Source organism: Noviherbaspirillum album, from assembly GCF_035916955.1.
Taxonomy (GTDB): Bacteria; Pseudomonadota; Gammaproteobacteria; order Burkholderiales; family Burkholderiaceae_D; genus Noviherbaspirillum; species Noviherbaspirillum album.
Genome location: NZ_JAWIIV010000033.1, coordinates 1 through 54,850, shown reverse-complemented (window position 1 = coordinate 54,850; position 54,850 = coordinate 1). Strand labels below are relative to the sequence as shown.

Annotated in this window: 63 protein-coding genes and 1 pseudogene (1 of these 64 cut by a window edge); 32 read left to right on the top strand and 32 right to left on the bottom strand. The window is 62.4% G+C overall.

The window, feature by feature from the left end; all coding sequences use genetic code 11:
* On the top strand, nt 1-443 hold the end of the coding sequence (locus tag RY831_RS26175) for a benzoate/H(+) symporter BenE family transporter (protein ID WP_326509321.1). The gene continues 724 nt to the left of window position 1, outside the view; only the last 443 of its 1,167 coding nucleotides appear in the window; its start codon lies beyond the left edge, outside the window; it ends in the stop codon at nt 441-443.
* Between the two features lie 12 nt (nt 444-455).
* Here RY831_RS26175 and RY831_RS26170 read toward each other — a convergent pair whose 3' ends face one another.
* From RY831_RS26170 to RY831_RS26150, 5 genes are read right to left on the bottom strand one after another with little or no spacing between them, the layout of a single operon-like run.
* Nucleotides 456-1,352: a PhzF family phenazine biosynthesis protein gene (locus tag RY831_RS26170; RefSeq protein WP_326509320.1), complete on the bottom strand. Its 897-nt coding sequence runs from the start codon at nt 1,350-1,352 to the stop codon at nt 456-458.
* Nucleotides 1,352-1,663: a cupin domain-containing protein gene (locus RY831_RS26165; protein ID WP_326509319.1), complete on the bottom strand. Its 312-nt coding sequence runs from the start codon at nt 1,661-1,663 to the stop codon at nt 1,352-1,354. Before RY831_RS26165 ends, RY831_RS26170 begins: the two co-directional genes overlap by 1 nt.
* Nucleotides 1,660-2,172: a DUF3291 domain-containing protein gene (locus RY831_RS26160; protein ID WP_326509318.1), complete on the bottom strand. Its 513-nt coding sequence runs from the start codon at nt 2,170-2,172 to the stop codon at nt 1,660-1,662. Before RY831_RS26160 ends, RY831_RS26165 begins: the two co-directional genes overlap by 4 nt.
* A 48-nt stretch (nt 2,173-2,220) precedes the next feature.
* A complete protein-coding gene (locus tag RY831_RS26155; RefSeq protein ID WP_326509317.1) occupies nt 2,221-3,207 on the bottom strand; it encodes an NADPH:quinone reductase in 987 nt (328 codons plus the stop codon).
* Between the two features lie 35 nt (nt 3,208-3,242).
* A complete protein-coding gene (locus RY831_RS26150) occupies nt 3,243-3,590 on the bottom strand; it encodes a DUF2917 domain-containing protein (RefSeq protein WP_326509316.1) in 348 nt (115 codons plus the stop codon).
* 147 nt (nt 3,591-3,737) lie between these two features.
* On the opposite strand from RY831_RS26150, the gene gcvA reads away from it, so the two are divergent.
* Nucleotides 3,738-4,628: a transcriptional regulator GcvA gene (gcvA, locus tag RY831_RS26145; RefSeq protein ID WP_326509315.1), complete on the top strand. Its 891-nt coding sequence runs from the start codon at nt 3,738-3,740 to the stop codon at nt 4,626-4,628.
* A 24-nt stretch (nt 4,629-4,652) separates the two neighbouring features.
* Here gcvA and RY831_RS26140 read toward each other — a convergent pair whose 3' ends face one another.
* The 10 genes from RY831_RS26140 to RY831_RS26095 form a co-directional block, all read right to left on the bottom strand.
* Nucleotides 4,653-4,940, bottom strand: coding sequence for a DUF493 family protein (locus RY831_RS26140; protein ID WP_326509314.1), 288 nt, complete (start codon nt 4,938-4,940; stop codon nt 4,653-4,655).
* Between the two features lie 89 nt (nt 4,941-5,029).
* Entirely contained in the window at nt 5,030-5,320 is a 291-nt protein-coding gene (locus RY831_RS26135; RefSeq protein ID WP_326509313.1) for a DUF1330 domain-containing protein, read from the bottom strand.
* 210 nt (nt 5,321-5,530) lie between these two features.
* Nucleotides 5,531-6,676 (bottom strand): D-alanyl-D-alanine carboxypeptidase family protein, encoded by a 1,146-nt coding sequence (locus tag RY831_RS26130; protein ID WP_326509312.1) that lies wholly within the window; start codon nt 6,674-6,676, stop codon nt 5,531-5,533.
* 138 nt (nt 6,677-6,814) lie between these two features.
* A complete protein-coding gene (locus RY831_RS26125; RefSeq protein WP_326509311.1) occupies nt 6,815-7,438 on the bottom strand; it encodes an alpha/beta hydrolase in 624 nt (207 codons plus the stop codon).
* A gap of 115 nt (nt 7,439-7,553) precedes the next feature.
* Entirely contained in the window at nt 7,554-7,871 is a 318-nt protein-coding gene (locus RY831_RS26120) for a (2Fe-2S) ferredoxin domain-containing protein (RefSeq protein WP_326509326.1), read from the bottom strand.
* 37 nt (nt 7,872-7,908) lie between these two features.
* Nucleotides 7,909-9,063, bottom strand: coding sequence for a VanZ family protein (locus tag RY831_RS26115; RefSeq protein WP_326509310.1), 1,155 nt, complete (start codon nt 9,061-9,063; stop codon nt 7,909-7,911).
* A gap of 123 nt (nt 9,064-9,186) precedes the next feature.
* The gene (locus RY831_RS26110) at nt 9,187-9,840 is read right to left on the bottom strand and encodes an ABC-type transport auxiliary lipoprotein family protein (RefSeq protein WP_326509309.1); all 654 of its coding nucleotides are present in this window, start codon (nt 9,838-9,840) and stop codon (nt 9,187-9,189) included.
* A gap of 13 nt (nt 9,841-9,853) precedes the next feature.
* The gene (locus RY831_RS26105; RefSeq protein ID WP_326509308.1) at nt 9,854-10,804 is read right to left on the bottom strand and encodes an MlaD family protein; all 951 of its coding nucleotides are present in this window, start codon (nt 10,802-10,804) and stop codon (nt 9,854-9,856) included.
* A 9-nt stretch (nt 10,805-10,813) separates the two neighbouring features.
* Nucleotides 10,814-11,590: an ABC transporter ATP-binding protein gene (locus RY831_RS26100; protein WP_326509307.1), complete on the bottom strand. Its 777-nt coding sequence runs from the start codon at nt 11,588-11,590 to the stop codon at nt 10,814-10,816.
* The gene (locus tag RY831_RS26095; protein ID WP_326509306.1) at nt 11,590-12,717 is read right to left on the bottom strand and encodes an MlaE family ABC transporter permease; all 1,128 of its coding nucleotides are present in this window, start codon (nt 12,715-12,717) and stop codon (nt 11,590-11,592) included. Before RY831_RS26095 ends, RY831_RS26100 begins: the two co-directional genes overlap by 1 nt.
* A 777-nt stretch (nt 12,718-13,494) precedes the next feature.
* Here RY831_RS26095 and RY831_RS26090 point away from each other — a divergent pair.
* The 7 genes from RY831_RS26090 (at nt 13,495) to RY831_RS26060 (ending at nt 18,430) form a co-directional block, all read left to right on the top strand.
* A complete protein-coding gene (locus tag RY831_RS26090; protein ID WP_326509305.1) occupies nt 13,495-14,370 on the top strand; it encodes a transporter in 876 nt (291 codons plus the stop codon).
* Between the two features lie 60 nt (nt 14,371-14,430).
* Entirely contained in the window at nt 14,431-14,778 is a 348-nt protein-coding gene (locus tag RY831_RS26085) for a hypothetical protein (RefSeq protein WP_326509304.1), read from the top strand.
* A gap of 71 nt (nt 14,779-14,849) precedes the next feature.
* Nucleotides 14,850-15,128, top strand: a complete 279-nt coding sequence (locus RY831_RS26080) for a hypothetical protein (protein ID WP_326509303.1) — start codon at nt 14,850-14,852, stop codon at nt 15,126-15,128.
* A complete protein-coding gene (locus RY831_RS26075) occupies nt 15,118-15,780 on the top strand; it encodes a C39 family peptidase (RefSeq protein ID WP_326509302.1) in 663 nt (220 codons plus the stop codon). The genes RY831_RS26080 and RY831_RS26075 overlap by 11 nt, the downstream gene beginning before the upstream one ends.
* 201 nt (nt 15,781-15,981) lie before the next feature.
* Complete coding sequence (locus RY831_RS26070; RefSeq protein ID WP_326509301.1) at nt 15,982-16,779, top strand: biotin--[acetyl-CoA-carboxylase] ligase; 798 nt, start codon at nt 15,982-15,984, stop codon at nt 16,777-16,779.
* Between the two features lie 2 nt (nt 16,780-16,781).
* On the top strand, nt 16,782-17,555 hold the full coding sequence (locus RY831_RS26065; RefSeq protein WP_326509300.1) for a type III pantothenate kinase: 774 nt from the start codon (nt 16,782-16,784) through the stop codon (nt 17,553-17,555).
* Nucleotides 17,549-18,430, top strand: coding sequence for an SPOR domain-containing protein (locus RY831_RS26060; RefSeq protein ID WP_326509299.1), 882 nt, complete (start codon nt 17,549-17,551; stop codon nt 18,428-18,430). The genes RY831_RS26065 and RY831_RS26060 overlap by 7 nt, the downstream gene beginning before the upstream one ends.
* A gap of 38 nt (nt 18,431-18,468) precedes the next feature.
* Here RY831_RS26060 and RY831_RS26055 read toward each other — a convergent pair whose 3' ends face one another.
* From RY831_RS26055 to RY831_RS26045, 3 genes are read right to left on the bottom strand one after another with little or no spacing between them, the layout of a single operon-like run.
* Nucleotides 18,469-18,696 (bottom strand): cysteine-rich CWC family protein, encoded by a 228-nt coding sequence (locus RY831_RS26055; protein ID WP_326509298.1) that lies wholly within the window; start codon nt 18,694-18,696, stop codon nt 18,469-18,471.
* Complete coding sequence (locus RY831_RS26050; RefSeq protein WP_326509297.1) at nt 18,693-18,902, bottom strand: zf-HC2 domain-containing protein; 210 nt, start codon at nt 18,900-18,902, stop codon at nt 18,693-18,695. Before RY831_RS26050 ends, RY831_RS26055 begins: the two co-directional genes overlap by 4 nt.
* A gap of 14 nt (nt 18,903-18,916) precedes the next feature.
* Entirely contained in the window at nt 18,917-19,516 is a 600-nt protein-coding gene (locus RY831_RS26045; protein WP_326509296.1) for a sigma-70 family RNA polymerase sigma factor, read from the bottom strand.
* Between the two features lie 119 nt (nt 19,517-19,635).
* Between RY831_RS26045 and argB the strand changes: the two genes are divergently transcribed.
* The 3 genes from argB to slmA all read left to right on the top strand — a co-directional run bounded on the left by argB (nt 19,636) and on the right by slmA (nt 22,175).
* Nucleotides 19,636-20,547 carry an acetylglutamate kinase gene (gene argB, locus RY831_RS26040; protein ID WP_326509295.1) on the top strand — a complete coding sequence of 304 codons (912 nt, stop codon included), beginning with the start codon at nt 19,636-19,638 and terminating at the stop codon, nt 20,545-20,547.
* Between the two features lie 309 nt (nt 20,548-20,856).
* A complete protein-coding gene (locus RY831_RS26035; RefSeq protein WP_326509294.1) occupies nt 20,857-21,585 on the top strand; it encodes a pyrimidine 5'-nucleotidase in 729 nt (242 codons plus the stop codon).
* A 14-nt stretch (nt 21,586-21,599) separates the two neighbouring features.
* A complete protein-coding gene (gene slmA, locus RY831_RS26030; RefSeq protein ID WP_326509293.1) occupies nt 21,600-22,175 on the top strand; it encodes a nucleoid occlusion factor SlmA in 576 nt (191 codons plus the stop codon).
* 326 nt (nt 22,176-22,501) lie between these two features.
* Here the strand turns inward: slmA and RY831_RS26025 are convergent, their stop codons facing one another.
* Nucleotides 22,502-23,491, bottom strand: coding sequence for a glycosyltransferase family 2 protein (locus RY831_RS26025; RefSeq protein WP_326509292.1), 990 nt, complete (start codon nt 23,489-23,491; stop codon nt 22,502-22,504).
* A 360-nt stretch (nt 23,492-23,851) separates the two neighbouring features.
* Between RY831_RS26025 and RY831_RS26020 the strand changes: the two genes are divergently transcribed.
* A complete protein-coding gene (locus RY831_RS26020; RefSeq protein WP_326509291.1) occupies nt 23,852-24,745 on the top strand; it encodes a DMT family transporter in 894 nt (297 codons plus the stop codon).
* 76 nt (nt 24,746-24,821) lie between these two features.
* Nucleotides 24,822-26,681: a chorismate-binding protein gene (locus RY831_RS26015; protein ID WP_326509290.1), complete on the top strand. Its 1,860-nt coding sequence runs from the start codon at nt 24,822-24,824 to the stop codon at nt 26,679-26,681.
* On the opposite strand, the gene RY831_RS26010 is transcribed toward RY831_RS26015, so the two are convergent.
* The 3 genes from RY831_RS26010 to RY831_RS26000 form a co-directional block, all read right to left on the bottom strand.
* Nucleotides 26,655-27,551, bottom strand: coding sequence for a DMT family transporter (locus tag RY831_RS26010; protein WP_326509289.1), 897 nt, complete (start codon nt 27,549-27,551; stop codon nt 26,655-26,657). The genes RY831_RS26015 and RY831_RS26010 overlap by 27 nt on opposite strands.
* Before the next feature lie 133 nt (nt 27,552-27,684).
* Nucleotides 27,685-28,899 carry a YbfB/YjiJ family MFS transporter gene (locus RY831_RS26005; RefSeq protein ID WP_326509288.1) on the bottom strand — a complete coding sequence of 405 codons (1,215 nt, stop codon included), beginning with the start codon at nt 28,897-28,899 and terminating at the stop codon, nt 27,685-27,687.
* Entirely contained in the window at nt 28,899-29,789 is an 891-nt protein-coding gene (locus tag RY831_RS26000) for a DMT family transporter (protein ID WP_326509287.1), read from the bottom strand. Before RY831_RS26000 ends, RY831_RS26005 begins: the two co-directional genes overlap by 1 nt.
* Nucleotides 29,790-29,997: 208 nt before the next feature.
* On the opposite strand from RY831_RS26000, the gene RY831_RS25995 reads away from it, so the two are divergent.
* Nucleotides 29,998-30,405, top strand: a complete 408-nt coding sequence (locus RY831_RS25995; RefSeq protein ID WP_326509286.1) for a hypothetical protein — start codon at nt 29,998-30,000, stop codon at nt 30,403-30,405.
* A 30-nt stretch (nt 30,406-30,435) separates the two neighbouring features.
* Here RY831_RS25995 and RY831_RS25990 read toward each other — a convergent pair whose 3' ends face one another.
* The 4 genes from RY831_RS25990 to gpmA form a co-directional block, all read right to left on the bottom strand.
* Nucleotides 30,436-31,194 (bottom strand): HesA/MoeB/ThiF family protein, encoded by a 759-nt coding sequence (locus RY831_RS25990; RefSeq protein WP_326509285.1) that lies wholly within the window; start codon nt 31,192-31,194, stop codon nt 30,436-30,438.
* A gap of 636 nt (nt 31,195-31,830) precedes the next feature.
* Complete coding sequence (locus RY831_RS25985; RefSeq protein ID WP_326509284.1) at nt 31,831-33,297, bottom strand: S41 family peptidase; 1,467 nt, start codon at nt 33,295-33,297, stop codon at nt 31,831-31,833.
* A gap of 3 nt (nt 33,298-33,300) precedes the next feature.
* On the bottom strand, nt 33,301-34,677 hold the full coding sequence (locus RY831_RS25980) for a murein hydrolase activator EnvC family protein (RefSeq protein WP_326509325.1): 1,377 nt from the start codon (nt 34,675-34,677) through the stop codon (nt 33,301-33,303).
* Between the two features lie 205 nt (nt 34,678-34,882).
* A complete protein-coding gene (gpmA, locus tag RY831_RS25975) occupies nt 34,883-35,629 on the bottom strand; it encodes a 2,3-diphosphoglycerate-dependent phosphoglycerate mutase (RefSeq protein ID WP_326509283.1) in 747 nt (248 codons plus the stop codon).
* A 109-nt stretch (nt 35,630-35,738) separates the two neighbouring features.
* Here gpmA and RY831_RS25970 point away from each other — a divergent pair, with 109 nt between their 5' ends.
* The 5 genes from RY831_RS25970 to RY831_RS25950 all read left to right on the top strand — a co-directional run bounded on the left by RY831_RS25970 (nt 35,739) and on the right by RY831_RS25950 (nt 38,695).
* Entirely contained in the window at nt 35,739-36,140 is a 402-nt protein-coding gene (locus RY831_RS25970; protein ID WP_326509282.1) for a rhodanese-like domain-containing protein, read from the top strand.
* Nucleotides 36,141-36,153: 13 nt separating this feature from the next.
* On the top strand, nt 36,154-36,435 hold the full coding sequence (gene grxC, locus RY831_RS25965) for a glutaredoxin 3 (protein ID WP_326509281.1): 282 nt from the start codon (nt 36,154-36,156) through the stop codon (nt 36,433-36,435).
* A gap of 117 nt (nt 36,436-36,552) precedes the next feature.
* The gene (gene secB, locus RY831_RS25960) at nt 36,553-37,056 is read left to right on the top strand and encodes a protein-export chaperone SecB (RefSeq protein ID WP_326509280.1); all 504 of its coding nucleotides are present in this window, start codon (nt 36,553-36,555) and stop codon (nt 37,054-37,056) included.
* A gap of 108 nt (nt 37,057-37,164) precedes the next feature.
* The gene (locus RY831_RS25955; RefSeq protein ID WP_326509324.1) at nt 37,165-37,611 is read left to right on the top strand and encodes an SH3 domain-containing protein; all 447 of its coding nucleotides are present in this window, start codon (nt 37,165-37,167) and stop codon (nt 37,609-37,611) included.
* A 64-nt stretch (nt 37,612-37,675) separates the two neighbouring features.
* A complete protein-coding gene (locus RY831_RS25950; RefSeq protein WP_326509279.1) occupies nt 37,676-38,695 on the top strand; it encodes an NAD(P)H-dependent glycerol-3-phosphate dehydrogenase in 1,020 nt (339 codons plus the stop codon).
* 257 nt (nt 38,696-38,952) lie between these two features.
* Here the strand turns inward: RY831_RS25950 and RY831_RS25945 are convergent, their stop codons facing one another.
* The 3 genes from RY831_RS25945 to RY831_RS25935 form a co-directional block, all read right to left on the bottom strand.
* Nucleotides 38,953-39,300 (bottom strand): cupin domain-containing protein, encoded by a 348-nt coding sequence (locus RY831_RS25945; protein ID WP_326509278.1) that lies wholly within the window; start codon nt 39,298-39,300, stop codon nt 38,953-38,955.
* 33 nt (nt 39,301-39,333) lie between these two features.
* Entirely contained in the window at nt 39,334-39,720 is a 387-nt protein-coding gene (locus tag RY831_RS25940) for a ribbon-helix-helix domain-containing protein (RefSeq protein ID WP_326509277.1), read from the bottom strand.
* A gap of 64 nt (nt 39,721-39,784) precedes the next feature.
* On the bottom strand, nt 39,785-40,366 hold the full coding sequence (locus RY831_RS25935) for a DJ-1/PfpI family protein (protein ID WP_326509276.1): 582 nt from the start codon (nt 40,364-40,366) through the stop codon (nt 39,785-39,787).
* Nucleotides 40,367-40,869: 503 nt separating this feature from the next.
* Here RY831_RS25935 and gspG point away from each other — a divergent pair.
* From gspG to RY831_RS25875, 12 genes are all read left to right on the top strand, one after another.
* Nucleotides 40,870-41,334: a type II secretion system major pseudopilin GspG gene (gspG, locus tag RY831_RS25930; protein ID WP_326509275.1), complete on the top strand. Its 465-nt coding sequence runs from the start codon at nt 40,870-40,872 to the stop codon at nt 41,332-41,334.
* Nucleotides 41,335-41,342: 8 nt separating this feature from the next.
* Nucleotides 41,343-41,831, top strand: coding sequence for a GspH/FimT family pseudopilin (locus RY831_RS25925; protein ID WP_326509274.1), 489 nt, complete (start codon nt 41,343-41,345; stop codon nt 41,829-41,831).
* Nucleotide 41,832: 1 nt separating this feature from the next.
* Complete coding sequence (gspI, locus tag RY831_RS25920; RefSeq protein ID WP_326509273.1) at nt 41,833-42,228, top strand: type II secretion system minor pseudopilin GspI; 396 nt, start codon at nt 41,833-41,835, stop codon at nt 42,226-42,228.
* The gene (locus tag RY831_RS25915) at nt 42,225-42,887 is read left to right on the top strand and encodes a PulJ/GspJ family protein (protein ID WP_326509272.1); all 663 of its coding nucleotides are present in this window, start codon (nt 42,225-42,227) and stop codon (nt 42,885-42,887) included. The genes gspI and RY831_RS25915 overlap by 4 nt, the downstream gene beginning before the upstream one ends.
* Nucleotides 42,884-43,933: a type II secretion system minor pseudopilin GspK gene (gene gspK, locus RY831_RS25910; RefSeq protein ID WP_326509271.1), complete on the top strand. Its 1,050-nt coding sequence runs from the start codon at nt 42,884-42,886 to the stop codon at nt 43,931-43,933. Before RY831_RS25915 ends, gspK begins: the two co-directional genes overlap by 4 nt.
* Nucleotides 43,934-43,950: 17 nt before the next feature.
* On the top strand, nt 43,951-45,198 hold the full coding sequence (gene gspL, locus RY831_RS25905) for a type II secretion system protein GspL (protein ID WP_326509270.1): 1,248 nt from the start codon (nt 43,951-43,953) through the stop codon (nt 45,196-45,198).
* Nucleotides 45,195-45,755 carry a type II secretion system protein M gene (locus RY831_RS25900; RefSeq protein WP_326509269.1) on the top strand — a complete coding sequence of 187 codons (561 nt, stop codon included), beginning with the start codon at nt 45,195-45,197 and terminating at the stop codon, nt 45,753-45,755. The genes gspL and RY831_RS25900 overlap by 4 nt, the downstream gene beginning before the upstream one ends.
* Before the next feature lie 60 nt (nt 45,756-45,815).
* Nucleotides 45,816-46,589 carry a type II secretion system protein N gene (locus tag RY831_RS25895; RefSeq protein WP_326509268.1) on the top strand — a complete coding sequence of 258 codons (774 nt, stop codon included), beginning with the start codon at nt 45,816-45,818 and terminating at the stop codon, nt 46,587-46,589.
* A gap of 56 nt (nt 46,590-46,645) precedes the next feature.
* On the top strand, nt 46,646-48,904 hold the full coding sequence (gene gspD / locus RY831_RS25890) for a type II secretion system secretin GspD (protein ID WP_326509267.1): 2,259 nt from the start codon (nt 46,646-46,648) through the stop codon (nt 48,902-48,904).
* 21 nt (nt 48,905-48,925) lie between these two features.
* On the top strand, nt 48,926-50,365 hold the full coding sequence (gene gspE, locus RY831_RS25885; RefSeq protein WP_326509266.1) for a type II secretion system ATPase GspE: 1,440 nt from the start codon (nt 48,926-48,928) through the stop codon (nt 50,363-50,365).
* 4 nt (nt 50,366-50,369) lie between these two features.
* A complete protein-coding gene (gspF, locus tag RY831_RS25880) occupies nt 50,370-51,590 on the top strand; it encodes a type II secretion system inner membrane protein GspF (RefSeq protein ID WP_326509265.1) in 1,221 nt (406 codons plus the stop codon).
* A 62-nt stretch (nt 51,591-51,652) separates the two neighbouring features.
* Nucleotides 51,653-52,522: a type II secretion system protein N gene (locus tag RY831_RS25875; RefSeq protein ID WP_326509264.1), complete on the top strand. Its 870-nt coding sequence runs from the start codon at nt 51,653-51,655 to the stop codon at nt 52,520-52,522.
* 179 nt (nt 52,523-52,701) lie between these two features.
* Here the strand turns inward: RY831_RS25875 and RY831_RS25870 are convergent, their stop codons facing one another.
* The 3 genes and pseudogenes from RY831_RS25870 to tssI form a co-directional block, all read right to left on the bottom strand.
* Nucleotides 52,702-53,079 (bottom strand): hypothetical protein, encoded by a 378-nt coding sequence (locus RY831_RS25870; RefSeq protein ID WP_326509263.1) that lies wholly within the window; start codon nt 53,077-53,079, stop codon nt 52,702-52,704.
* A complete protein-coding gene (locus tag RY831_RS25865; protein WP_437126329.1) occupies nt 53,072-54,211 on the bottom strand; it encodes a bacteriophage T4 gp5 trimerization domain-containing protein in 1,140 nt (379 codons plus the stop codon). The genes RY831_RS25870 and RY831_RS25865 overlap by 8 nt, the downstream gene beginning before the upstream one ends.
* Before the next feature lie 211 nt (nt 54,212-54,422).
* Nucleotides 54,423-54,824 (bottom strand): annotated as a pseudogene (tssI, locus tag RY831_RS25860) (type VI secretion system tip protein TssI/VgrG); the annotation flags it as partial.
* Nucleotides 54,825-54,850 lie beyond the last annotated feature (26 nt).

Here is a 54,850-nt window from a genome sequence, read left to right as displayed (position 1 = left end):
TGCCGATCTCGCCGGTGGTGGGCTGGACCGGCGTCGCCAATCTGCTGCTGGCGCCCTTCGGCGGCTTCGCGCTGAATCTTGCGGCGATCACCGCCGCCATTTGCATGGGGCGCGAGGCGCACGAGGATCCGAAGCGGCGCTATGTCGCGGCGGTGGCGGCCGGGGTGTTCTACCTGCTGGTCGGCATTTTCGGCGCCACGGTGGGCGCGGTGTTCGCAGCCTTCCCCAAGGAACTGGTGCTGGCGATCGCCGGCCTCGCCCTGTTCGGCACCATCGGCAATGGCCTGGCATCGGCGCTGGCCAACGAGCAGGAAAGGGAGCCGGCACTCGTCACCTTTCTCGTGACGGCCTCCGGCGTGTCACTCGCAGGTGTCGGTTCGGCATTCTGGGGACTGGTCGGCGGCGTCATCGCGCTGCTGGTGCTGCGCGCCCGCAAGCCCTGATCAAATCTGCAATCAGATCTTCACCACGCGGCTTTCCATCACCGCCGCCTGCCCGCCGGCCATCAGGCCGGTGATGCGGCCATCCGCCTTGTTCAGCTTCACGGTGATCACGCTCGGCGACGGCTGCGGCATCAGGTAGCCTTGCTCGATCAGCAGGGTGTCGGCATCGACATGCAGCCGGTCGTGCAGAAAGCAGGCAAGCGGGCCGGCCGCCATGCCGGTCGCGGCTTCCTCTGCGATACCGTAGCGCGGCGCGAACATGCGCGTGCCGGCATGGCGGCCTGGCACTCTAGTCTCGGGCGAGAACAGGTAGTAGCCGATCAGGTCAAGCTGTTCGCTCACCGCTTCCAGCGCGCCCATCTGCGGCTGGGCGCGCAGCAGGGCCGCTTCGTTTTTCAAGGGCACGACCAGGAAGGCATTGCCGGTGTGGACCACGGCCGGCGCCTGGCCTTCGATCAGGTCATCGCGGTTAAGCGCCAGCGAAGCGAGCACGCTGTCGATATCGATGCCAGGCGTGGCTCCGCCGAGTTCGGTGTAGCGCGGCGCGAGCTGCTCCATGAAGGCCATGCCGTCCTGCAGCCGTATTGTGCGGGTGCCGTCGATGGTTTCCTTCGAACTGTCGGCGCGGCTGATCCGGCGCAGCTGCTGCAGGTAGCCGAAGGTGGCAATCGTCGCATGGCCGCAATGGGCGATCTGGCGCGACGGCGTGAAAAATTCCAGCTTGAAGTCGGCCTCCCGCGACGGCGACACGAAGGCCGTTTCCGACAGGCCGACGCTGGCAGCGATGGCTTGCTTCTGCTCGCGGCTGAAACGTTCCGCATCGAGCACCACCCCGGCCGGATTGCCGCCACGCTCGCCGTCGATGAAAGCGTTGACGATCCGTACTTCCACTTGCATCTGCGCCGCCATCACACGCTTCCTTCCTTCTCGATCACCAGAATGCGCGCCGCGCCGCGCGGATGGGCCACATGCTCGCATCCTATGCCGGCGAAGAAGACATCGCCGGTCTGCAGCACGGCGGATTTCTCGAGCCCCTGCTCGCGATAATGCATCTCGACCACGCCATCGAGCACGGCGAATACCTCCTCGCCGTCGTTGACATGCCATTTGTACGGCTGGTCGGTCCAGTGCAAACGGGTGGTGACGCCGCCCATGTTGGCGATGTCGAGCGCACCCCAGGCGCGTTCGGCGGTGAACTCCTTGCTGCGGATGACTTTCATGCTGGGCTCCCTGAAATGGTGATGGCTTGTTCTGCTTGTTCCATTAGCTCTATCGCCTGCACCGCGCTGGGCGGGTGGATCACGTTGGCGAATGAGAACGCGAATTCGGTTTCGCCGTACAGGCGAAGGTAGGCAAGTCGCTCCTTCGCCTCGGCGATGGTCGGCGCATGGCCGGGCGCGATCCACCACAGCGCCATATGGGACTCGCGCATGCGCTCGAACCACTGCCTGCGTAACTTCATCGCCTCGGCATGCGCGCTGCGGTAGACGAAATGCTTCAGATGTTCGACCGATTCCCAGACCGACAGGTTGACGATGATGAGTTCATCGTCATAGGCGCTGATCGAAGTCGCGTCGCCTGCGTCGGTCTTGAGCCGCCAGATGAAGCCGGGGCTGTTCTCGGCCAACGCATTGACGGCATCGAGCCGTGCCGCGAAGCCGGCCATGGAGGGATGGTCAATCGGCGCGCGAGCGCGGGCAATATTGACCTGTGCGAGTTGGCATTTCATGTGGCTCCCCATGAATGATGGAATCGGATTGAAACGGGACTCCGTGTTTCAGTCGATGGTGAGCACCACGTTGCCGGTCGCCTTGCCGCTCTCGACCAGTTCATGGGCGTCGGCGATGCGCTCCAGCGGCAGGCGCGCGGCGATGTTGTGCATGAGGGCTCCCTGCCGCAGCAGGTCGGTGAGACCGTCGACCGCGCGCTTGCGATCGGACGTGGTGAGGTTGTAGGCGATGAAGAAGCGCAGCCGCACGTTCTTGACGATCATTGGGAAGAACGGCACGGCGAACTCGGGCATGCCGCTGCCGTAGCCGATGATGTCGCCCTCGGCGGCGATCAGTTCGGTATCGAGCGCCATGTTGGCGCCGATGTCGACTTCGATGATGCGGTCGATGTTTTCGCCCTCGGTCAGCTGCTGCACCTGCGCGGCAACGTCGCCGGCCTTGTAATTGACGGCGGCATCGGCGCCGGCCGCCAGGGCCAGCGCAGCCTTGTCATCATTGCTGACGGTGGCGATGACCTGCTTCGCACCGGCAAGCCTCGCCATCTGGACCGCATAGTTGCCGACCGCGCCGGCGCCGCCGGCCACCAGCACCCGCTTGCCGGCCACGCCGCCATCCATGGCCACCGCATGAAACGCGGTCAGCGCCGGGATGCCCATGCAGGCGCCGATATCGCCGGCAATGCCGTCCGGCAGGCGCACCGCCTGTTCCGACGGCAGGCAGATGTATTGCGCGGCGGTGCCGTCGGCGCGGCCCCAGGCCGCATTCCAGCTCCAGACAGGCTCGCCGATGCGCGAAGCGTCCACGCCCGTGCCGACCGCCTCAATCACGCCGGCCCCGTCGCTGTGGGGAATGATGCGTTCGAAGGGCAGTACCTTGGTGCGCAGGCCGGCCCGGGTCTTCACGTCGGACGGGTTGACGCCGGAGAACTGCAGCCTGACCCGGACTTGCCCGGGACCGGGCTCCGGCGTGGAAATGTCTTCTATCGCCAGGACTTCCCTGGCCGGACCGGTCCGTCGGTACACCGCAGCACGCATGCGCTTCTCCTTGAAGTGATCAGATAATCAGGTAATCAGCAGGGGCTGTTGCAGCCGCGATTGCGCTTGAGGCTGACGGTGTCGTGGCCGAACAGGCGCTGCGACAGGCCCACCAGCCATGCGCCGACATTCGCCACGGCCTGGCGCGCGCCGGCGCGGCGGGTGTCGATGCTGCTTGCGCTGTCTGCTTCGATGACGATCAGTTTGCCAGGAATTGCGGTGAAGCTGTCGCCGGCGCACAGCCAGTAATCATGCTTGATGCCTTCCACCGTCAGCCAGACATTGCCGCGTGTTACACGCAGGGTCTGGGCACGCGGCGCGATGCCGGAAATGGTTTCGCCGGGGGCGATCGAAAGTAATTGGTTTGTGAAAAGTCCTCTCATGGCAGTACACTCCTGAAAGCGCGGAAAGGTGCCGCTGCAGGCTTGCATTGACAGGCAATCCCCAACCACGTGAAGCCATTGTAGTTCTGGCCTGCGCCTTGTCTAAACGATATATTTTGGCTTCCTTTGTTAGGAAAATTCACAAAGATGGCGGATCTCAGACGTCTTCCCAACCTGGCCGCGCTGCGTGCTTTCGAAGCCGCCGCGCGTCATCAGAACTTTTCCCGCGCCGCCGAGGAGATCCATGTCACCCATGGTGCGATCAGCCACCAGATCCGCGCGCTGGAGGAGGAGCTGGGCATTGCGCTGTTCGTGCGCCACGGCAAGCGCATCGCGATCACGCCGGACGGCGAACGCTTCGCGGAAACCCTGCGCAGGGCGCTCGGCGATATCGCGGCGGCGGCGGCCGAGCTCAGGGCGGAAGGCAAGCAAAAGCGCCTGACGGTGACCGCACTGCCTTCGTTCGCGGCGCGCTGGTTGTCGCCGCGACTGGGGCGCTTCATCGAACGCTATCCGGACCTGGAAGTCATGCTGCAGTCGAGCGGGCACCTGACCGACTTCGTGCGGGAATCGGTCGACATCGGCATCCGTTTCGGCGGCGGCAACTATCCCGGACTGGCGGTGGAAAAACTGCTGGACGATTTCTACTACCCGGTGGTCAGCCCGCGCTTCAACGGCGGCAATCTGCCGAAAACGCCGCGTGAGATGGTGAAGCATCCGCTGCTGCGCTGCGAGGGCGAACCCTGGACGCCGTGGTTCCGCGCGGCCGGCCTCGACCTGCTGGAGCCGACCGGCGGGCTGGTGTTCCAGGATTCCTCGATGCTCGTGCGGGCCGCAGCCGAAGGGCACGGCATCGCGCTGGCCCGCCATGCGGTGGCGATGACCGATATCGCGTCCGGCGACGTGGTGCGGCTGTTCGATGTGGCGGCGAAATGCACGCTGTCGTATTACCTGGTCTGCCCCGAGGAATCGCTGCGCAAGCCGCAGGTACAGGCTTTCCGCCAGTGGCTGCTGGAGGAAGTGGCCAAGTCACAGTGATGGCCGCCGCAGCGGCATCACAACCTACAGCACGACCTTGACCATCGGGTGCGAGGACAGCTCGCGGTACAGGTTGTCGAGCTGTTCGCGGCTGGTCGCGCGCACCGTCACGGTCAGCGCGAGATAGGTGCCCTTGGACGAGGGGCGCATTTCCATCTTCCCGGCATGGAAAGTCGGATCATGGCGCACCACGACATCGACCATGGTCTGCGCGAAGGCATCCTGCATGACGCCCATGATCTTGATCGGGAAGTCGCTGGGATATTCGATGAGGCTTTCGGTGGGCTGCGTGGGCTGTGTAGGCTGGGACATGATGAGTTTCCGGCTGCGGCTGCTTGCCATCCTGAAAGTGGAAGCAGGCCATGTGGCAAGACCTTGGACAGGTCGGCGATGCCGGTATTTTACGCCGTTGCCTCGTAACTGATCAGGGTTACGTCGGCCCCGGCGTCGCGCAGCGGAATCAATGCCTGGTATTCGGGCGAGGCATGCCAGCCCAGCACCGCCGCCTTGTCCGGAAAACGCGCCACCACTGTATCGGTCTGCGGATGCTCGCCATTGAACACCTCGATCTTTTCCCCCCGGAATACCAGCTCCCCGCCCCAGGCGGCGATGGTCGCGCCGACCTGCGCGCGGTAGGCATCCCATTGTTGCGGGTTCTTGATGGCGATGTGGCCGATGATGTAGGCGGGCATGGACACTCCTGGGCTCTGGCGGATGACGGACGACGGACGACGGACGACGGACGACGGACGACGCTTGCGAGTGTAACCCGGCAGGAAGCTTGTTCTGTGTTTGCCGGACCGTCCGGAAGAGCAAAAACAAAAAGGCGGGTAGTTACACCCGCCTTGGCAGAACATCGGCAGCATGGTCGAACAGGCCTGTCGTCCGCTGCCCGCAGCGGGTCACTTCATCATCAGGCGCATGGAATCCCAGGCGCGGCCGAAGATGCCGGCTTCATTCACCTGTTCCAGCGCGGTTACCGGCAATTCGGTCAGCGGCTTGCCGTCGACCATCATCTTCAGCGTGCCAACCCTGCTGTGCTGCGCCACCGGCGCCACCAGCGGGTCCTTGCGCTCGAGCACGGGCTTCATCTTGTCGGCCACGCCTTTCGGCACGGTCACGTAGACATCGTAATTGAAGCCGATCTTGACCTGGTTTTGCGTGCCTTTCCAGACTGCCGGCGTCGCCACCGGCTGGCCCTTGGCATACAGCTTGACGGTATCGAAATTCTGGAAGCCCCAGTTCAGCAACTTCAGGCTTTCCTGCGTGCGCACCTGGTCGGACACGGTGCCGAGGATGACCGAAATCAGGCGGCGCTCGCTGGTGCCGTTGGTGCGCTTGGCCGTGGAGATCAGGCAGTAGCCTGCGCCGGAAGTGTGGCCGGTTTTCATGCCGTCGACTGTCGGATCGAGCCAGAGCAGGCGGTTGCGGTTAGCCTGCTTGATCTTGTTGTACGTGAATGCCCGGGTCGAATAGATCTTGTAGTGATCCGGATGGTCGGCGATCATGCGCCCGGCCAGCGTCGCGAGGTCCTGCGCGGTCGAAAAGTTGTCCGGGCTGGGCAATCCATGCGGATTGGCGAAGCGGGTGTTTTTCAGACCCATGCGTTCGGCTTCGCGGTTCATCAGCGTCACAAACGCGTCTTCGCTGCCGGAGATCGCTTCCGCCAGGGCGACGGCGGCGTCGTTGCCGGACTGCACGATGAGGCCGTACAGCAGGTCGTTGACCTTCACCGGCCTGGCCGGATCGATGAACATCTTCGAACTGCCGGCATCGACCTTCCAGGCGCGCACCGACACGTTGATCAACTGCTCGGGATCGAGACGCTTTTCCTTGATGGCCGAGAAAGCCAGGTAGGCAGTCATGATCTTGACCAGCGATGCCGGTTCGATGCGGGCGGCAGCTTCCTGCGAGGCAAGCACCTGGCCGCTGGTGGCGTCGAGCAGGAGCCAGGACTTGGCGGCGACAGTGGGTGGAGGAAGGGCCTGCGCGATTGCCGCAGACCAGGAAAAGACAGTGGCAGCCAGGGCTGCAAGGATTTTTTTCATTGGTCGCAAGAAAGATTGGCCCGCGGGAAGCAGCGGGATGACAACAGGAAACCACGTGAGAATTATAGCCCTGCGGATTGCGCCAGCCTGGAAAGCGGGTAGTCCCTCAGGGAGCGTCCGCATATTTCCAATGTGTAATCAGCGGTGCCACATTTCGACCACGAAATTCTTTATGTGTTGCAACTTGCGGTGAAAAAAATGATCGGCACCGGGAATGACGATCACCGGCAGATCTTGCGGGCGCGCCCAGTCGAGCACGTCGGAAAGGGGAATGGTGTCATCGTGCTCGCCATGGATGACGATGGTATTGGCAGGCACCTCCGGCATCGCCCACTTGCCTGCGGCGCTGCCGACCAGTACCAGCCGTTCGGCCGGCGTTCCCTCGGCAATCAACCGCTGCTGCAGCTGCGACTGCACGAAGGTACCGAAAGAAAAGCCTCCCAGTGCGACCGGCAGGTCCGGATACTGCTGCTTCATGTGCGCCAGCAGCATGGCCATGTCGTCGGTTTCGCCGCGTCCGGCGTCATGCACGCCCTCGGACTTGCCGACGCCGCGGAAATTCATGCGCACCGTCGCATAGCCGATGGCTACGAAGGCGCGGGCCAGCGTCTGCGCCACCTTGTTGTCCATCGTTCCGCCGTAGAGCGGATGCGGATGGGCAACGAGTGCCAGGCCGCGCGGCGCGGCTTCGGGCAGGTCCAGTGCGCATTCGAGCGCGCCGGCGCCGCCGTTGATGCTGAAGCGTTGAGTTTGTGCGTTCATGAGTTTGATGTGCGTCCCGTTGCTGGGGGCGCCTGAAACGGTAAGGTTGGCGACAGGCTTGGCGGCGAATGCCGCAGCGGCGCAGATTGGCGCGGGGCAGTATCGGAAGCCAGGCTCAGATCTTCAGCCGGTCCACCACCTTGCCGCCGACCAGGTGCGTGTCGATGATTTCATCGATGTCTTCATTGTCGACATAGGTGTACCAAGTGCCTTCCGGATAAACCACCAGCACCGGGCCTTCTTCGCAGCGGTCCAGGCAGCCCGCCTTGTTGATGCGCACCTTGCCCTGGCCGCTCTGGCCAAGCTGCTTGATGCGCTTCTTCGCATGTTCCTGCGCACTCTGCGCGCCGCGGTCGGCGCAGCAGGGGCGGCCTTCGTCGCGCTGGTTCATGCAGAAGAAAACATGATGCTGGTAATACGGCTTGTCGGACATGTCGCTCTCGTCGAGTCGGGATGAAGCGGCAATCATACTATTTCTTCATGCGATGCATCGGGTGCAGCAGGAACCACAGCGCGAACAGCGGCCATACGACCGAGAGGAAGTGGGCGGCGCCGTTGAAATTGAGAAAGCGGCCCTGCACCCAGGTCTGCAGGGTGGCAACGAAATACGGGTTGGCCGGCACCATGTTGATGGCGACCAGGCTGACCATCAGGCTGACGATGGCCAGCCGGCGCTGGGCGGCTGGCGGCGCGAAGGCCAGGCCGCCGACCATCATGGCGCCGATCAGGATGCCGCCTTCGGCGCCGGGTGTCAGCCAGGCCAGCGCATTGGCCGGAGTGAACAGCAGCGCATTGGCCAGCAGTTTCACCGCAGCGGTGCCGAAGGCCAGCAGGATCAGCAGCAGCGTCCGCGGCGCCTGCTTGCGCAGCACGCACGACAGCATCAGCAGCGCGCTGGTCATGCCGCAGGCGGTGATGAGTGTTTCCGCAAGCCAGAACTCCTGCACGGTCAGATGGATGTGGCTGCGCACCATGGCCAACAGGTCGACCGGCTGTTCCAGCCAGTCGGACAGCCAGTGGGAAAGGATGGGCAGGAACTGCCCGTGGCCGAAAAGATAGGCTTGCGGATAGATCTGCGCCAGCGGCCACAGGCCGATGACGATCAAGCCGCGCCCCGCGTCGGGAATCACCCAGGACCGGCGGATCATCCGCAGCAGCCGGTTGTGCTCGAGGAAGTAGGGACTGAGCAGCACGCCCGCCACCGCGCCCAGGCCGCTGCCGGTGATGTTGGTCAGAAAATCCAGATTGGAGGACACCCGGTTGGGAAGCAGCGTCTGGATCGCCTCCATGGCGCCGGACAGCAGCATGCCGCAGAAGATCGCGACGATGGCCGCCGACGCTCCCTTGAGGTGAGGGTGCAGCGCGAACACCACCAGCGCGCCGAACGGCAGGTAGCCGATGATGTTGGTGATGACATCGAAGCCGGTCCAGTAATGCGGCATCGGCATGAACAGGAAGCCCAACAGCGGCAAGCCCTTGCTCTGCCAGCTGGAAAGCGGATACAGGCTGGCGTACGCAATCAGGAAGGTGTACATCAGCAGGCCGACGCGGGAGAAGGTCGATGCGCTGGCCGACATTGAAGCGGAGGCGGCGGCGTCCGCCTGGTGTTCCTCGTTTGGCAACATGGCAATCCGGTTATCGGTCTGATACCAATCTCATGCCATGGCATGGCGCGGGATCGGCATTGCGCATTCGACGGAATGCATGGTCTCGTATTCTGGCCAGAGGCAACCGGCCCGGCAAGCAGATTATTTCAGGTTGAGGGTGGCCAGCCACGCGATCATATCGCCGAGTGCGGCATCGCTGGCGCCGGCCAGCGCGCGCACGCCGCCGCCGGCATCGGCTGCAGGCGCCGGCGCCTGACGCACGAAGCTGCGCTGGGCGATCAGCGTGCGCTCCCTGAACACCGACGCCCGCAGGCTGACCTGCCCGGTGCTTTGCGTCGGGCTGGAAAAAATCTGGGTGAAGTCGTCCGCCTCGATGCGCAGCACCGGCACATTGGCCGCGGCGGCCGACGGCGACAGGACCGCGCCTCCGGCGGCGGCGAGCCGCGACTTCAGGTGTTGCTGCAGCAGTTGTCCGGGCGGCATGCTCCAGCGCGCCTGCGCATAGGGCCGGGGCTGCTGTTCATTGGCATAGTTGAGGCGGTAGAAAATCAGGGAGCTGTCGAGCCAGGCCGGCACCTGGACGTCGGCGATGCTGAGCGGCGGCAGCGAGGTCGGCGGCTGCGATGTCTGCGTCGATGAAGAGGCTTGCGTGCGCAGCGGCCCGAGGTCGTAGAGCATGGCCGCGTCGGGCCGGCTCACGACCGAACAGGCGGACAGGATGGCCAGGGCGGAGAGGCCGGCGACCAGGCGGGCACGTCGCGGGGCATCGGTTCGGCGAGCTTGCAGTGTGTTCATTTTTTCATGTTCCCTATTGAGCCTGCGTTGGCGCCGGCGGCGCGGCGAATCCGCTTTCCCCCGGTCCCGGCGCGATCACCGACGAACCGAACAGGACGCTTTGCGGACGCTCGTTGAGGTTATCCAGCGTACGGTTCAGCGTACGAAGCGAGGCGCGCGCATCGTTGATCAGCGGCAGGGTCTCGAACTCGATCTTTCCAGCCACCGCACCGAGCTGCTCCATGCTGCTCGAGAAACGGGTGATGGGGCCGTCCGGCGCCTGCAGTCCGGTCACCAGGCCATTCAGGCTGCGGGTCAGCTCGCCGGCATCGGCCGACAGCCTGTTGACGTTGCCCAGCGTCTGCTGCGCCTGCGCCGTCACGGCTGGCAGGCGGTCCAGCGTCGGCTGCAGCCGGGCCGGAATCGCTTCCAGCGCGACGGCGGCGCGGCTCACGTTGTTGACCGCGCCGATGATGGCTTCCTGGTTCTCCGGCGTGAGAATGCCGTTGATGCGCTTGGCCACTTCCTCGGTCTGCTCCAGGATGGCCAGGCCGCGCGTCTGCAGCTGGTCGAACAGGCTGGGCCGCATTTCGATGCGGGCGATCCTTTCCGGGCCGCTGGGCAGGCGCACCGGGCGGCTGCCGTCATCGTCGAGCTGCACGTAAGCGATGCCGGTCACGCCCTGGTAGCCCAGCGTGGCGAACGTCGATTCGGTGATCGGCGCATCCGGCTGCACGCTGATGCTGACCAGGATCTGGCCAACCACCTGGGGATCGAAGGCGATACTGTCCACCTTGCCGATATCCAGTCCGCGATAACGCACTGCGGCCTGCGGATTGAGCCCGGGAATCGAGAGCTTGGTTGCGATCTGGTAGGGCACCCACTGCACCCGGTCGCGGTTGAACCAGATGCCGCCGAGGATGGCGCCGGCCAGCAGCAACAGTGTGAAGAGGCCGGCCATCAATGCATGCGACTTGTTTTCCATAAGGTCTTCCTAATGCTTTTCGCGCAAGACTTCCAGAGCGCGCTGACCGCGCTCGCCAAGGAAGAATTGCTGGATGAAGGGATGCGGCAGCGCGATCACTTCCTCGGGCGTGCCCATGGCGATCACCCGCTTTTCCGCCAGCACCGCGATCTTGCTCGACAGCGCGAACAGCGTGTCGAGGTCGTGAGTGACCATCACCACCGTCAGGCGCATCTGCTGGTGCAGGCCGCGGATCAGCGACACGAAGCTTTCCGACAGGTCCGGGTCGAGCCCGGCGGTCGGCTCGTCGAGGAACAGCAGTTCCGGCTCCAGCGCCAGCGCCCGCGCCAGCGCGACGCGCTTGACCATGCCGCCGGAGAGGTCGGCCGGCATCTTCAGCGCATCCTTCGGCGTCAGGCCGACCATCGCCAGTTTCAGCAGCGCCGCATCGCGGATCAGGTCTTCCGGCAGCCCGCGCAGCTCACGCATCGGCTGCGCCACGTTGTCGAGCGCGGTCAGCGCGGAGAACAGGGCGCCGTGCTGGAACAGCATGCCCCAGCGGTTGCGCAATTGCTGGCGCCGCACGCTGCCGCAGCCGTTGATGTCCTCGCCCAGCACCCTGACGCAGCCGCGCGCCGGATGCTCCAGCCCCAGCATCTGCCGCAGCAGCGTGGTCTTGCCCGAGCCGGAACCGCCCACCAGCGACACGATGTCGCCGGGCTGCACCTCGAGGTTCAGATCCTCGTGAACCACGACCGGGCCGAACTTCGTCCACAGGCCCTGGATCTGGATGATCGGCGCCGCCATCAGTAGAACCCCACGCCCTTGAACAGAATGGCAAACACGGCATCGGCCAGAATCACCACCGTGATCGATGTCACCACCGATAGCGTGGTGCCCTGGCCGAGGCTTTCGGTATTGGGCTTGATGCGCAGGCCGAAATGGCAGGCCACCAGCGCGATCAGCGCGCCGAAGACAATACCCTTGCCGATGCCGATCCAGTAATTTGCCAGCGGCACGGCATCCGGCAGGGCTTGCAGAAAGTAGCTGACGGAGAGACCGAGTTCCACCTTGGCCGCCACCATGCCGCCGGCCAGCGCCACCGCATCGGTCCAGACCACCAGCAGCGGCATCGAGATCGATAACGCCAGCACCTTCGGCATGATCAGGCGAAAGCCGTGCGACATGCCCATGACGAGCATCGCATCCAGCTCCTCGGTCACGCGCATGACGCCCAGCTGAGCGGTGATCGCCGAACCCGAGCGGCCGGCGACGAGAATGGCCGCCAGCAGCGGGCCGAGTTCGCGGATCACGCTCATGCCGAGGATGTTGACGAGATAAATGTCGCCGCCGAAGGTATGCAGCTGCTGCGCTGAAAGGAAGGACAGCACCACGCCGATCAAAAAACCGACCAGCGCGGTGATGCCCAGCGCCTGGTAGCCAATGTGGTAAATGTTCGAAGAAATTTCCTTCCACGGACCGCGCAGCGGCCAGCGTGCAAAGCGGCCAAAGTCGAGCACCAGCTGGCCGATCAGCATCACGAAGGAGAGCAGGTGGCCGGCGATATCGCGCTGGACGCGCAGCAGGGTGGCGGGCGAAAACCAGTGCGGCCGGGACCTCACGGGCAGGGTCAGCATGCCCGCCTGCTCGATGCGGACGAATGTATCTTCATGCTGGGGCGCCAGGACCAGATGGCGCGGACGGCGCCTGCCCCACGCGTTCCAGAGAATCTGCGCGCCGAAATGGTCGAGTGCATCGATGCCGGACAGATCCCACTGCATGTCGGCATCCTTCGCCGCATTGCGCAGCTGCCTGTTCAGCGCGGCAATCGCATTGTCCGCAGCCAGCGCATGCACCTGCCACTGGCCGACGGCGGCCAGGCGCGACGGGCGTTCGCCGGTGAAATTGAGTGCGGGGGCTTGCTGTTCAGACATCCCGTTAGTGTAAGGGAGAAATCGGATGGGAGTCCAAATTCGAATCGGGTAATCGCGTCAGCAGGGTAGCTGTAATAAAGCTTGCAATGTGTCTCATTCCTTCTATATCAGGAGATGAGCTATCCATGCGTAATCAGCGGCTGCCGTTTTTCTTTACCCAAGTCCCTAAATAACTTTGCAAAGTCATTTGAAGACCCAGTAAGCTAGTAGTGAGAGGGCTGCAATAACGGCAACGATAAGGTTAATCAAGTTAAACAAGAATGTGCCGGAGTCGAGATCACAGCCACGTAGATTCTTAAAGGTTCTTTTCAGGTCTTTCAAATTCATGCTCTACTCCGAACAGAAAATACAAGAGGAGAGAGAAGCTTGCGGTTTTCCTCTTTTCTATATATTTCAAGTTGCCAGTTATTCCAGCTATTGCTGAGACAGATTTCGTAGTGGTAAAGGGGTATATACGCAGAAGTCTGGTAAGCACCCCATGCAAATAAAGTAACTCCAGGCGCATAGTATAGATGGACCCACAGCCACGCTCTCTGCGTATCTCTCATTTTTTGTGTTGACAACGCAGCGATCTGCATTGTCCATTAGGAAGCATCGGCCTGTCACCAAATTCGCAACTCAAAAATAAATCATCGATGCCATAGATATTTTTGTGAGTATCTAAACAAGCTATAGAAATAAATATTAGATACCAAATAAACAATTTGTAAAAAGTGGTTTCCTGATCTTAATTTCATAATTTAATGTTGCGTCAAAGATAACATTGAAAGCCGCGTAATGTCGTTAAGAGTATGTGTCGGTGTTTTACTTTGCATGGCTGCTTTTGTGGCTCATGCCGAGCTGCCAATGCAGATTGAGGATCTTATTACGGAGAGAGGTAAGTTCAAATTTGAAGGAGGGATTTCCTATGCAAATAACGACCGACAGGAAATACTCACGGGTCGACCATTAAGCATTCAGATAGGCCCGGCCTCCTTCGTTTCGCTGCCCTTTTCTGTAATGGAAAGCAAAGGCAATAGTGACATTGTCGTAGGAACACTTGGCCTGCGATACGGGCTATATGCAAAAACCGAGTTGTGCTCTCGTATCAGTTACCTTTACAGCAGCCATCGCAACATTGAAGCTTCAAATATGAGTTATTCCAGTGATCAGAAATTGGCTGACGCTTGGGTAGGTGTGAATTACAAATTCAAGGAAGATGACGATACTCCAGCACTGATAAGTTTTGTCGAAGTTGCCCTGTATGAAAAACACAGGATAAGTAATGCATATGCTAAATCTGCTCTTCTTGGGCTTACAGCTTTTAAGGCAATTGACCCGATAGTCCTATCATTAACTGCCGCCTATCGCGCTAATTTTAAGCGTAGGGATGATCATGCCGCCTATGACCCGGGTAATACCCTGTTGCTTAATCCATCAATTGCATTTGCGGTCAATGATCGAATAACACTTTCTGCCGGTGTGCAATGGATGAACGCGCAGGCAGACACTGTTGAGGGAAAGCCTCAAGGATTTAGAAGAACCAGTACAGATTTACTTGTCGGTATGGCTTACGGATTTTCAAGAGGGCATACACTTTCTCTTTCGTTAAAACAGAATGCGTCGGGTCGCGATGGGGCCGACCTGCGAGCGAACTGGTTATACACATTTTAAAATATATGTATTGCTAGTTTTTAAATGCCCTATTCAATTAACCAATCGAGGTACACGTACATGTCCTTAAAAAATTTATTAGTAGCATGTTCTTTGGTCGTCTCTGCACTTCCGGTCTTCGCACATGAAGCCGATGCAAATTTAATATTTGACGGTGAGCCGGTTCAGGTCGCAGTATTATCGCAACAGGAAATGAAGGAGACCGAGGGAGCGTGGTGGGTAGCGCCTTTAATAGGTGGTATTGGAAATGGCATTGGATACTCATATGGCAATCCGAATTGGAACTTGCCCGGCTTTACAACTGCTGTTGGAACCGGCGCGCTTGGAGGGCTTGCAGGCGGAGTTGGGGGGTGGGGAATTGGGTTGGCCGGTAGTTTGTACAGCACGCACGTAACAAGTTGGTATTAATTTCGAATTAGTATCACAAGTCTCTCTTATTCAGAGGGACTCTTAAGGACTATCGTTAAATGGGATAAGGCATGGATTTCAGAGAAATCGTTTTTCATGGAATTATGTGGGCGTTGATGATGGTATCGTGGAAGGTGGCGAGGCAAGGCAGAGTTTTAACGTCAATATGTCTTGGTGCCTTGGCTTGGTGCTCGCTCTTTCTGCCTCGTATGCTGATTTGGCCCAATCCAGAACAAAAAAATACTGAATGGTGGTGGTTGTTGATTGGAGCCGTAGTATTTATTGGTGGTCCTTTACTGGTTCTTGCGGAAAGCAAAAGAAAGAAGAATTCTGACAGCAATGCAAAATAAGTTTTGGACCTTAAGAATTGCAGTTGCGATGGCCGCACTGTATTACGGTTCGATTGCGCAAGCCGAGCATGCCGTGGTCATCGCGCCAACGCTGGCAGGTCACGTCCCTGTAAAGTCCTGGAAAACTTTGCGTGATAAGCAGGTCATAAAACAGGACAAGGACTTTTCCTGTGGTGCTGCTTCGCTTGCTACCATTCTGAAAGAATTTTATGGAGTGCCGGTAACCGAGCAAGATTTGCTTCTGGCATTGGATAATGGAGAGATGCGTTCCTCATTTGAAGACATGCAACGTATCATGCCTCAGTTCGGATTTCGCGCTCACGGCTACGCAGCGACATACGAACAACTTGCGAGACTCAAGATTCCTGTCATTGTGTACCTCAAACATAGAAAAGATGAGCATTTTTCTGTACTGAGAGGTATTAGTGAAGACACGGTATGGCTTGCAGATCCCTCCCTTGGAAATCGAACTTATAGCAAAGCTCAATTTCTGGAAATATGGGAAACAAGGGGAAATTCCAATTTGAAAGGTAAATTCCTTGCAGTTTTGCCAGAAGGGCCTAGTTTTATTCGCGAGCATATATTCTTTACTAGAACCCCCAAACGTCAAACCGCGCAGGCCATCCGACAATTGGTATTACGGCCGCAATAAAAGCATTTTTGTGACATACAACTACGCTCTGCTCTAGCGCGCGGCGTTTCTGCAAACCACCGATCTTGACGATCCAAGCCGCTTGCAGCCGCATGCTCTGTAACGGCTTGGCCAAGCACGCTGTTAAAGACTGCCAAATAATACAAGAGCGTTGTTGCCAGACTGCATCACGCCCCGCAGGCATGCCGCTACAATGTCGGCATGACTGAAATTCTCGCTTCCGAACGGATTGCCGCGCTTCTCCGGCCCGCCGCCCAGCATGTGACGGTGCGCGTCGTGGAGGAAACCGGCTCCACCAATGCCGACCTGCTGGCTGCGTTGCCGACTTTGCATGGTCCGGTGCTGCTGCAGGCCAAGCGCCAGACCGCCGGACGCGGCAGGGCGGGGCGCAGCTGGCATTCGGCGGAAGGCAAATCGCTGACTTTTTCCCTGGCATGGAAATTCGATCTGCCGGTACACGCGCTGGTTGGGCTGCCGCTGGCCGTGGGAGTGGCCCTGGCCGAGGCGCTGGCGATGTTCAGCATCGATGCCAGGCTGAAGTGGCCGAACGACGTGCTGGTCCAGGGGCGCAAGCTGGCCGGCATCCTGATCGAATCGGCCGGCGCCGGCAGCGTGCCGCATGACGCCAGCTGGGCGGTGATCGGCATCGGCCTCAATATCGCCGTCGACGACAGCATGGCGGCCGCCATCGGCAGGGCGGCGACCGGAGTCCCCTGGCTGGCCGACCTCGACCCGAACATGCTGATGGCGACCCTGCTCAGCAGCCTGGCGGAAGCGCTGGTGCAGTTCGAGCATGAGGGGCTCGCCGCATTCATCGGGCGCTGGAACGCCCTGCATGCGTATGCAGGCCAGGCCGTCGTCATTCTCGACAACGGTCGGGTGCTGCATGAAGGCATCGGGCGCGGCATCGATGCCGGCGGCCGCTTCCTGATCGAGTCCGCGTCGGGGCAGGTCGCCGTCATGGCGGGCGATGTGTCGCTGCGGCCGAAGGAGGTCTGAGCATGCTGCTGCTGATCGATGCAGGCAATACCCGGGTGAAATGGGCGCTGGTGCCGCGCGGCGCGCGCAATGCGTCTGCGCTCGGCCAATGGATGGCATCGGGCATGGTCGACCATGCGCAGATCGGCACGCTGGGTGATGCCTGGCGCGGACACAAGATCGCGCATGTGCTGATCTCCAACGTCGCCGGGCAGGCGATGCGGGAGAAGCTGGAGCAGGCGCTCTCGCATGTGCTCGGGTTGCAGCCGGTGCCGCTGGAATGGTTCGCTTCCTGCGCCAGCCTGGCCGGGGTGCGCAACCATTACCGCAATCCGGCGCAGCTTGGCTGCGACCGCTTCGCATCGGTCATCGGCGCCCATGCCCTTCATCCCGGGAAAGCGCTTGTCGTGGCCACTTGCGGAACGGCGACGACGGTCGATGCCGTGACCCCGGACGGCATCTTCCAGGGCGGCATGATCCTGCCGGGCCTGGGATTGATGGCCGCTTCGCTGGCGCGCAATACCGCGCAATTGCCCGAAGTCGCCGAAACGACGGGCATCACCGAACCATTCGCCGACCATACCGATGCGGCCATCATCAGCGGCTGCATCGCGGCGCAGACCGGCGCCATCGAACGCGCGGTGCGGGCGCATCGGCAGCACCATGGCGAGGTGCAATGCGTGCTGTCCGGCGGCGCCGCGCCATTGATCGCGCCGCACCTGGGCTTTGCGCCTCTGCGCGTGGATAATCTTGTGCTGATCGGCCTGCATCACGTCGCCATGAATACATCATGCTGAAATTCTTCTTTTTCATTCTGCTGCTGGCAAACGGCGGCTTGCTGGCCTACCAGCAGGGTTATTTCGAGACGCTGTTTCCGAGCGGCCGCGAACCGGCGCGCATCAAGAACCAGATCAATGCCGACAAGCTGAAGCTGGAAAAGCCGCCCGAAGCGGAACCGGCGCAGACCGAAGCCGCCACGCCACCCGCTTCAGGTGCGCCAGTGGTCCCGGCGACGCCTGAGGCTGCCCCGGCAGCACCGGTCGCACCGAAGCCAACGCCGGCTGCGCCACCCGTGCCGGCCCCGCCGGCTGCACCAGTCGCACCCGCTACACCAAGCACACCAGAACCCGCACCGGCCAGCGCCGCGCCGGTACAGGGCGCAAGGACGGTCGCACTCGATACCATGACGCCGCCAGCCAGGCCCGTCGTGCTGGTCTGCGCGGAGATCGGCAATTTCACTGCGGCGGAGGCGAAGCGGTTCAGCGCGCGGCTTGCACCGCTGTCGCTCGGCCCGAAGGTCACGCAGCGGCAGGTGCAGGAAGTCGCAACGCACATGGTGTACATCCCGCCGCAGGGCGACAAGGAAACCGCTGAGAAGAAGGCCGCGGAGCTGCGGCACCTCGGCGTCGAGGACTTCTTCATCATCCAGGACAATTCCTCCCTGCGCTGGGGCATATCGCTCGGCGTGTTCAAGATGGAGGAAGCGGCGCGCGCGCATCTTGCCAATCTGAACCAGAAGGGCGTGCGAAGCGCGCGTATCGGCCAGCGCAGTGTGAATACCAACCTGGTGGCTTTCCGCCTGCGCGACCTCGATGCGGAAAGCCGGGATGCGCTGCAGAGAATCAGGGCAAGTTTCGCCCGGCAGGAAATGCGCAACTGCGAAGGAGCATAGAGCGCATTGCGCCAATCGGCTCGTGCTGATTCAGGAAATTATCCGCCGCCTGCAGCGTGGTCCCGGGCGCGGCCGATCAGTGCCCGCAGGCAGTCCGGGCAGAAACAGCTGGCGCTCTCGCTGCTTGCGCTGCCGGTTTTTTTCCGGGCATCGGATAGATAGGATTCCGGCAGCGGCGGCAGGCCGGTGCACCAGCAGGGCGTGTCCTGCGGGCCGTCCGCCATCCCGCATTCGAATGCCGCGCCGCACGTGGAACAGATGCTCATTCGGATTCATCCTTGTCGTTGCCGCCGCGCCCGGATAGCCGTTGCATGGCCTTGTGCAGCAATCGCGTCTGTTCGGTGAAGATGCGGCAGGGCTGGCAGGTCAGCAGGTGCATCTGCATGCGGGTGTGCTCGACCAGGGACAGCTCCCGGTCCTGGCCTTCGGATGTCAGTCGGTGGACTTCCCTGCAGGTCGGTTTGATCGACATGATTTTTCTCCTCGTCAGTTCTCGCCAAACCAGTTCAGGTCGAGGCATTCGCGCAGTTGCAGGCGTGCCCGGTACAGCATCACCCAGGCGTTGGAGGAGCTGATCTGCAGTTCCCTGCAGATGTCCGGCGTTTCCATCTCCAGCCATTCTCGCATCATGAAAATGCGGGCGGTCTTCGGCGGCAGCTTTTCCAGGCACAGTTCCAGCATGCGGAAGAAGTCCTTCTGCTCCAGCGCGGCGTCAGGGTCGCCCCACGGGCGGGGCATGTCGACCACGTGGCCGTCGGCCCGGAACAATGCATCGATGAAGTCGGCATCGGTGCGGGCGCCGTTGTTGACTTCGTTGCCGTGGTTGCCGTATGCGCCGCCGGCGGCGTCGAACTGCACTTCGCGCCTGTTGGACCGCATCGCATCCAGGATCTTGTGCTTAAGGATGCCGGTGACATAGGTGCGCAGGCTGGACCTGCCGGCATAGTTGCCCGGCTTCTCCAGCACCGCCACCAGTGTCTCCTGCACGGCGTCCTCCGCGGCGGCATCATTCCGCAATTGCAACATCGCGAAACGCACCAGCGCGGGGCGCAAGGCTTCCAATTCATTATTCAAGGGAACGCTCATAAAGGCTGGCTTGTCTTTTGGGCAGAGTACATCCGATCCGCTATTTTAAAACCAGGAAATCAACAAAGAATTCGAAACGTTTCCTGTAAAATCGCGAAAATTGATTTTCAGGACTGACCATGACCGATCAACTCGCTCCCGCCGCCGACCTGAGTACGGTGGCCCCGCAAATCAAGGCGGAAATCCTGGCCGAAGCGCTGCCCTATATCCGCAAGTTCCACGGCAAGACCATTGTCGTCAAGTACGGCGGCAATGCAATGACCGAAGAGCGCCTCAAGCATGGCTTCGCCCGCGATGTCATTCTGCTCAAATTGGTCGGCATGAATCCTGTCGTCGTGCACGGCGGCGGTCCGCAGATCGACAATGCGCTCAAGAAGATCGGCAAGCAGGGTACCTTCGTGCAGGGCATGCGCATCACCGACGAGGAAACCATGGAAGTGGTGGAATGGGTGCTGGGCGGCGAAGTGCAGCAGGACATCGTCATGCTGATCAATCATTACGGCGGCCAGGCGGTCGGACTGACCGGCAAGGACGGCGGCCTGATCCGCGCACGCAAGATGAAGCTGGCGGACCGCGAGAATCCTGGCCAGTTTTTGGACATCGGCTTCGTCGGCGAGATCGATGCGATCAATCCCGCCGTGGTCAAGGCGCTGCAGGACGATGCCTTCATTCCCATCATTTCGCCGATCGGCTTCGGCGAGGATGGCCAGGCCTACAACATCAATGCCGACCTGGTGGCAGGCAAGATCGCGGAAATCCTGAAGGCCGAAAAGCTGATCATGATGACCAACATCGCCGGCGTGCAGGACAAGCAGGGCAATTTGCTGACCGACCTGTCGGCCCGTGAAATCGATGAAATGTTCGCCGACGGCACCATTTCCGGAGGCATGCTGCCCAAGATCTCCTCGGCGCTCGACGCCGCCAAGTCCGGCGTCAACACCGTGCACATCATCGACGGCCGGATCGAGCATTCGCTGCTGCTTGAAGTGCTGACCGAACAGGCATTCGGCACCATGATCCGCTCCCACTGATTGCACCGGTCCGCCCGGGCCGGTTTGTCGCCGGCCATCATTTCCGCTGCCCGCCGAATCGTCTCTCGATTCCGCGGGCAGCGTGCTTTTCTATGTATTTTCAGCTTTCTACCTGCACTTTCCTGGGATTTCGGCTGAAAACCACTGCAATGTTGCAAGAAGTCGTGCCAAAAACTTGTGCGGATTCCATCCGTGTTGCATTATTGCCCTAATGTAATTTTCGGTGGGCAGCAGGAGTGCATCGATCAACCGCAGTTCGCCCATGGCTATTCTTGCAATTGCCGGGGCGGTTTCATCACGATACCCATCATGCGCAACCTGGTCTGGCTGTTCGATCTCGATAACACGCTGCACAACGCCTCTCATGCGATTTTTCCGGCGATTAATGCAAACATGAATGCCTACATGGCGAAGGTGCTGGGCCAGGACGATGTGCCGGCCGATCCGGAGACGGTCAATGCCGCGCGCATCGCCTACTGGAAGCGCTACGGCGCGACGCTGCTCGGCATGATCCGGCATCACGGGGTACGGATGGACGATTTCCTGCACGAGGCGCATTCTTTCGATGACCTGGCGACAATGATCCGCGCCGAGCGCGGCGTGGGCCGCCTGCTCAGGCGCCTGCCAGGCCGCAAGATCCTCCTGACCAACGCGCCGCGCCGCTATTCGCATGAAGTGATGCGCCACCTTGGCCTGCACCGGCATTTCGCCAAGCACATACCCATCGAGGCCATGCATGTGCACCGGCAGCTGCGGCCCAAGCCCTCGAAGCTGCTGCTGCGCAAGCTGCTGGCTAAAGAAGGCATCCGCGCCAGCCGTTGTGTACTGGTGGAGGACACGACGGACAATCTCAAGGCGGCCAAGGCGCTCGGCATGCGCACCGCCTGGGTCACGCAATACCTGGCGGCGAGTCCGAATCATCAGCAACAGGCCGGCATGCGCAGCCCGGCCCGTTTGAACCGGCGGCCGGCCTTCGTGGATGCCAAAGTCCGGTCCGTCACACAGCTGCCTGACATGCTGCACCGATTGCGCCAATAACGACGACGACAACTATGGCTACGACAAAACCGGGCGAACGCAAGCTACAGATTCTCCAGACACTCGCGCAGATGCTGGAGCAGCCGAAAGGGGAGAAGATCACGACCGCCGCGCTGGCGGCCAGGCTCGAGGTATCGGAGGCCGCGCTCTACCGGCACTTCGCGAGCAAGGCGCAAATGTTCGAGGGCCTGATCGAATTCATCGAGACCACCGTGTTCGGCCTGATCAACCAGATCAGCGAACAGCAGGACGACGGCCTGTCGCAGGCCCAGGCCATCACCGGCATGCTGCTCAATTTCGCCGAGCGCAATCCCGGCATGACGCGCGTGCTGATCGGCGACGCGCTGGTCAACGAGGACGAGCGGCTGCAGCTGCGCATGAACCAGTTCATCGAGCGCGTCGAACTGGCGCTGCGCCAGTCGCTGAAGCTGGCGGCCACCCAGGGGCAGGCCAGCGAGATCGATGCCGCCAACCGCGCCAACCTGATCTCCTGCATGGTGGTCGGCCGCTGGCATCGCTTTGCCAAGAGCGGGTTCAAGCAGGTTCCGACGGATAACCTGCAGGGGCAGCTTGCGGTGCTGCTGGTTTGAGGGGCGTCTTTCCAAACCCTCTGCAAACGCCAAACCGGGTGACGCTTGAAAATTGCTCCATCCGTTTCAGGAGGACGCAGCAGGTGTTCTTCAATAGGAATGGATATCCATGGTCGAGGAAGTTGCCAGGCCGTTGCATACCAGGCCGTTTCGAGCTGTCCTTACGCATGCCGTCACCGTTAGCTAGAGCGGTTTCGCCTTGACAGGCTTAGTCGAGGCCGAGGCGGACTGTTTCTGGGACAAGGCGCGGCGACGCGACATGGCGGGCCATGGCAAGGAGGCGCAACGCCGTACCAGGAACAATCCACCCGGGATCGGCAAGCAGGTCAGGGCGAAACCGCTCTAGGCAATGACACATTCACGGCGGACAAGTCCAGGGCAGGCTTGGTCGATTTGGTGCCACTGACGAGATCAAGTGAAGACAAAATCTCATGGTATCCGGTGGCTTTTATTGCGCTTTCTTCGAATGCCGTGTTGGTCTTGTGCCGATATTCGAACAGCCGCCTGATATCGCTGGCAGCCTGCCCAGGCAGATCAGGAAAGCCAAGGCGGATTAACCTTTCGTATTCGGGCCCGATGTCTCTTCTTGTCGTACAGGTGCTGTCCTGCCGCACTATGCCCACATAGCGCGTGGAGTCGACGACCGGAATTTTGCCGCCAGCGTTTGCTATCGCGATACAGGTGTGCAGGACGTCCTCGGCAAAACAATCACGCCATGGCTGATGGACTCGCTGTTCGGATATCACATGCATAGAACCAAGTTCCCTGGAAAAGCGGGGAATGTCGATCTCCGAATGGCCTGCGCCTACTTCGCGAATCAGGTGACCGTTTTCCCTAACATAAGCTGTGGGTACCGTTACGGTATGAGCGGATTCCAGTGCCTGCAGCACGTCATGAACAAACGTCTTCGTAACCAGATCGTCGTCGTCGAGGACCGCAATATAGTCTCCCGATGCGATTGCCCGTCCCCGGTTTCTTGCCATGCCCGCTCCAGTATGCTTCTCCGCGGTGCTTACGACTCGAATACGATGATCGTACTGGCTGAAATGCTCATAGTTTTCCCCGTCATCCGGTGATATGACCATTTCCCAATTCGGGTTTGCCTGCGCCAGCAAGCTACTGATGGCGCGCTTAAGTCTTATCGGTTGGCGAAATGTTGCCGTGATAAAGGATATTTTTTTGGACCTTGTCCTCACCGTGTACACCCTCATTAGCGCTATCAAGCATAGGAGGCCTTGCTTCCCGCTTAATGAGTGGATGGAGGTGCTCCGGCGGTTCCATGCTTGCCGCATCAACCGGAATGCTTGGCTGCCCATGTCAGGCCTCCTTGAATCGGCAGGCCGCAGCGCCACGTCATCCTCGACGCTTCGTGCGAGCGCGGTGGGGGTGGCCGGCACCGTCAGGTGCCGGCAGGGATCTCGATATGAAGGACGGGCCGGCGACGCTTATATGCTCCCGAAGGTGGCGCTTGCACTGCGCACGCCTGCGCAAGTCAAACCTTGATAAACCGCCAGCCGAATTTCCTTTTGCCGCACCCCCATTTCGGCAAGGCCCGCACGTACGTCATTCGGGCCCCTGCAGCAAAATCCGAATCTCATTACACTGCGAGCCTCCTATACTCGGGAACGCCCGCCGCCGTTCCGCCGCTGCCACCCATGCGCCAACCATAACGATCCATGACGCCTTCCAACAAATTTCCCGCACTCGCCTTCGCCTCGCTGCTCCTGGGCGGCATGGCCATCGGCTTCGCCGGCATCTTCATGCGCCTGTCCGACGTCAACCCGATCGCATCTGCGTTCTGGCGCATGGCGCTGGCGGCGCCCATCCTGTGGGCATGGGCATTGGCCGTGCGCGGCCAGGATGTCGCCGCCGGCAAGCGCACCGGCTTTGCCGCCTCGCTGGTGCTGGCCGGGATCTTTTTCGCCGCCGACATGGGCCTGTGGCACCTTTCGCTGCATTACACGACGGTGGCCAACGCCACGCTGCTGTCGAACTTCGCGCCCATCTTCATCGCCTTGTGGATGTGGCTTGCCTACAAGGTGCGCTTCGCCCGCATATTCGTGATCGGCATGGTGTTCGCGCTGGTGGGCGCCATCATGCTGGTGGGACCGAACGCCGCCGGCAACGGTCCCGCGCAGGGTAGCCTGAAGCTGATCGGCGACGGGCTCGGCCTGGCGAGTGCCGTGTTTTACGCGGCCTATCAGCTGGTGGTCAAGGATGCGCGCAGCCAGTATTCCACCGCGCGGCTGATGGCATGGAGCACCACCATCACCGGGGCGGCCCTGCTGCCGTTCGCGCTGATGTCTCCGGGCGCCTTCTTCCCGGAACAGCTGTCGGGCTGGCTGCCGCTGCTGGCACTGGCGGTGGTGGCCCAGATCGGCGGCCAGACCGTGATCGCCTATGCGCTGGCCCACCTGCCGGCGTCGCTGTCCTCGGTGAGCCTGCTGATCCAGCCTCTCACCGCTGCCGTGGCCGCATGGCTGATCTTCCAGGAAACGATTGGGCCGGTGCAGATGCTCGGCGGCGCCCTGCTGCTGCTGGGTATCTATCTATCCAAGCGCGGCAGTTGATGCAATTGCAGGAAGGCGGCCGGGGCAGGGCCGCTTTACAATAGCGCCTTGCTTCGCATCGCTTCAAGAGATTTCCTTGGCTTCCGCTCCCAATCCCGCTACCTTGCCGGCATCCGGTCTGCCCGATTGCTACGCGCTGCTCGATGACAGCAGCGCGGATGCGTACCAGGCCCGCTCACGTCTCTACACCGCGCATGTGGAAACCCTGCAGTGCGACGATGAGGCGTGTTTCCCCGCGATGCTGGAACGCCTGGAACGGGGGCTGCGGCGCGGCCTGCACGCGGTGGGATTGTTCACCTACGAACTCGGCGCAGCCATGCAGCGCATCGAAGCCCGTGAAGAGACGGGAACGCTGGCGCAGATCCTGCTGTTCTCCCGCTGCGAGCGGCTGACCAGCCAGCAGGTGGAACAGTGGCTTGCGCAAGGCGATCATGCTTCTCCGGCCGGCATTGCCGGCGTGCGCTCCAGCGTCGACGAACATGCCTTCAACGAAGCGATTGCACGCATCCGTGCATATATCGAAGCGGGCGATACCTACCAGGTCAATTACACCTACCGCATCCAACTCGATGCCTACGGCCCGCCGCATGCGCTGTACCGCAGGCTGCGGGCGCGGCAGCCGGTCCCCTATGGCGCACTGATCGCGCTGCCGGGCGGAGCGAGCGTACTGTCGCTATCGCCCGAACTCTTCGTGCGGCATGAGCGCGGCATACTGACCGCGCGCCCGATGAAAGGCACGGCGCCGGCAAGCGACGATCCGGAAAGCGATGCGCTGCGCGCCGCGGCACTGGCTGCGGACGGGAAGAACCGCGCGGAGAACCTGATGATCGTGGACCTGCTGCGCAACGACCTGGCGCGCATCGCGCAGGTCGGAAGCGTGCGGGTGCCGTCGCTGTTCCAGGTCGAGCGCTACCGCAGCGTGCTGCAGATGACCTCGACCGTGCAGGCCGGCATGCGGTCCGGCGTGCAATTGCAGGATGTGTTCGCAGCCATCTATCCCTGTGGTTCGATCACCGGTGCGCCGAAGCGGCGCACCATGCAAATCATCCGCGAACTCGAGCCGTCGCCGCGCGGGCTGTACACCGGCGCGATCGGCTGGTTCGATCCCTGCCCGCCGAGGCGGGAGGGCGTCGGCCTGGGCGACTTCTGCCTGTCGGTGCCGATCCGCACGCTGGCCCTTCAGCCCGAAGACGACAATGGCGTGCGCCGCGGCGAACTCGGCGTCGGCGCCGGCATCGTCCATGACAGCATCGCCGCCGACGAATTAAAGGAGTGCCGGCTCAAGGCCGGCTTCCTGACGGGGCTGCCAAACGCGTTCTCGCTGTTCGAAACCATGCATGCCGGCCGCGATGCGGGCATCCGCCATCTCGACCGGCACCTGCGGCGACTGCGGTCATCCGCCGCCTACTTCGGTTTCGTCTGGGATGAGCGGGAAATACGCGAATTACTGGAGCAAGCCTGCGCGGCGCTGCCCAAAGGAAGCCATCGGCTGCGGCTGGCGCTGGAGCGGGACGGCGGCTGCGAGATCCGCACCGCAGCGCTCGCGTCGCTGCCGCCGAGGGTGAAGGTACTGCTCGCGCCGCAGCCGATGCGCTCGACCGATCTCTTCCTGCGCCACAAGACGACGCTGCGCACGGCCTATGATGCCGCCTGGCAGGCTGCCGAAGCGAAAGGCGCCTTCGACATGCTGTTCTTCAATGAAAAAGGCGAACTCACCGAAGGCGGGCGCAGCAATGTCTTCGCCAGGATTGACGGCCGATGGATCACGCCGCCGCTGTCCTGCGGCCTGCTGCCCGGCGTGATGCGCGCGGTGCTGCTGGAGGAACTGGATGCGCGGGAACAAGCGATCGGCCTGCGCGATCTGGAGCGCGCGCAGGAGCTGATCGTCTGCAATGCGCTGCGCGGCGCGCTAACTGCCGACCTTGTCCGGGACTGAGACGGGCGCCGGCGCGGACTGGAACACCACCAGCCAGGTGGCCAGCACCACCAGCGCGCAGCCGATCAGCGTATTGGCATTGATGGTTTCGCCGAGGAATATCGCTCCCCATGCCAGCGCGAACAGCGGGATCAGGAAAGTCACCGTCAATGCCCGGGTCGGACCGAGATCGGCGATCAGCCGGAAATAAATGAAGTAGGCGACCGCGCTGCACAGCAGGGCCAGCAGCGCGGCAATCAGAAGAATGAAGGGCGTGACGGTGCCGGTCGCGGGCGAAGCGGCCGCGAAGGGAAACAGCACCAGCGCCGCGCCCAGCTGCGAGCCGGTGGCCATCTGCGCCGGAGCGATGCCCGCTGATTTCTTTTTCGAATAGGCGCCGGCAATGCCGTAGCAGATCGCCGCGCCGACGCAGGCCAGCGCCGCCAGCAGGACCTGCGAGGTGAATGCCACCGGCCCCAGCCGCACCAGGAAGGCAACGCCCGTCACGCCGATGACAAGCCCGGCCATCTTGCGCGCTGTCAGGCGCTCGCCGAGCACCAGTGCGCCGACCAGCGCACCCCACAACGGACTGGTGGCGTTGACGATCGCCGAATAGCCGGCCGGCAGCGTCATCGCCGCGTAGGAAAACAGCGAGAAGGGCAGCGCGGAGTTAAGGATGCCAAGCATCAGGTACTGTTTCCAGTGCTTGCCGAAATCCATGTTCCGCCGCGTCATCAGCATGAAAGCCAGCATGGCGACGCCGGCCAGCGCAACGCGAGCTTCCGCGGTCCAGAAGGCACCCAGCACCGGCGCGACGATGCGCATGAACAAGAAAGATGCGCCCCAGATGGCGGCGAGAATCAGCAGGCGGATCAGGTCGGCACTACGCATGGCAACTCCGTTTGAACAGGTGCACAGCATAGGCCAAAGCCCTGTTTCGCGCTGGCCGGATTCGGACGGCGCTGCAGCCAGGCTGCCAGCAGATCCATGCCTCAGTGCCTCAGTGCCTCAGTGCCTCAATGCCTCAATGCGTCCCGGCCAAAGCCTGCTGGCGAGACGCCAGCAGCGCGCCCAGCAGCAGCGCGCCGGCGGAAAACATCAGGCCGCGTTCAAGGCCGCCGGCGGCATCGGAGATCCAGCCGACAATGGTAGGACCGACGATCTGGCCGAAGGCGAACACCGTGGTGAAGCCGCTGATGCCGGCCGACCAGGACTGCGGCGGCAGGTTGTGCCGCACCAGCGCCGTGGTCGAGGCGACCACCGACAGGAACACCGCGCCGAACAGGATGCCGGATGCGAACACTGCAACCGGCGCATGCGACAGCACCGGCAGCAGGGTGGCTGCCGCCAGCAGGGCGTTGAGGATGGCGAGCGGCTGACCGCCCTTGAAGCGGTCCAGCATGCCGGCCCAGATGCGGGACGAGGCTACCACCGCCAGGCCGAGGCAGGCATAGAACACCGTGATGGCGGTCTGCTGCATGCCCTGCTCGCGCAGCAGCGCGATGACGAAGGTCATGTAGCCGATATAGCCGACGCCGAACATGAAATAACCGGCCAGGCCGAAAGCGAAATCGCGCACCCGGAAGCCGTCCTTTGCGCCGGCCGCAGACGCGGAGGGTGCGCCGTCGATGCTGCGCGCCGGCGGGCCCATGGCCACGGTCATCAGCAGGCACAGCGCGCCCAGCGCCAGCCACGCCCATTGCCAGGCATGCGCGCTGCCCTGCGCCGCAGCCGCATCGATCGCCGCCGGCACCAGCAGCGCGGCGAACACGATGCCGAATCCGGTGCCGCCGTAATACAGGCCGATCAGGAAGCCGGCTCGCCGCGGATGCAGGCCGCCCAGGCGGGCCGCCAGCACGCCGCCGGAAATGAAGATGAAGGCGCTGGCCACCCCGGCCAGCACCCGCTGCGTCAGTAGCAGCGAGGCATCGACCACGAAGCCCGACAGCAGCATGAACAGCGCGGTCAGCAGGGCGCCGCCGATCAGCGCGGTCTGCGCGCCGAAGCGGCGCATCAGCGTCGGCGTGACCAGCGCCCCCAGGAAATAGCCGAAGGCATTGGCGGTATTCATGCCGCCGGCCAGCAGATACGACCAGGCCAGGTCGTCGCGCATCGGCGGCAGCAGCAGCGCATAGGAGAAGCGTGACAGGCCGAGCGAGATAGCCGCGCCCAGCGAGATGCCCAGCGCCACGAGCAGGGGGTTGCGTTCGGCGAGGGTAGTGGGGGCCGCGTGCGCCATCAGGCCTTGCGCGGCACGGCCTTGCCGTGCGGCGAAGTCAGCACCAGTCCCATCGCCGCCAGCACCACGATGCCGCCGAACAGGGTCGACCAGCCCACCGATTCCTGCAGGAAGATGTAAGCCCACAGCATGCTGAACAGCGGAATCAGGAAGGACACGCACATCGCCCGGGTCGGCCCGACCCTGACGATGAGAGGAATGAAGATGGCTTGCGCCAGGCCCGAAGACAGCAATGACATCGCCGCGATGCAGGCCAGCGCCAGGCCCGACGGCATCGCCGGCGGCAGCGAGAAGGGCAGGGCTGGAAGCATGATCAGGCCGCCCAGCGCCAGCGAGCCGGTGGCCATCGCGATCGGATGAATGCCGCCGGGCCTGCCGGTTTTCTGCACGATGATGCTCGACATCGCATACGACGCCGCCGCGGCGAGGCAGGCGGCAATGGCCAGCAGCGTGGGCGCGCGCATCGCCACCGTTCCGATGCCCACCAGGATGCCCACACCCACGATGCCCAACAGCAGGCCCGCGAGCTTGCGCAGCGTCAGTGCCTCTTCCAGCCAGATCACGGAAAACACGGCGCCAAACAGCGGCGCGGTGGCGTTGAGCACCGCCGAATGAGCGGCCGGCAGGTGCAGCGCGGCGAACGAGAAACAGGTAAACGGAATGACGCCGGCGAACAGGCCGACGATGGCGAACGGCTTGAGATTGCGCCGCCAGTCCATCTTCACGCCCGTGGCGACGGCGAACGCCAGCAGTGCCAGTCCTGCCAGGCCGGTGCGCAATGCGGCCGTGAGCATCGGGCCGGTTTCCGGCACGGCGATGCGCAGGAAGATGAAGGAGCCGCCCCAGATCGCGGAAAGAAATACCAGCTTGACGAGGTCGGATGCGGACATGGAGGGCGGGCAGGGAATGCGTATAGGAATGCGTATGGGAAGGCCGATCGATTGTAGCACTGGCCCCTGCGTGGCGCCGGTGCTACCCCGGCCGGCGGTTTTTATTGAGCGCGCACAAGGGGAGAGCTTGCTATGTCAGCCGGTTGACACAAGCCAAAGAGGCATTGTCTGAAAAACAAAATAATCACGGCAAGGGAGATAAATATTCATGCTTACGTTAAGACGCCTTGCCGACCTGGCGACGATGGTACTGGTCGCAATTCCGCTGTTCGGCTGCGGCGATCCGGCGACCGGCGCGAACGCGCACAAGCCGGCCGATACCGCCGGCGTCACCAATGCGGCCGGTGAGACAATGGATATGATGCCCGCCGATGCCGGGTCGATCGACCGGATCAGCCGCATCGAGGGGCGTCACTTCGATCTGTACCGGCATTACCGCATGCATGCCGCCGCCGATAACATCGACGGCCAGGCCGATCTTGATGGTGCAGAGGACGCAGATGATGCAGTTAGTGCAGAGGGCGGCTTGCGGCACGCGGTCGTCCGCTTTTCCGCATCGGGCGTCAGCCAGGCTCTGCGAGGCTGCTCCATGCGCGCATTGATAGCGCTCGATTGAGCCGGTTCTTCGCTTCCGGTGTACTCTTTTTCACGAGGGGCTGCCGCGTCCGCATACCGGGCATGACGCGCTGCGCGTCACCCGTATGCTGCTCCACTCCATGCTGCGCGCATCCAGCAGCAGCAGTCGTCCCGCCAGCGGTTCTCCAATGCCCGCGACCACTTTCAATGCCTCCGCCGCCTGCATCGTGCCGATGATGCCGACCAGCGGCGCGAACACGCCCATGGTCGAGCACAGCACTTCCTCGAACTGCTGGTCGGGCGGGAACAGACAGGCATAGCAGGGCGCATCGTCGCGGCGGGTATCGAATACGGAGATCTGTCCGTCGAAGCGGATCGCCGCCCCGGATACCAGTGGCACGCGATGCTCCACGCAGGCACGATTGACCGCATGACGGGTCGCGAAGTTGTCGCTGCAGTCGAGCACGACCGTAGCCTGCCCAACCAGTTCGGACAGGCGTTCACCTTCGATGCGCTCGGCCAGTGCGATGACTTCCACTTCCGGATTGATCTGCGCCAGCGTCTGCCGGCCCGATTGCACTTTCGGTTGGCCGACCCGTTCGGTGGTGTGCAGGATCTGGCGCTGCAGGTTGGTCAGATCGACGCTGTCATTGTCGACCAGCGTGATCCTGCCGATGCCGGCCGACGCAAGATAGAACGCCGCCGGCGAGCCCAGGCCGCCGGCGCCGATGACCAGCGCATGGCCCGCCAGCAGTCTTTCCTGCCCTTCGATGCCGATGTCGTCGAGCAGGATGTGGCGGGAATAACGGAGCAGCTGGTTATCGTTCATGGCGCGTGCAAGGCAAGGACTGGGAGGAGTGGCGGTAGCTTAGCATTTTTACCCTGCGCGGGAGGCGGTGCGGGCTGATGGACGTCATGCGCGCGGCGGCTTATACCAATCCCAAGTCATAACATGACAAATGAGGTCGATGACTTTTTTGTCTGGCAAGGCGCGGGAGGAATCCATAGCAGGCTATGGATGACGAGTGCAACGCGGCCAGACGGAAAAAGACGCGATCTTAGAGCCTGTTCGATATCTTTTTGGCATGGCGCAGACCCGCAGACCGGTCGAATGCTAGGCGCAGCGACGCGTCGTAGCGGGCTCGGCGCCCCCGTACTACGGCAAGGCGCTGCAACACCGCAGGCGACCGGTCTGCGGGACTGCCCGGAGGGTTCGGGCGAGATGAGCGCATTGCGGCGTTGCGCTGCTTGCACAGGGAACCACCCTGTGCGGCGCACCGCGCCTTGCGCTGCATCCCTTCTCGCCCGAACGCCATGCCAAAAAGATATCGAACAGGCTCTTATGTCATGGAATGACTTGGGATTGGTATTAGGATCGGCGCGGTATCAGCGCAAAAGACGCGGTGCAAAAGAAAAGGCCGCATTACTGCGGCCTTCTGCTGGTGGCGGCTAACGGAACGCCGGCTTATTTCTTGTCGCCGTTTCCGGTCCCGTTCTTCTTCTCGTCATTGATGGTGTTTTCCTTCTTGCTTTCCACCTTGGGCGCCTTCGACAGCTGCACCGGCAAGCCTTTCAGGTGATTCAAAGCTTGGGCCAGCTGGAAGTCTTCCTTGCCGCCGAATTCCAGGGGCTTGCGCTTCTTCTCGAGCGCGGCAAGACGCTGCTCCTCCTCAAGTTCGTCGAGCTTGCGCGCGGCCTCGTCCTTTTCCTTGTCGTTCAACAGGTGCTTGGTCAGGTCGGCTTCCCGCAGGCGCAGGCCGTTCATGCCGTCGCCGTCTGCGGTTTCGTCGACCAGCAGGTCGGGAACGATGCCCTTGGCCTGGATCGCGCGGCCGTTCGGCGTGTAGTAGCGCGCGGTGGTCAGCTTGACCGCGGTGTCGGCGGACAGCTGGCGGATGGTCTGCACCGAGCCCTTGCCGAAGGTCTGCGTGCCCATGATGGTGGCGCGCTTGTAATCCTGCAGGGCGCCGGCGACGATTTCCGATGCCGACGCCGATCCGGTATTGACCAGCACCACCATCGGCACCTTCTTGATTGCATCAGGCAGCTTCGCCAGCGGATCGCCGGTCGAGATGCGCGACGAGGTGTAGGCATCGCGGCGCGCGTAGTAAGTCTGCTTGGAATCCGGCAGCTGGCCATTGGTCGAGACGATCGGCACGTCCTTCGGCAGGAAGGCCGCCGACACCCCGATCGCGCCCGGCAGCACGCCGCCCGGGTCGTTGCGCAGGTCCAGCACCAGGCCCTTCAGATTCGGCTCCTGCGCATAGATGGCGTTGATCTTCTTGACCATGTCGTCCACGGTCGGCTCCTGGAACTGCGCCACGCGCAGCCAGGCGTAGCCGGGTTCGATCACCTTGGACTTCACGCTCTGCACCCGGATTTCCTGGCGCACGATGGTGACGATGATCGGGCGGTCCTCTTCCTTGCGGGCGATGGTCAGCGTGATCTTGGTATTCGGCTCGCCGCGCATGCGCTTGACCGCCTCATCGAGCGTCAGGCCTTTGACCGGCGTCGAATCGAGCCGGGTGATCAGATCGCCAGACTTCAGGCCGGCCTTGAACGCCGGGGAATCCTCGATCGGCGAGATGACCTTGACGTAGCCGTCTTCCATGCCGACCTCGATGCCGAGGCCGACGAACTTGCCCTGGGTGCCTTCGCGCAATTCCTTGAATGCCTTCTTGTCCAGGTAGGCCGAATGCGGATCGAGGGAAGCGACCATGCCCGAAATCGCTTCGGTGAGCAGCTTCTTGTCTTCGACCGCCTCGACATAATCGGTCTTGATCAGCCCGAACACTTCCGACAACTGGCGCAGTTCCTCGAGCGGCAGCGGTGCGCCGCTCTTCTGGGCGCTCGCCTCGAATTGCATCGAACCTGCGATGCCAGCCACCACGCCTAATCCGATAAGGCCAAAGTTCTTCAGTTTGCTGCTCATGTGTCACCTAAAAGTAATCCACCCGGACGGGTCGATGGCACGGCCCTGATGCCGCATTTCAAAGTATAAACCTGATTGTTCGTTGCCGCCGCTATTGCCGGCGCTGGCGATGGTGTCGCCGGTTTTGACGATGTCGCCGGCATGTTTCAGCACGGCATGATTGTTGCCGTAGACTGTCATGTACTGGCCGCCATGGTCGATGATGACGAGGTTGCCGAATCCGCGCAGCCATTCCGCGAATACCACTTGGCCTCCGGCAACTGCCTTGATTTCGGCGCCTTCGGGCGCACGGATGAACAAGCCTTTCCAGCTTGGTCCGTCGCTTCGCTTGCTGCCGAATTTCGCAATGAGATCCCCTTTCACCGGCAGCCGCAGCTGCCCGCGCAGTCCGCTGAAAGCCCGCGTTGCGCCACCGTCTTGGACGGTGGGTTCCGGCACGAGTTCATTTCGCCCCACCAATTTCGATGGCGGTTCGTCGTCATCAATTGCATCAGGATTGGATTTCGGGGTTTTGACGGAACTCACCTTTGCGTTGGCTTCGGCTTCCTTTTTCGCCTTGGCGCGGGCCAATTGTTCCCTGGCCAGCCGCTCCTGCCTTTCCTTGAGCTCCTGGCGGCGCCTTTCCTGCGCCGCGGCTTCCGCCTTGCGTTGTTCATCGATCAACTTCGCCAGCCGGTCGACCAATCCGCCAAGGCGCTGCTCGTCCCGCTCGATATTGCCGGCTTCCTTGCGCTGCACCGCAAGCTTGCCGGAAAGCTGGGCCAGCAGCGCGGCGCGTCGCGTCTTTTCCTTTTCCAGCACCAGCTTCTGGTCGCGCTGTTCGGACGCGATTTCCTCGAGTTCCTGCCTGGCTTCCTGGGTCGCAGTCTTGTTGGCTTCGACAGCCGCCATGTTGGACCGCAGCGAATCGATCAGGCGGGCTTGCGCCTGAGACACATAGCCCATGTACTGCAGCTCGCGGTTGATGCGGTTGGGGTTGTCGCCCGAGAGCAGCAGCTTGATGCGGTCCTCGTTGCCGGCGACGTACTGGTCGCGCAGCAGGCGCGCCAGCCGGTTCTGCTGGCTGTCGATCAGCCTTGCCAGCCGGTTGTGCTCCTCGTTGAGCCTGGACAGTTTGCTTTCGGTGGCGCGCTGGTCGGCCGCCAGGTCGTGCAGGGCGCGGTTGGCATCGGAAATGGCCGCCTCGGTCTGTGACAGGGCGTCGGCGGCATGACCCTTGGCGGCCTCGGTTTGGGTGATGTCGCGCTTGAGCGTGCCGAGCTTCTTCTGCAATTCGGCGCGCTCTTCCTCGGCGGCGCGCTTCTGCCTGGCGCGCTCGCTCAGTTTTTCGGCATGGGCCGGCGCAGCGCCCAGGGTGCTCAGGGCGCCCAAGCTGGCCAGGACGATGGCGAATCCGATCACGGGAAGAGAACGACGGCGAGGCCTGCGGTGCTGCGTGGACAATCTGACTTCCTCGGCTTTCAGTTCAGGGATGCTGATGCGGTGCGATTGAAGCCCGCCATGTTGAAACTTGCCATTTGCGCATGCCCGGACCGGGCATGCGCATGGCGGATTGCCGATACGGCGCCTGCTCCTGCTCTTGCACTTACTTGGACTTGCCCTGGCTGGCGACGGCCTTCATGGCCGCCTCGATGGCAGCGGCATCGCCGAGATAGTAGCTCTTGATCGGCTTGAGATCGGCATCGAGCTCATACACCAGCGGCTGGCCGTTCGGGATGTTGAGGCCGACGATGTCTTCGTCGCTGATGCCGTCCAGGCTCTTGATGAGCGCGCGCAGGCTGTTGCCGTGGGCGGAAATGATGATGTTCTTGCCGGCCCGGATGGCGGGCGCGATCGAGTCGTCCCAGGCCGGCATCACGCGCGCGACCGTGTCTTTCAGGCATTCGGTCAGCGGAATCTGCTCCTTCGCGAGGCCGGCATAGCGCGGGTCGTTGAAGGAGGTGCGGGAATCGTTCGCGTCCAGCGGATTGGGCGGCGTATCGTAGCTGCGGCGCCATACCAGCACCTGCTCGTCGCCGTATTTGGCGGCGGTTTCCGCCTTGTTCAGTCCCTGCAGCGCGCCGTAATGGCGCTCGTTCAGGCGCCAGTCGTGCTTGACGGGCAGCCACATCAGGTCCATTTCATCGAGGGTCAGCCACAGGGTACGGATGGCGCGCTTGAGCACCGAGGTGTAGGCGAGATCGAAGGTGAACCCGGCTTCCTTGAGGATCCTGCCAGCCTGGCGCGCCTCCTGGATGCCCTTTTCGGTGAGGTCCACGTCGGTCCAGCCGGTGAAACGGTTTTCGAGATTCCAGGTGGATTCGCCGTGGCGCATCAATACGATTTTGTACATGTTGAATTTATAGGGAAGTGAGAGAGTGGGATGCTGCGATTTGAAATCCTAATTCGGCTTCTATTTTATAATGTTGGGATTGCTTAAAACCATTGAACCCAGGAGTAGCGTGAAATTTCTGATTGACAACATTTGGCTGATCGGCATCGCCCTCATTTCCGGCGGAGCCCTGTTATGGCCAAACCTGCAGCGTCGCGGCACCAGGGTAAGCACCCTGCAGGCGACGCAGATGATCAACCAAGGCAAGGCGGTGATCGTCGACGTGCGCGATCCGGCCGCGTATGCCGCCGGGCATCTGCGTGATGCCAAGAACATCCCGCTCAAGGAATTGTCGAACCGCGTAGGCGAACTCGACAAGAGCAAATCCAAGGCCGTGATTGCCGTCTGCCAGTCGGGCGTGCAATCGGCCAAGGCCGCCGCCCAGCTGAAGAAGGCCGGATTTGCCGAAGCCGTCAGCCTGGACGGCGGCGTTGCGGCCTGGCAGGCGCAAGGCCTGCCGATTGCCAAGTGATGGAGCAATGACTATGACCGAACAAGTGAACCAGCATGCACCTGTCCTAATGTACAGCACCGGCGTCTGCCCATTTTGCGTAATGGCGGAGAACCTGCTGAAAAAGAAGGGCATTTCCAACATCGAAAAGATCCGCGTCGACCTCGACCCCGAGCGCCGCGCGGAAATGATGCAGAAGACCGGACGGCGCACCGTGCCGCAGATCTATATCGGCGACACCCATGTCGGCGGTTTCGACGACCTGAGCGCGCTCGAACACGCGGGCAAGCTCGACCAGTTGCTTGCCGCTGCCTGATACGGCATCATCCGCAGCAATTCAAGCTTGTTTGCTTATCAAGGAAGGGACGGCAGGTTCGCCGTCCCTTTTCTTCCTAATTTTCTTCCTACTCTTCCTACCTGACGAAAGCAGCCCATGTCCGATCAAAACCAACAGCCCGTATTCCAGATCCAGCGCGTCTATCTGAAGGACCTGTCGCTCGAGCAGCCGAATTCGCCGGCCATCTTCCTGGAACAGGAAGCGCCGAGCATCGAAGTCGCCGTCGATGTCGGCGCCGAGGCGCTTGCCGAAACCATCTACGAGTCGACCGTCACCATCACCGTCACCGCCAAGATCAAGGACCGGGTGGCTTTCCTGGTCGAAGGCAAGCAGGCCGGCATTTTCGAAGCCGCCAACATTCCGCCGGAACAGCTCGACCCGCTGCTCGGCATCGGCTGCCCGAACATCATTTATCCGTACCTGCGCGCCAATATCGCCGACATGATCACCCGCGCCGGCTTCCCCCCGGTGCACCTGGCCGAAATCAATTTCGAGGCCTTCTACCAGCAGCGTCTGCAGGCGCTGGCGGAGCAGCAGCAACAGCAGTTGCCGCAGGGCTCCGGGCTGGTCATGCCCGACGGCACCGCCGCGCGCCAGTAAGTCGCAACAGGGCGAACCGGGTGGATAGGGAGCGGTCGGCTAGCCGGCTTTCCCGCTTTCCCGCTTTCCCGCCACCCATGAGATCATGAATAGACCAGGGAGGTCATGATGAAATCTGCGCGTCTGTTCCTGTCGTGCGCTGCCTTGCTGTGTGCGACAGCCGCCGCACAAGCCATCGAATACAAATCCATCGGCCCCGCGCCGGCCATTCTTTACGATGCGCCGTCCCTGAAAGGACGCAAGGTCTTCGTCGCGCCGCGCGGCATGCCGGTCGAAGTGGTGCTGACCTACGGCGAATGGGTCAAGGTGCGCGATTCCGCCGGCGACCTGTCGTGGGTCGAGGCCAAGATGCTCGTGGTAAGACGCAATGTCCTGGTCAAGACCGGCGGCACCCGCGTCCGCGAAAGCGCCGCCGATGCCGCGCCGGTGACTTTCACCGCCGACAAGGGCGTGCTGCTCGAACTGCTGGAAACGGCTCCTGCCGGGTGGCTGAAAGTCCGCCATCGCGACGGGCAAAGCGGCTTCGTCAAGGCTGCCGAAGTCTGGGGCGGCTGATCCCGGACGGCGCCCGGGCCTGTGCAGGCTGTGTAGCCTGCGACTCTTCGAGCACAACAACAATATGAACATCACCATACTTGGCGCAGGAGCCTGGGGTACCGCGCTGGCGATCGCACTGGCGGACCGGCATCGCGTGCTGCTGTGGGGGCGTGACGAGGCGGCCATGCAGGAAGCCGCCGCGGCGCGCGAGAACAGTGCCTACCTGCCGGGGTTCGGTCTGCCTCCGGCCCTTGATATCAGTGCCGATTTTGCGCGCGCCGTCGCGCATGCAGGCACCGGCGCGCCGGATGGCCTGCTGATCGTTGCTTCTTCGGTTGCCGGCCTGCGGCCGCTTGCACAGCGAATTCTGCAGCTTCGGCAGCCGGGACACGGCATACCCAACCTGGTCTGGCTGTGCAAGGGTTTCGAGGAAAGCACGCGGCTGCTGCCGCACCAAGTCGTGCACGAAGTGCTTGGCGGCGACGTGCCGTACGGCGCCCTGTCGGGACCCTCGTTTGCACAGGAAGTGGCGCGCGGCATGCCGTGCGCGCTCACGATCGCCTCGCACTCGGCGGCGCTGCGTGACACCGTGGTCAATGCGGTGCACGGCCGCTCGATCCGCGTGTACTCCACCGATGACCTGGCCGGCGTCGAAGTCGGCGGCGCGGTCAAGAACATTCTTGCCATCGCGACCGGCGTCATCGACGGCCTCGGCCTTGGCCTCAATGCGCGTGCGGCGCTGATCACGCGCGGGCTGGCCGAGATCAGCCGGCTCGGCATCGCCCTTGGCGGCCGTCCGGAAACCTTCATGGGCCTGGCCGGCGTCGGCGATCTGATACTGACCTGCACCGGCGATCTCTCTCGCAACCGCAAGGTCGGCCTCGGGCTTGCCGAAGGAAAGAGCCTTCAGACCATCGTCGCGGAACTGGGCCATGTCGCCGAAGGCGTGCGCTGTGCCCAGGCGGTGCGGCAGCTGGCCGCCGAGCATGGCATCGACATGCCGATCACGCAGGCGGTGGCAGCGGTGTTGTTCGAGGGCGATTCGCCGAAGGAGATGGTGCACCGGCTGCTGGCGCGCGATCCGCGCGACGAGGCGGCGTAGGCAAGCTATCCGCGACTTCACATCCGGAGCGGTTTCGTCATGACCGGCCTAGTCGAAGTCGAGGAGGTGGTTCCTGGACCAGCGAGTCGGCGCGCGACATGGCGGCTCGATAAACGGTCGACAAACGGATCAGCGCGAAAACCGCCTTCGACATGCAGGCGGCGCTTCAATGATCACGCCGCTTGCATGCACCTCTTTTCACGGTGCACACCTTTGATTGCGCCGGTTGATTGCATCGCTTGCTTGCCTCAGCTGCGTCAATCCGCCTTGCTGTCCGTCCCCTTGCGCAGCATGGTCATCAGCACCGAAGCATTCTCCGGCGCCGCCAGTGCATACGGCGTATTTCCCTGCAGGTAAATCATCTGACCGGCCCGCAGTTGCCGGCACTGCCCCAGCGTCTCCACCTCCACGGTGCCTTCCAGGCATTGCAGCGTCAGCTCGCCTTCGATCCGATGCTCGGGAATCGACTTGCCCTGGGGCAGCACGAGCCGCATCACTTCGAAGTCATCCGTTCGCACCAGCGCTAACGATGCGGAGTCGACCAGCTTGTCTCCGAGCGGGCGGATGTCGATCAGCTCACCGGGCGTGGCGTGGTGCAGTGACATGGGCATTCTCCTTATGCAGCATGGTTCTCGATGTTATCGAGACTGCATCAGCGCCCGGTTTGTTCCGTTATTGGATGTCAAGAGTCCGGCACCGGGCTGCGGCCCGTCCATTCGGATGCCATGCAGGGGAAGGGTCTTGTCCTTAGATATGCCGCCCTCGGCCATCAGTGACATGTAGCGCAGGCAGCAGACGCGCAGGAAGGATGTGAAATTGTCGATCTCGCCGCGATAGGCCACCAGTTCGTCGTAGAGCTTGGCGATCAGCCGCGTCGTCGCCAAACCGTCGCGAGCGGCGATTTCATCGAGCGCGTTCCAGAACAGGTTTTCCAGTTTGATCGATGTGACGGCGCCATGCAGCCGGATCGAGCGCGCGCGGCACTCATAGAGATGGGGATCGGCCTTGACGAAGATTTCGCACATGATGGCTCCTCATGAAAGAAGAGCGGAGCCGTGGTGCACGCACATCGGCTCCGCGCAGCCATTCTTATAGCACGATCTGCGTCCCCAGCACTTTCAGGAATTGCGCAATCCATGCCGGATGGGCCGGCCAGGCGGGTGCGGTGACGAGGTTGCCGTCGGTCACGGCGGCGGTCACGTCGATCTCCGCATATTGCCCGCCGCCGAGCTCCACTTCCGGGCGGCAGGCCGGATAGGCGGAACAGCGCTTGCCTTCCAGCACGCCGGCGGCGGCAAGGATCTGGGCGCCATGGCAGATGGCTGCGATCGGCTTGTTGGCCTTGGCGAAATGCCGCACGCTTTCCAGCAGCGCGGGATTGAGCCGAAGGTATTCGGGTGCCCGTCCGCCCGGGATCAGCAGCGCATCATAATCCTGGGGATGAATTGCGTCGAAGTCGTGCGTCAGGATGAAGCGGTGGCCGGGCTTCTCGGAATACGTCTGGTGGCCTTCGAAATCGTGAATGGCGGTGGTAATGAAATCGCCCGCCTTCTTGCCGGGGCAGACGGCATGGACCTGGTGGCCGACTGCAAGCAGCGCCTGGAAAGGCACCATGATTTCATAATCTTCGCCGAAGTCGCCGACCGGCATCAGAATGGTTTTCGCGGCCATGATGGTCTCCTTGAATGAATGTTGATGAGGACATGAACAGTCATTGTTGGCCTTGGCGGGAAAACATTGGTAATCGCGGGGTACTACATGCTGCGCGGCATCGTCGCCTGTAGCCGCTCTGAATCGGAAGGTGATTTCCAGAAAGAATCAACCTTCAAGTTTTTTTGTATCAATATGCCCGTAGCGCAAACTAATTGAGAAAACTCAAGTCACAGTGCACGCGACACAGGCAATGTGCCGCCTTCTGTGCTTCGGTATACAAGTCGGGCGCGGACTTCCGTGCCGGCATGATAATGAACAAGGTTTTCGACTTGTCAAGGTTCTCGCCGGCAATTGGTCACATACTATGCCGATATCATCAATTGAATTGCGTGCAATATTTCATATAAGAAAGCGCGCGGCGAAACACTGATGATGCATGGCGGTAATACGGCGGTCATCGGGAGTTGGCATGCTTCCGTCATATACTAGTGGTTTGTTCGTCCTTCACTTAGATCTACTTTATGCAAAACACCCATTCCTTCGCTTCGCGTCGTACCCTGTCGCGCGCCGTCAGCCGCGGCTTTACCCTGATCGAAATCATGGTGGTCGTGGTCATCATGGGCATCCTCGCCGCACTGGTGGTGCCCAAGTTGATGGGCCGCGCCGATGATGCGCGCATCACCGCTGCGCGCCAGGACATCGCCACCCTGATGTCGGCCCTCAAGCTCTACAAGCTCGACAACCAGCGCTATCCCTCGACCGAACAAGGATTGCAGGCCCTGATCAGCAAGCCGACCAGCGGCCCCGCGGCCAATGGCTGGAAGAGCGGCGGCTACATCGACAAGCTGCCCAACGATCCCTGGGGCAATCCTTACCAGTTCCTGTCTCCCGGCGTGAAAGGCGAGATCGACGTCTTTTCCTTCGGCGCCGACGGCCAGGCCGGCGGTTCCGGCAATGATGCAGACGTCGGTTCGTGGGACCTCTGATTCATTCCTTGCCGACTCCGAACTTGCGTGCGCGCCTGCGTGCCGCACGCGGCTTTACCCTGCTCGAACTGCTGGTGGTGCTGATCATCGCTGCGCTGCTGATGGGCGTGGTGGCCTTCAATGCCATGCCCGGCGAGCGGCAGGCCTTGCAGAACGAGGCCCAGCGCATCGCGCTGCTGCTGCAGCTGGCGCGCGACGAAGCCATCGTGCGCAACCGCCCGATTGCCTTTGAGGCCGACAACAGCCGCTACCGCTTTCTCATCCGCGAGGAAAACCAGTGGCAGCTGCTGGGCGAAGACGACCTGCTGCGCGAACGTGAATTCAGCCGCGCCCCGGTTGCGCTGTCGATCGTGCCGGCGGTGTCGGCGGACAACGGTCCGCTGCGCATCGTGTTCGGCCGTGAGCCGGTTGACCGGCCTTTTCTGCTGACGCTGGCGATGGGTAACTCCAGCGTCGCGATCCGCGCCGACGGCGTCGGTCACTTCACGGTGGAATGAGATGCGCACCGTCCGTCTTCCATTGAAGTCACGAGGATTCACCCTGCTCGAGGTGCTGGTGGCGCTGGTCATCGTCGGCACCGCGCTCGGCGCCAGCCTGCGCGCCGTCGGCAGCCTCACGCAAAACAGCAGCGGCCTGCGCGCGGCGATGATGGCCACCTGGTCGGCCGAGAACCGCCTGGGCCAGATCCGCCTCGCGCGCGAGTATCCGGCCATCGGCAAGCGCAGCTTCGAATGCTCTCAGGGCGATTTGAAGTTGATCTGCGAAGAGGAGGTGCTGACCACGCCGAACCCGTTTTTCCGGCGCGTCGAAGTCAGCGTCTACGACGGCGGCGAGTCGCAGCGCCGACTGATCAAGCTGGCGCAGATCGTGCCCGACCCGCAGAGGGCACGATGAAGACCCAGCGCGGATTCACGCTCATCGAACTGCTGGTCGCGGTCATGGTGCTGGCCGTCGTCGCCGTGCTTGGGTGGCGAGGCCTGGACAGCATCGTGCGCGCTCGCATCTCGCTTAACGCGGATCTGGACCAGACACGCGGCATGCAGCTGGCGTTTGCGCAGATGCAGAGCGACCTGGACCATATCGCGGACAAGAAAAATATCGGCAACCGTTCGGTGCTGTCGGCCCAGGCAGGCAGGGTGACGCTGGTGCGCAACGTGTATGCCGAGAATCAGCCGACCCGTGTGCAGGTGATTGCCTACCGCATCCGAGACGGCCTGCTGAGCCGGCGCGAGTCGCTGGCCACGCGCAACCTGGTGGAGCTCGATGCGGCATGGCGGGCGATGCTGGCCGACACCGACAACTCGGCAGTTGTCCCTCTGACGACGGATGTGGTGGCGATGCCGGTGCGCATCTTCATCCCCGACAACCAGGGATGGCGCGCGGCGGTCGAGAACGCTGCCTCGATGGCAGGTACACCGCCGCCGCCCACGCTTCCAAATGGTGCGCAGAATCCGGCTCTCAGGGCTACCGATCCGACTGGCCTTGAAGTGACGCTGCAGTTGCGCGACCGCGCCGCCGGCCTGGTCAAGGTCTTTCTGGTGGGGGTGGTATGAAGGTGCCCGTGCTTTCCCGCCAGCGTGGCGTCGCCGTCGTCACCGCGCTGCTGCTGACCACGCTGGCCATCACCATCGTGGCCAGTCTGTTCTGGCAGCAGCAGGTGCAGGTGCGCTCGATCGAGAATCAGCGGCTGCAATTGCAGAAGCAGTGGATCCTGCGCGGTGCAATCGATTATGCAAGGCTGATCCTGATGGCGGACCGTACGCCGAATTCGGATGGTCTGGATGAGCCTTGGGCAGTGCCGCTGGCCGACACGCGGCTTGATGATTACGTGGAAAACGGGCGCTCGGGTTCCGACGTTCCGGATGCGGTATTGTCGGGCGGGATAGAAGATGCGCAGGGCCGCTTCAACCTGGCGGGCATCTGCTGCGGCGCGAACAATGCACCGGATTCCAAGAAGGTGCTGGCCTTCGGCAGACTGCTCAGTGCGCTCCAGCTCAATTCCTCACTGGCGCAGGCCACCGCCAACTATCTGCTGTCTGTCCGCGCAGCAGCTTCGGCCGCCACGGGTGGTGTCGGCGGCACGGGAGGCACAGGCAGTAGTGGAACAGGTGGAACAGGTGGAACAGGTGGAACAGGTGGCACGGGCGGAACAGGTGGAGTGCAAACAACAGCGCCGGCACAGGCGCTTAGCCTGCTGCATGTCGATGATCTGCTCGCTGTGCCGGGCTTCACACCCGAGATTTTGGAAAAGCTGAGGCCTTATGTGATCGTGATCGAAGACTCCGTTGCGAGCACGATTAATATCAACACTGCCTCCGAAGAAGTCATCTATGCAGTCGTTGAAGGAATTTCCATTTCGGACGCCAGGGCAATCGTCATGGCGCGTAGAAACAAATCATTTGATAGCATCAATAATTCAGCGTTGCAAGCCGTGGTGGGGTCGAAGCCGATCGGCCCGGTTGCGAATGTCAAGACAAACTACTTCTTGATCAACGGGAAGGTCCGTCTCAATCGTGCCGGCATGCAGATGCAGGCATTGATAAAAAGGGAGCTGGGTTCACAGAGCAGGTCCCAAGTCATCTGGATTCGCGAATTCTAAAAAGAAAGAGCAGAACATTGAGCATCCTTTACATACGCCTGCCGTCGCATGCCTTCGCGGAAAACCTGCAGCCGGGCATGCCGCTGTACTGCGAATATGCATCGGCGACCAATAACGGCGCGCTGGAACGCGAGGGCATGGCGGCCCTGCCCGACATGAATGAACTGGTACGCAAGGCGCAGCGCGTCGTGCTGCTGCTGGCGCCCGGCGACGTCACGCTGCTGCGGGTGAAGGTGCCGCCGCTGTCGGCGGCGCGCCTGAAGGCCGCGCTGCCCAACCTGGTGGAAGACCAGCTGATGAGCGATCCGGCGGAATGCGTGGTGGTCGCCGACGGCACGCGCAATGAAACACGCACCGTGGCGGTGGTGCAGCGCTCCTGGCTGGAACTGCTGGCGCGCACGCTGACCACGCTCGGCGCGCGCAGCTTGGCGGCGGTCCCGGCGCAGCTGTGCCTGCCGGTGCAGGCCGATGCGGTCAGCGCCGCCGTCGCCGAACACGGCGGCGACGTCGATGTGGCGGTGCGGCTGTCGGAGCATGAAGGACTGGGCCTGTCCATCGTGCCCGACCAGCCTGAATCGTCCGCGTTCGAAGTGATGCAATCGCTGGCGATGGTGGTGCCGCAGGCGCCGATCACCCTGTATGTGCCGCAGGCAAGGGTGCGCGACTATCAGGATTCCCTGCACATCGCGCCCGCGCTGAACGAGCGCATCACGCTGCATGCCGACAACTGGCAGCGCTGGATCGGCGCCGCGGCCAAGACGCCCATCGATCTGATGAGCGGCCTGGGTACCGCCTCCGGACCGAAATTCGACTGGTCGCGCTGGCGCTGGCCGGTCGCGCTGGCCATGCTGCTGCTGCTGGTCAACCTGATCGGCCTGAATGTCGACTGGCTGAGCATGAAGCGCGAAGCCGAAGTCCTGCAGGCCGGCATGGTGCAGACCTACAAATCCGCGTTCCCGAAGGAGACGGTGGTGGTCGATCCGCTGGTGCAGCTGCGGCAAAAGCTGGCAGGCGGGCAGCAGCAGAATGGGCAGCTTGCGCCGGACGATTTCGTTGCGCTCGCGGCCAGTTTCGGCGAAGCCTGGAGCGGCCTCGGACAGGGCGGCAATGCGATTGCCGGCGTCGAATATCGCGACCGCAGCCTGACTGTGAAATTCAAGCCCGACGCCAACGTGCCGGCCGACCAGCTCACCAGCGCGCTGTCGTCGCGCAACCTGTCGGCAACCCAGTCCGGCAGCGTATGGCAGATCAGGAGCGGAAAATGAATGCAGCCACTACCACCAGCCGCACCAGCAATACCAGCCGCGCAAGCGGCCTGAAGCAATCCTTTTCGACTTTCTGGGCGGCGCGCAACAAGCGCGAGCGCAACATGCTCAGCGTGGCCGCCGCCGTGGTGGTGCTCGGCCTGCTGTATGTGCTGCTCATCGATCCCGCGCTCAGCGGCCGCCAGGCGCTGGAGCGGCGGCTGCCGGCGCTGCGGCAGCAGGCGGCCGAGGTCCAGGCGCTGGCCAAGGAAGCCGCCAGCTCCGGGATTGCCGCTGGCGCCAATGCGAATGCCAATACACCGCCGCCTCCGCCGATCACGCGCGAGCGCCTCGAAGCCTCGCTGTCGGAAAAGGGATTGAAGGCACAGAGCCTGAGCCTGACCGGCGAACTCGCCCGCGTGCAGCTTGCCGGCGTATCCTTCGCCAGCACGGTGGAGTGGCTGGCGGACCTGCAGCGCACCTCCCGGGTCAGCGTGGTCGATGCGGTGGTGGAAGCGCAGGCACAGCCCGATACGGTGAATGCGACGCTTTCGCTGCGCCAGCAAAAGGCGCAATGAGGGCACAATGAAGGACATGATGAAAGGCGTTATGAGCAAAGCAGGGGAGAAACAATAAAAGTGCGACGCCTCGTGATATGGTTACTGGCGGCGATCGTCAGCGTAGCGCTGACTATCATCGTATTCTGTCCTGCATCGTGGATGAGCTTGCTGCTGGAAAAGCAGACCAACGGCAGGCTGACGCTGGGCGATGCCCAGGGCACGCTGTGGAACGGCTCGGGCTTCATCGGCGGCGCGCCCAGCCGCTCCGACCCGGTGACGCCGCTGCTGCCAGGGCGGTTTTCCTGGCGCCTGTCGCCGCTGGTGATGCTGGGCCAGGTGGATATTGCATTGGAGAACCGGGAGGCGCTGAACCAGCCGTTGCGGATCACCGGCAGCTGGAACCAGTGGCAGGTGTCCCCGGGCGGCATGCGGCTTCCGGCCGAGCGGCTTGCCGGCCTGGGTGCGCCGCTCAATACCATCCAGCCCGCTGGCCGCATGCTGCTGAGCTGGACGCCGCTGCAGGTCACGCGCAAGGGCAATGCGGTCGAGGTCAGCGGCACGACGACGCTGCAGATGGAAGACATCGCCTCGCGTCTGTCTCCGATCAAACCGCTGGGAGCTTACCAACTGATAATGGACTGGCGCGGCCAGCAGGCCCAGCTGGTCCTGACAAGCACAAGCGGTCCGCTGCTGCTGAGCGGCACAGGTTCTCTGGCCAACGGAAGACTGCGGTTTTCCGGCAAGGCCGAAGCAGAAGAAGGGCAGGAAGAACGGCTGGCAAATCTCTTGAATTTGCTGGGACAACGCCGACGAGAAAACGGCAAAGATGTTATCGCGCTAGAGTTCAAATGAAAAAAAATCGATCAGCAGAAACATTCCAACGGACGACCAAAAAGAGCGCGGCGGGCTTGACCGCGCCATGGCGCCGCGTCAGCGCGGCCGCATTGCTGATGTGTGCCATGGCCGGCATGCCGAACGTCAATGCGCAGGACCCGAGCTCCAACCAGGCGACCCTCAACTTCGTCGGTGCCGAGATCGAGTCGGTCGTCAAGGCCATCGGCCACTACACCCGCACCACCTTCATCATCGACCCGCGCGTCAGGGGCACCATCAACCTGGTGTCGGAAAAGCCGGTGTCCAAGCAGCAGGCGCTGCAGATGCTGGCCTCCTCGCTGCGGCTGCAAGGCTTCGCGATGGTGCGCAGCGGTGATGTCACCAAGGTGGTGCCGGAAGCCGATGCGAAGCTGCAGGCCGGCCCGATCCAGACCACCGGCGACGTGCGCGGCGACCAGATCGCGACGCAGATCTTCCGTCTGAACTACGAGTCCGCCGCCAACCTGGTGCAGGTACTGCGTCCGCTGATTTCCCCCAACAACACCATCAACGTCAATCCCGGCAACAACAGCATCGTCATTACCGACTATGCCGACAATCTCAAGCGTCTCTCGCGCATTATTGCCGCGCTGGATTCGCCGGCCGTGGGCGACCTCGACGTGGTCCCGGTGCGCAACGCGGTCGCCACCGATGTGGCGATGATGGTCAACCGGCTGCTGGAGCAGACGGGTCCGGCCGCCGGCGGCGATGCCGGCCGCGTTTCCGTGCTCGCCGATACCCGCACCAATTCGCTGATCGTCCGCGCGCCCTCGGTGGCGCGCGCCAACCTGGCCAAATCGCTGATCGCCAAGCTCGACCAGCAGACTTCGCAGCCCGGCAACGTGCACGTGGTCTACCTGCGCAACGCCGACGCGGTGCGGCTGGCGCAGACGCTGCGCGCGGTGGTCGCGTCCGACCCGAATTCGCAGGCAAGCCTCGGCACCCAGCAGCAGCCGCAACAGCCGCAGCAGCCGCAGCAAGTCTCCCCCGGCTCGCAGGCGCAGCTTGGCCAGGGCGCGCTGAACCAGAACACGCAATCGGCAAGCCCCTTGCCGACAGGTGGCGCCGGCGGCTTCATCCAGGCCGATCCCGCCACCAATGCGCTGATCATCACCGCCAGCGAAGCGGTCTACCGCAACCTTCGCACGGTGATCGACCAGCTTGATGCGCGCCGCGCGCAGATCTATGTCGAAACCCTGATCGTCGAAGTCAGCGCCGACCGCGCCGCCGAACTCGGTATCCAGTGGGCCGGCCTGTCGGGAGACGCAACCAGCAGCTACCGCGTCGGCGGAGCCACCGGCTTCACCACGCAGGGCGGCGGCAACAACCTGATCAGCCAGGCCATCTCGCAGGTCGCCGAAGGCACGCCGCTGCCTCCAGGCAACGGCCTGAACCTCGGCATCTTCCGCCAAGTCGGAGGTTCGCTGACGCTCGGCGTGCTGGCGCGCGCGCTGGAGTCCGAAGGCAATGCCAACATCCTGTCCATGCCCAACCTGATCACGCTCGACAACGAGGAAGCGCGCATCATCGTCGGCCAGAACGTGCCTTTCGTGACCGGCCAGTTCACCACAGCCGCCTCCGGCGGCAGCGCCGGCGTCAATCCGTTCCAGACCATCGAACGCAAGGACGTGGGCCTGTCGCTGCGTGTGCGTCCCCAGGTGTCCGAAGGCGGCACGGTCAAGATGGCAATCTACCAGGAAACCTCGAACATCCAGCCGACCAGCAATGCATCGGACATCATCACCAACAAGCGTTCGATCGAAACCAACGTGCTGGTCGACGACGGCCAGATCATCGTGCTCGGCGGCCTGATCGAGGACCGCGTCACCGACGGCGTCGAACAGGTGCCGGGACTGGGCGACCTGCCGGTGGTCGGCAACCTGTTCAAGTACCGCAACCGCTCCGGCCGCAAGACCAACCTGATGGTCTTCCTGAAGCCGACGGTCCTGCGCACCAATGAGCAAAGCATCAATGTTGCCGCGGACCGCTACGATTACATACGGAACGTCCAGGGCAATGCGCAGTCAACCCATCCTCTGCTGCTGCGCGACGTCAACACGCCGGTCGTGCCGCCGCTGCAGAACGGCCGTCCGGTAGGCGGCGGCGTGGTCAACGTCGATCCGCGCGCGCAGACCCCGGCCGGCACCGTCGACAGCCCGCCGCCGCTGTCGCCCAACCAGGCGCCGCCCGTGCCGCCCGAACCGGCGCCCGCGCCTTCGCAGGGACCGGTGCCCGGGGCGCCGGTGCCAGGGTCCGGTCCGCAGCAGGGCGCCCCCGCAACCAACAGACAGTAAACAGACAGTAGGAATGCAGTAATGACTACAGTTCTCACCGATGCCCGTCTTCTCCCGTACGCCTTCGCCCGCGACCATGCGCTGCTCGCGCGCCGCAGCGAAGCGGCCGGCAATGCCGTCGAAGTCTGGGTATCGGATGCCACCGTGCCCTCGGCGATCGCCGAAGTCAGCCGCCGCTTCGGCCGCGTCAAGCTGAAATCGCTGTCGCGCGAAGACCTTGAAATGGCGATCGCGAAAGCCTATGCCGGTTCCGGCAACGATGCCGCGCAGGTGGTCGATGAAGTCGAATCCGACCTCGATCTGGCCAAGCTGATGCTCGACATGCCGGCCATCGAGGACTTGCTTGAGTCGGCCGACGACGCGCCGGTGATCCGCATGATCAATGCGCTGCTCACGCAGGCGCTGCGCGAGGAGGCGTCGGATATCCATATCGAGCCTTTCGAGCAGATCTCGGTGGTGCGTTTCCGGGTCGACGGCGCGCTGCGCGACATCGTGCGGCCGAAGAAGGCGATCCATGCGTCGCTGATCTCGCGCATCAAGATCATGGCCCAGCTCGACATCGCCGAGAAGCGCCTGCCGCAGGACGGCCGCATCACGCTGCGCGTCGGCGGCAAGCCGGTCGACGTGCGGGTCTCCACGCTACCCACCGGGCACGGAGAGCGCGCGGTGCTGCGTCTGCTCGACAAGGAAGGCGGCCGCATGGATCTCACCCATCTGGGCATGAGCCCGGACGTCATGCAGCAGTTCGATCACCTGATCAGCCAGCCGCACGGCATCGTGCTGGTGACCGGTCCGACCGGCTCCGGCAAAACCACCACGCTGTACGCGGCGCTGACCCGCCTCAACGCGCCGGCCACGAACATCCTGACGGTGGAAGACCCGATCGAATACGAGTTGCCCGGCGTCGGCCAGACCCAGGTTAACGCCCGCATCGACATGACCTTCGCCAAGGCCCTGCGCGCCATCCTGCGCCAGGACCCGGACATCATCATGATCGGCGAGATCCGCGACCTCGAAACCGCGCAGATTGCGGTGCAGGCCTCGCTGACCGGCCACCTGGTGCTGGCCACGCTGCACACCAACGACTCGGCGTCGGCGGTGACCCGTCTGCTCGACATGGGCATCGAACCCTTCCTGCTGTCTTCCTCGCTGCTCGGCGTGGTCGCGCAGCGCCTGGTGCGCAAGCTGTGCCCGGTATGCCGCAGGCACGACGGCCAGCAATGGCACGCGGTCGGCTGCGACAAGTGCGGCAATACCGGCTATCAGGGCCGGGTCGGCGTCTATGAACTGCTGACCACCACCGACCAGATCCGCAAGCAGATCCACGACCAGGCGTCGGAAGCCGAGATCCGCGCCATCGCCCAGCGCGACGGCATGAAAACCATGCGCGAGGACGGCGAACGGTGGCTGGCCGACGGCACCACCACGCCGGCCGAGCTGCTGCGCGTAACCAAGGACTGAGGCCATGCCCGCATTCCGCTACGAAGCCGTCGATGCCGCGGGCGCCACCCGCAAGGGCGTCGTCAATGCCGACAGCGCCCGCGCGGCGCGTTCGGACCTGCGCGCGCAGGGGCTGGTGCCAATCGTGGTCGACGCCATCGCCGCCCAGGTCGACGAGCTCGGCCAGGCACGCAGCCGCGCCTTCGGCGACAAGCTGTCCACGACCGAGCTGGCCCTGTTCACGCGCCAGCTGGCCAGCCTGCTGGAAGCCAGCCTGCCGCTGGAGCAGGCATTCACCGCATTGCTGGAACAGGCCGAGCGCACCTATGTGCGCGACCTGGTCGCCTCCATCCGCGCCGAGGTGATGGGCGGCTCCTCGCTGTCGGATGCGCTGTCCAAGCATCCACGCGACTTCGCCGACATCTACCGCGCGCTGGTCGCCTCGGGCGAACAGATCGGCCAGCTGTCGCGCGTGCTGTCGCGTCTGGCCGACTATATCGAACGCCGCAACTCGCTGGTGCAGAAGGTGCGCCTGGCCTTCACCTATCCGGCCATCGTCACCGTGGTCGCGTTTGCGATCGTGATCTTCCTGCTGGCCTATGTCGTGCCGCAGATCGTTTCGGTGTTCGCCAACACCAAGCAGAAGCTGCCGCTGCTGACCGTGATCATGCTCGGCATTTCGGACTTCGTGCGCAGTTACGGCTGGATCGTGGCGCTGTTGCTGGTGGGCGCCTTCCTGATATGGCGCAACGCGCTGAAGAATCCCGCAATCAAGTACCGATGGCACAGCTGGCTGCTCACTGCGCCGCTCTACGGCAAGTTCGAGCGCAGTCTCAACACGGCGCGCTTCGCCAGCACGCTGGCCATCACCACCGGTTCCGGCGTGCCCATCCTGCGCGCGCTGCAGACCAGCCGCGATACGCTGTCCAACGTGGCCATGCGCGAGCAGGTCGAGGAAGCCACTACTAGCGTGCGCGAAGGCGTGGGCCTGGCGCGCGCGCTGTCGGCGCACAAGCATTTCCCGCCGATGCTGATCCACATGATCCGCGCCGGCGAAGTGACCGGCGAATTGCCCGCCATGCTGGAACGCGCATCCAATGCGCAGGAGCAGGACCTGGAGCGACGCGCGCTGACCATCGCCGGCCTGCTGGAGCCCGCGCTGATCCTGGTGATGGGCGTGGTGGTGCTGCTGATCGTGCTGGCGGTGCTGATGCCGATCATCGAGATCAACCAGCTGGTGCGCTGATGCGGGAACGGAAATGCAGGGAGGTGCGCAACAATGATAACGAGAACTAGAAAAGGAATGAGATGAAGCGCCTGCCGCTTGCCATCAGTTTTGTGCTGTTCATCCTGCTGTGCGCCTCGCTCGCATACTGGGGTCTGCAGATGTTCAAACCGCCGCTGCGGCCGGTGGCCGCTCCCCCGCGCGCCGCGGCGCCGGAAGTGCGGCCGGAAGCCGCCACCGCGCTGTTCGGCGGCCGCGCCGCCCCGGTCGCGGTAGCCAGCAACTATCAGTTGCGCGGCGTGATCTTTTCCGGCAGCGCACGCGACAGCGTGGCCATCATCAGCGCCGACGGCAAGCCGCCGCAGGCCATTCGCGTCAACAGCGAGGTCTTGCCCGGCGTCACCGTCAAGGAAGTGCATCCCGGCTATGTGATCCTGTCGGAGAACGGGGCAAGCAAACGGGTGGAATTGCCGGAAACCGGCCGCGATGCCGGCATCACTTCCACAGCGCCGGCACGCCCGGCGACGCCACCGACGGCAGTCCCTGCCGGGCGCGGCATGGGTAATCGTCCTCAGGCAGCGGGCAACGTTCCGGCCGCCACGCCGCCCACCCTGCCACAGGGCGCCGGCGCGCCGGCAGCGCCTCCTTCGGCCCAGCGGCCGGCACCGCAACCGCCTGTACCGCAGCAACCGGCATTTGCCACACCTGCGCCGCAGCAGGCTCCGGCCGGAACGACAAATCCTGCTGCCCCCGTCGCGGGCCAAGCCCCCGTTACCAACGCGCCGCCGACCGTTGTTGTCAGTCCCCCGGCGCAGGCTGGCTCGGTGAACGTTGCACCGCCGGCTCCGCCTCCAGGTGCGCTGGCCCCCATGCCCCAGCCAGTCGTGCCGGGTTCGATCGGGTCAACCGGCACATCCACCGTGCCAGGTTCGCCGCCGCTGCAAAGCCGCTAAGGCTGAGCGAATGCTGCGTTTCTAATGCCGATACTGTGTACTTCGCTAAACGACGCCATCATTCAAAAGTGGGCTCTTGCCAGCAAGGCAGGTGAAATTTTCCGACCTTGCCTTACGCAGAAGGCTTGACAGGTTCCCCACCTTTCTCACTTTCCTATCAAAACGATACTAATCACGCTCTAATAATTTGCGAGATCGATGCCATCATCTAGATATGTCACAGTGGTTTTTTTTAATTGACCACTTGGGCTCGCTAGTATCCAACCATTCTCATCCAACTCAGATTCGAGAAGAACCGAGACATCTAGATTGGTAGCTATGCTTCTTGCAATCTCTGCCGGCTCCAAGCTTAGTTGAGCAGTACTAGGCCAAGTTATGAGAAGTCCTTGTTTAAAACCTTGTATATAGTCTGTCACTTGGACAAAACCCGTGGCATTGGGAATTTCACAGTCAGTAGACTCAACAAGAAAACCAAGTAGTGAACCAAGAAAGATCAGTAGATCTTGCTCGGGCTTCCCTTGATTAAGGAAGATCTGCAGTGATTGTGTATTAGCCACCTTTTCTGCTCCTCATTATGTCGATGATGGTCTTGGTGCGTTCTGTCTGCTCTGGAGAAAGTAAATTTTTTTGGGCCATTTTTTCCAACGTAAGCATGGCTTTTCCAATACCTTGCTTCTGTGCTTGAACTAAGATGTTGTATTCTTGGGAAGAGACATTCACAACGCTCGGTCCAGAAATAGGGTGTACTGAACTATTGTGTGTACCCCACGTTCTGGCAGACGATGTAGTAAATGTTTCACCATTTCGAGTTGCTGCACCTGATCGAATCTCAGCCAGATCAACCATCGCTTCTTCACGAGTGCCTAAGAATAAAGAATTACCTGTTTTCTTTGGTATGCTCAGACTGCCTAACAAATGCCTATTTGAAAGGCCTGTATTAGCGAGTTCTGCTGTATTTGTCCCTTTCGCTAGTTTATCCCCATTACCAGCCAATACCTTCCCTGCCGCCTTAGGCACTTTTCCTACTGCACCCATCGGTAGGAACCCAGTTGCCGCCAAGGCAATGTCCGCCGGATTGCCGCTCTCGATGCCATCCCAGAAGTCCCGAGCCGGCCCTCTGTACATTTCTTCGACAATCTGCGCACCTGTACGGATATGCTTGCCGAGTGTCTGCGCAGCAGATGACTTCTCCATCACCGAAGTCTCGCCCCGCAAACCCTGCATCAGTCCGGCCATTCCTGATGCTGAGTCGGGCGGAACGAAGCCTGCAGCATGAGCGAGATTCGGCACAGCACTGTTTTGTGCCTGAGTTGCCCCATTCGTATTCAAATCAATCCGACTGGTCCCGATCACGTCCACATGCAGCCCCTGTATCGTGATCTTCCCATTCGCCTCCATCCGTATCCGGCTAGCCCCCACCTCCAGCACGATCTCCGTCGCCGCCTTCAACTGTATGAACTCCGTCTGCGACTCCAGCTCCACGCGCTTCTTCACCTTCGTCACCTGAAAGCCGTTCGTCACCGTATTGGTCTGGTGCGGCCCGTTCACCACTGTGGCCTGCGTGTGCTGCACGGTAGTGACCATGTCCTTCTGCGAATGGATGTTGATCAGCTCCTGACCCTTTTTGTCATGGATCACCATCTCGCAGTACCCACCCCCGCCCGGCGTCGAGCGGCTTTTGAAGCCCATCACGTGCGCTGCGCCCGGCAATGCATACGGCAGCGGCTGCGCGCTGTTGTACAACCGTCCGGTGCAGATCGGTCGGTCCGGATCGCCTTCGAGGTAATCGATGATCACTTCCTGACCAATGCGTGGTATCGCAACCGTCCCCCAGCCGGCACCGNTGCGCGCTGTTGTACAACCGTCCGGTGCAGATCGGTCGGTCCGGATCGCCTTCGAGGTAATCGATGATCACTTCCTGACCAATGCGTGGTATCGCAACCGTCCCCCAGCCGGCACCGGCCCATGGCTGCGAGACCCGGATCCAGCACGAACTGCGCTCGTCATGCCGGCCATAGCGGTCCCAGGGGAACTGCACCTTGATGCGGCCATACGCATCGGTATGGATTTCCTGTCCCTTCGGACCGACCACCGTGGCCGTCTGCGGGCCCGGCATGCGCGGCTTCCTGTGCTGGCGCCGGGGGCGGTACGGGATCTTGCGGCGGATGCAGCTGAAACTGTTGGTATATACCGGCGCGCTGCCGCGGTCAGCGAAGTTGTTCCTGGCGTCGATGCTCACCGATACGACAAGGAAGTCGGCATCGGTGTCGTCGTGAGCGTCGAACCAGTGGTGTTCGCTCAGCTTGAAGCTGCGTCCCGGGCTCAGGC

Coding starts and splice junctions, on each gene's coding strand:
- RY831_RS26170 (WP_326509320.1), bottom strand. CDS start 1,352: ATGGCGGCGCAGATGCAAGTGGAAGTACGGATCGTCAACGCTTTCATC.
- RY831_RS26165 (WP_326509319.1), bottom strand. CDS start 1,663: ATGAAAGTCATCCGCAGCAAGGAGTTCACCGCCGAACGCGCCTGGGGT.
- RY831_RS26160 (WP_326509318.1), bottom strand. CDS start 2,172: ATGAAATGCCAACTCGCACAGGTCAATATTGCCCGCGCTCGCGCGCCG.
- RY831_RS26155 (WP_326509317.1), bottom strand. CDS start 3,207: ATGCGTGCTGCGGTGTACCGACGGACCGGTCCGGCCAGGGAAGTCCTG.
- RY831_RS26150 (WP_326509316.1), bottom strand. CDS start 3,590: ATGAGAGGACTTTTCACAAACCAATTACTTTCGATCGCCCCCGGCGAA.
- gcvA (WP_326509315.1), top strand. CDS start 3,738: ATGGCGGATCTCAGACGTCTTCCCAACCTGGCCGCGCTGCGTGCTTTC.
- RY831_RS26140 (WP_326509314.1), bottom strand. CDS start 4,940: ATGTCCCAGCCTACACAGCCCACGCAGCCCACCGAAAGCCTCATCGAA.
- RY831_RS26135 (WP_326509313.1), bottom strand. CDS start 5,320: ATGCCCGCCTACATCATCGGCCACATCGCCATCAAGAACCCGCAACAA.
- RY831_RS26130 (WP_326509312.1), bottom strand. CDS start 6,676: ATGAAAAAAATCCTTGCAGCCCTGGCTGCCACTGTCTTTTCCTGGTCT.
- RY831_RS26125 (WP_326509311.1), bottom strand. CDS start 7,438: ATGAACGCACAAACTCAACGCTTCAGCATCAACGGCGGCGCCGGCGCG.
- RY831_RS26120 (WP_326509326.1), bottom strand. CDS start 7,871: ATGTCCGACAAGCCGTATTACCAGCATCATGTTTTCTTCTGCATGAAC.
- RY831_RS26115 (WP_326509310.1), bottom strand. CDS start 9,063: ATGTTGCCAAACGAGGAACACCAGGCGGACGCCGCCGCCTCCGCTTCA.
- RY831_RS26110 (WP_326509309.1), bottom strand. CDS start 9,840: ATGAACACACTGCAAGCTCGCCGAACCGATGCCCCGCGACGTGCCCGC.
- RY831_RS26105 (WP_326509308.1), bottom strand. CDS start 10,804: ATGGAAAACAAGTCGCATGCATTGATGGCCGGCCTCTTCACACTGTTG.
- RY831_RS26100 (WP_326509307.1), bottom strand. CDS start 11,590: ATGGCGGCGCCGATCATCCAGATCCAGGGCCTGTGGACGAAGTTCGGC.
- RY831_RS26095 (WP_326509306.1), bottom strand. CDS start 12,717: ATGTCTGAACAGCAAGCCCCCGCACTCAATTTCACCGGCGAACGCCCG.
- RY831_RS26090 (WP_326509305.1), top strand. CDS start 13,495: ATGTCGTTAAGAGTATGTGTCGGTGTTTTACTTTGCATGGCTGCTTTT.
- RY831_RS26085 (WP_326509304.1), top strand. CDS start 14,431: ATGTCCTTAAAAAATTTATTAGTAGCATGTTCTTTGGTCGTCTCTGCA.
- RY831_RS26080 (WP_326509303.1), top strand. CDS start 14,850: ATGGATTTCAGAGAAATCGTTTTTCATGGAATTATGTGGGCGTTGATG.
- RY831_RS26075 (WP_326509302.1), top strand. CDS start 15,118: ATGCAAAATAAGTTTTGGACCTTAAGAATTGCAGTTGCGATGGCCGCA.
- RY831_RS26070 (WP_326509301.1), top strand. CDS start 15,982: ATGACTGAAATTCTCGCTTCCGAACGGATTGCCGCGCTTCTCCGGCCC.
- RY831_RS26065 (WP_326509300.1), top strand. CDS start 16,782: ATGCTGCTGCTGATCGATGCAGGCAATACCCGGGTGAAATGGGCGCTG.
- RY831_RS26060 (WP_326509299.1), top strand. CDS start 17,549: ATGCTGAAATTCTTCTTTTTCATTCTGCTGCTGGCAAACGGCGGCTTG.
- RY831_RS26055 (WP_326509298.1), bottom strand. CDS start 18,696: ATGAGCATCTGTTCCACGTGCGGCGCGGCATTCGAATGCGGGATGGCG.
- RY831_RS26050 (WP_326509297.1), bottom strand. CDS start 18,902: ATGTCGATCAAACCGACCTGCAGGGAAGTCCACCGACTGACATCCGAA.
- RY831_RS26045 (WP_326509296.1), bottom strand. CDS start 19,516: ATGAGCGTTCCCTTGAATAATGAATTGGAAGCCTTGCGCCCCGCGCTG.
- argB (WP_326509295.1), top strand. CDS start 19,636: ATGACCGATCAACTCGCTCCCGCCGCCGACCTGAGTACGGTGGCCCCG.
- RY831_RS26035 (WP_326509294.1), top strand. CDS start 20,857: ATGCGCAACCTGGTCTGGCTGTTCGATCTCGATAACACGCTGCACAAC.
- slmA (WP_326509293.1), top strand. CDS start 21,600: ATGGCTACGACAAAACCGGGCGAACGCAAGCTACAGATTCTCCAGACA.
- RY831_RS26025 (WP_326509292.1), bottom strand. CDS start 23,491: ATGGGCAGCCAAGCATTCCGGTTGATGCGGCAAGCATGGAACCGCCGG.
- RY831_RS26020 (WP_326509291.1), top strand. CDS start 23,852: ATGACGCCTTCCAACAAATTTCCCGCACTCGCCTTCGCCTCGCTGCTC.
- RY831_RS26010 (WP_326509289.1), bottom strand. CDS start 27,551: ATGCGTAGTGCCGACCTGATCCGCCTGCTGATTCTCGCCGCCATCTGG.
- RY831_RS26005 (WP_326509288.1), bottom strand. CDS start 28,899: ATGGCGCACGCGGCCCCCACTACCCTCGCCGAACGCAACCCCCTGCTC.
- RY831_RS26000 (WP_326509287.1), bottom strand. CDS start 29,789: ATGTCCGCATCCGACCTCGTCAAGCTGGTATTTCTTTCCGCGATCTGG.
- RY831_RS25995 (WP_326509286.1), top strand. CDS start 29,998: ATGCTTACGTTAAGACGCCTTGCCGACCTGGCGACGATGGTACTGGTC.
- RY831_RS25990 (WP_326509285.1), bottom strand. CDS start 31,194: ATGAACGATAACCAGCTGCTCCGTTATTCCCGCCACATCCTGCTCGAC.
- RY831_RS25985 (WP_326509284.1), bottom strand. CDS start 33,297: ATGAGCAGCAAACTGAAGAACTTTGGCCTTATCGGATTAGGCGTGGTG.
- gpmA (WP_326509283.1), bottom strand. CDS start 35,629: ATGTACAAAATCGTATTGATGCGCCACGGCGAATCCACCTGGAATCTC.
- grxC (WP_326509281.1), top strand. CDS start 36,154: ATGACCGAACAAGTGAACCAGCATGCACCTGTCCTAATGTACAGCACC.
- secB (WP_326509280.1), top strand. CDS start 36,553: ATGTCCGATCAAAACCAACAGCCCGTATTCCAGATCCAGCGCGTCTAT.
- RY831_RS25955 (WP_326509324.1), top strand. CDS start 37,165: ATGAAATCTGCGCGTCTGTTCCTGTCGTGCGCTGCCTTGCTGTGTGCG.
- RY831_RS25950 (WP_326509279.1), top strand. CDS start 37,676: ATGAACATCACCATACTTGGCGCAGGAGCCTGGGGTACCGCGCTGGCG.
- RY831_RS25945 (WP_326509278.1), bottom strand. CDS start 39,300: ATGTCACTGCACCACGCCACGCCCGGTGAGCTGATCGACATCCGCCCG.
- RY831_RS25940 (WP_326509277.1), bottom strand. CDS start 39,720: ATGTGCGAAATCTTCGTCAAGGCCGATCCCCATCTCTATGAGTGCCGC.
- RY831_RS25935 (WP_326509276.1), bottom strand. CDS start 40,366: ATGGCCGCGAAAACCATTCTGATGCCGGTCGGCGACTTCGGCGAAGAT.
- gspG (WP_326509275.1), top strand. CDS start 40,870: ATGCAAAACACCCATTCCTTCGCTTCGCGTCGTACCCTGTCGCGCGCC.
- gspI (WP_326509273.1), top strand. CDS start 41,833: ATGCGCACCGTCCGTCTTCCATTGAAGTCACGAGGATTCACCCTGCTC.
- RY831_RS25915 (WP_326509272.1), top strand. CDS start 42,225: ATGAAGACCCAGCGCGGATTCACGCTCATCGAACTGCTGGTCGCGGTC.
- gspK (WP_326509271.1), top strand. CDS start 42,884: ATGAAGGTGCCCGTGCTTTCCCGCCAGCGTGGCGTCGCCGTCGTCACC.
- RY831_RS25900 (WP_326509269.1), top strand. CDS start 45,195: ATGAATGCAGCCACTACCACCAGCCGCACCAGCAATACCAGCCGCGCA.
- gspE (WP_326509266.1), top strand. CDS start 48,926: ATGACTACAGTTCTCACCGATGCCCGTCTTCTCCCGTACGCCTTCGCC.
- gspF (WP_326509265.1), top strand. CDS start 50,370: ATGCCCGCATTCCGCTACGAAGCCGTCGATGCCGCGGGCGCCACCCGC.
- RY831_RS25875 (WP_326509264.1), top strand. CDS start 51,653: ATGAAGCGCCTGCCGCTTGCCATCAGTTTTGTGCTGTTCATCCTGCTG.
- RY831_RS25865 (WP_437126329.1), bottom strand. CDS start 54,211: ATGGGCTTCAAAAGCCGCTCGACGCCGGGCGGGGGTGGGTACTGCGAG.